General features: G+C 66.2%; 55 protein-coding genes and 1 tRNA gene (1 of these 56 cut by a window edge). 17 read left to right on the top strand and 39 right to left on the bottom strand.

Annotated elements, in window-relative coordinates; genetic code table 11:
* Positions 1 to 251: 251 nt before the first annotated feature.
* The 12 genes from ACZ9BC_RS03205 to arfA form a co-directional block, all read right to left on the bottom strand.
* The gene (locus ACZ9BC_RS03205; RefSeq protein WP_476244687.1) at positions 252 to 1,346 is read right to left on the bottom strand and encodes a HoxN/HupN/NixA family nickel/cobalt transporter; all 1,095 of its coding nucleotides are present in this window, start codon (positions 1,344 to 1,346) and stop codon (positions 252 to 254) included.
* Positions 1,346 to 2,185, bottom strand: coding sequence for an urease accessory protein UreD (locus ACZ9BC_RS03200; RefSeq protein ID WP_476244837.1), 840 nt, complete (start codon positions 2,183 to 2,185; stop codon positions 1,346 to 1,348). The genes ACZ9BC_RS03205 and ACZ9BC_RS03200 overlap by 1 nt, the downstream gene beginning before the upstream one ends.
* 146 nt (positions 2,186 to 2,331) lie before the next feature.
* Complete coding sequence (ureG, locus tag ACZ9BC_RS03195; RefSeq protein WP_476244686.1) at positions 2,332 to 2,949, bottom strand: urease accessory protein UreG; 618 nt, start codon at positions 2,947 to 2,949, stop codon at positions 2,332 to 2,334.
* Between the two features lie 27 nt (positions 2,950 to 2,976).
* Positions 2,977 to 3,645: an urease accessory protein UreF gene (locus ACZ9BC_RS03190; protein ID WP_476244685.1), complete on the bottom strand. Its 669-nt coding sequence runs from the start codon at positions 3,643 to 3,645 to the stop codon at positions 2,977 to 2,979.
* A 150-nt stretch (positions 3,646 to 3,795) separates the two neighbouring features.
* Entirely contained in the window at positions 3,796 to 4,281 is a 486-nt protein-coding gene (ureE, locus tag ACZ9BC_RS03185; RefSeq protein WP_476244684.1) for an urease accessory protein UreE, read from the bottom strand.
* Positions 4,282 to 4,296: 15 nt separating this feature from the next.
* Positions 4,297 to 6,054, bottom strand: coding sequence for an urease subunit alpha (ureC, locus tag ACZ9BC_RS03180; protein WP_476244683.1), 1,758 nt, complete (start codon positions 6,052 to 6,054; stop codon positions 4,297 to 4,299).
* The gene (locus ACZ9BC_RS03175; protein ID WP_476244682.1) at positions 6,051 to 6,380 is read right to left on the bottom strand and encodes an urease subunit beta; all 330 of its coding nucleotides are present in this window, start codon (positions 6,378 to 6,380) and stop codon (positions 6,051 to 6,053) included. The genes ureC and ACZ9BC_RS03175 overlap by 4 nt, the downstream gene beginning before the upstream one ends.
* Before the next feature lie 11 nt (positions 6,381 to 6,391).
* A complete protein-coding gene (locus tag ACZ9BC_RS03170) occupies positions 6,392 to 6,694 on the bottom strand; it encodes an urease subunit gamma (protein ID WP_079596782.1) in 303 nt (100 codons plus the stop codon).
* 115 nt (positions 6,695 to 6,809) lie between these two features.
* Entirely contained in the window at positions 6,810 to 7,367 is a 558-nt protein-coding gene (locus tag ACZ9BC_RS03165; RefSeq protein ID WP_079596783.1) for a cysteine hydrolase family protein, read from the bottom strand.
* A 78-nt stretch (positions 7,368 to 7,445) separates the two neighbouring features.
* Positions 7,446 to 8,450 (bottom strand): LacI family DNA-binding transcriptional regulator, encoded by a 1,005-nt coding sequence (locus ACZ9BC_RS03160; protein ID WP_476244681.1) that lies wholly within the window; start codon positions 8,448 to 8,450, stop codon positions 7,446 to 7,448.
* Between the two features lie 134 nt (positions 8,451 to 8,584).
* Positions 8,585 to 9,175 (bottom strand): HhH-GPD-type base excision DNA repair protein, encoded by a 591-nt coding sequence (locus ACZ9BC_RS03155; protein WP_275727164.1) that lies wholly within the window; start codon positions 9,173 to 9,175, stop codon positions 8,585 to 8,587.
* An 82-nt stretch (positions 9,176 to 9,257) separates the two neighbouring features.
* Positions 9,258 to 10,784 (bottom strand): arabinosylfuranosidase ArfA, encoded by a 1,527-nt coding sequence (gene arfA, locus ACZ9BC_RS03150; protein ID WP_476244680.1) that lies wholly within the window; start codon positions 10,782 to 10,784, stop codon positions 9,258 to 9,260.
* Between the two features lie 357 nt (positions 10,785 to 11,141).
* On the opposite strand from arfA, the gene ACZ9BC_RS03145 reads away from it, so the two are divergent.
* Complete coding sequence (locus tag ACZ9BC_RS03145; RefSeq protein WP_476244679.1) at positions 11,142 to 12,041, top strand: GAF and ANTAR domain-containing protein; 900 nt, start codon at positions 11,142 to 11,144, stop codon at positions 12,039 to 12,041.
* Positions 12,042 to 12,129: 88 nt separating this feature from the next.
* On the opposite strand, the gene araA is transcribed toward ACZ9BC_RS03145, so the two are convergent.
* From araA to araB, 3 genes are all read right to left on the bottom strand, one after another.
* A complete protein-coding gene (gene araA / locus ACZ9BC_RS03140) occupies positions 12,130 to 13,650 on the bottom strand; it encodes an L-arabinose isomerase (RefSeq protein WP_476244678.1) in 1,521 nt (506 codons plus the stop codon).
* 65 nt (positions 13,651 to 13,715) lie between these two features.
* Positions 13,716 to 14,411, bottom strand: coding sequence for an L-ribulose-5-phosphate 4-epimerase (locus tag ACZ9BC_RS03135; RefSeq protein WP_476244677.1), 696 nt, complete (start codon positions 14,409 to 14,411; stop codon positions 13,716 to 13,718).
* Complete coding sequence (gene araB / locus ACZ9BC_RS03130; protein WP_476244676.1) at positions 14,408 to 16,150, bottom strand: ribulokinase; 1,743 nt, start codon at positions 16,148 to 16,150, stop codon at positions 14,408 to 14,410. Before araB ends, ACZ9BC_RS03135 begins: the two co-directional genes overlap by 4 nt.
* 183 nt (positions 16,151 to 16,333) lie before the next feature.
* Between araB and ACZ9BC_RS03125 the strand changes: the two genes are divergently transcribed.
* Positions 16,334 to 16,819, top strand: coding sequence for a hypothetical protein (locus ACZ9BC_RS03125; RefSeq protein WP_476244675.1), 486 nt, complete (start codon positions 16,334 to 16,336; stop codon positions 16,817 to 16,819).
* 42 nt (positions 16,820 to 16,861) lie between these two features.
* Here the strand turns inward: ACZ9BC_RS03125 and ACZ9BC_RS03120 are convergent, their stop codons facing one another.
* The 5 genes from ACZ9BC_RS03120 to ACZ9BC_RS03100 form a co-directional block, all read right to left on the bottom strand.
* Positions 16,862 to 17,752, bottom strand: coding sequence for an anti-sigma factor (locus tag ACZ9BC_RS03120; protein ID WP_115524004.1), 891 nt, complete (start codon positions 17,750 to 17,752; stop codon positions 16,862 to 16,864).
* On the bottom strand, positions 17,739 to 18,317 hold the full coding sequence (locus tag ACZ9BC_RS03115; protein WP_115524108.1) for an RNA polymerase sigma factor: 579 nt from the start codon (positions 18,315 to 18,317) through the stop codon (positions 17,739 to 17,741). Before ACZ9BC_RS03115 ends, ACZ9BC_RS03120 begins: the two co-directional genes overlap by 14 nt.
* Positions 18,318 to 18,367: 50 nt before the next feature.
* A complete protein-coding gene (locus ACZ9BC_RS03110; protein WP_476244674.1) occupies positions 18,368 to 19,111 on the bottom strand; it encodes a class F sortase in 744 nt (247 codons plus the stop codon).
* Between the two features lie 129 nt (positions 19,112 to 19,240).
* Complete coding sequence (locus tag ACZ9BC_RS03105; RefSeq protein WP_079596794.1) at positions 19,241 to 20,077, bottom strand: DUF4397 domain-containing protein; 837 nt, start codon at positions 20,075 to 20,077, stop codon at positions 19,241 to 19,243.
* A gap of 133 nt (positions 20,078 to 20,210) precedes the next feature.
* Positions 20,211 to 21,233, bottom strand: a complete 1,023-nt coding sequence (locus ACZ9BC_RS03100; protein ID WP_476244673.1) for a LacI family DNA-binding transcriptional regulator — start codon at positions 21,231 to 21,233, stop codon at positions 20,211 to 20,213.
* Between the two features lie 133 nt (positions 21,234 to 21,366).
* Between ACZ9BC_RS03100 and ACZ9BC_RS03095 the strand changes: the two genes are divergently transcribed.
* On the top strand, positions 21,367 to 21,972 hold the full coding sequence (locus ACZ9BC_RS03095) for a M23 family metallopeptidase (protein ID WP_476244672.1): 606 nt from the start codon (positions 21,367 to 21,369) through the stop codon (positions 21,970 to 21,972).
* A gap of 162 nt (positions 21,973 to 22,134) precedes the next feature.
* Complete coding sequence (locus ACZ9BC_RS03090; RefSeq protein ID WP_476244671.1) at positions 22,135 to 22,845, top strand: DUF4397 domain-containing protein; 711 nt, start codon at positions 22,135 to 22,137, stop codon at positions 22,843 to 22,845.
* A gap of 123 nt (positions 22,846 to 22,968) precedes the next feature.
* On the opposite strand, the gene ACZ9BC_RS03085 is transcribed toward ACZ9BC_RS03090, so the two are convergent.
* Positions 22,969 to 23,041: transfer RNA gene (locus ACZ9BC_RS03085), tRNA-Lys, on the bottom strand.
* A gap of 176 nt (positions 23,042 to 23,217) precedes the next feature.
* Between ACZ9BC_RS03085 and ACZ9BC_RS03080 the strand changes: the two genes are divergently transcribed.
* From ACZ9BC_RS03080 to ACZ9BC_RS03065, 4 genes are all read left to right on the top strand, one after another.
* Positions 23,218 to 23,877 (top strand): hypothetical protein, encoded by a 660-nt coding sequence (locus ACZ9BC_RS03080; protein ID WP_079596798.1) that lies wholly within the window; start codon positions 23,218 to 23,220, stop codon positions 23,875 to 23,877.
* Positions 23,878 to 24,180: 303 nt separating this feature from the next.
* Positions 24,181 to 24,798, top strand: a complete 618-nt coding sequence (locus ACZ9BC_RS03075; protein WP_115523997.1) for a DUF47 domain-containing protein — start codon at positions 24,181 to 24,183, stop codon at positions 24,796 to 24,798.
* Between the two features lies 1 nt (position 24,799).
* Positions 24,800 to 25,813, top strand: a complete 1,014-nt coding sequence (locus ACZ9BC_RS03070; protein WP_079596800.1) for an inorganic phosphate transporter — start codon at positions 24,800 to 24,802, stop codon at positions 25,811 to 25,813.
* A 165-nt stretch (positions 25,814 to 25,978) separates the two neighbouring features.
* Entirely contained in the window at positions 25,979 to 26,380 is a 402-nt protein-coding gene (locus ACZ9BC_RS03065; RefSeq protein WP_476244670.1) for a hypothetical protein, read from the top strand.
* An 84-nt stretch (positions 26,381 to 26,464) separates the two neighbouring features.
* Here the strand turns inward: ACZ9BC_RS03065 and pstB are convergent, their stop codons facing one another.
* From pstB to pstS, 4 genes are all read right to left on the bottom strand, one after another.
* Positions 26,465 to 27,244 (bottom strand): phosphate ABC transporter ATP-binding protein PstB, encoded by a 780-nt coding sequence (gene pstB / locus ACZ9BC_RS03060; protein ID WP_079596802.1) that lies wholly within the window; start codon positions 27,242 to 27,244, stop codon positions 26,465 to 26,467.
* 74 nt (positions 27,245 to 27,318) lie between these two features.
* On the bottom strand, positions 27,319 to 28,431 hold the full coding sequence (pstA, locus tag ACZ9BC_RS03055) for a phosphate ABC transporter permease PstA (protein WP_476244669.1): 1,113 nt from the start codon (positions 28,429 to 28,431) through the stop codon (positions 27,319 to 27,321).
* On the bottom strand, positions 28,432 to 29,364 hold the full coding sequence (pstC, locus tag ACZ9BC_RS03050) for a phosphate ABC transporter permease subunit PstC (RefSeq protein WP_079596804.1): 933 nt from the start codon (positions 29,362 to 29,364) through the stop codon (positions 28,432 to 28,434).
* A 105-nt stretch (positions 29,365 to 29,469) separates the two neighbouring features.
* On the bottom strand, positions 29,470 to 30,591 hold the full coding sequence (gene pstS, locus ACZ9BC_RS03045; protein WP_476244668.1) for a phosphate ABC transporter substrate-binding protein PstS: 1,122 nt from the start codon (positions 30,589 to 30,591) through the stop codon (positions 29,470 to 29,472).
* A gap of 254 nt (positions 30,592 to 30,845) precedes the next feature.
* Here pstS and ACZ9BC_RS03040 point away from each other — a divergent pair, with 254 nt between their 5' ends.
* A complete protein-coding gene (locus tag ACZ9BC_RS03040) occupies positions 30,846 to 31,973 on the top strand; it encodes an FUSC family protein (RefSeq protein ID WP_079596806.1) in 1,128 nt (375 codons plus the stop codon).
* On the opposite strand, the gene ACZ9BC_RS03035 is transcribed toward ACZ9BC_RS03040, so the two are convergent.
* The 6 genes from ACZ9BC_RS03035 to ACZ9BC_RS03010 form a co-directional block, all read right to left on the bottom strand.
* Positions 31,970 to 32,986, bottom strand: coding sequence for a Gfo/Idh/MocA family protein (locus ACZ9BC_RS03035; RefSeq protein ID WP_476244836.1), 1,017 nt, complete (start codon positions 32,984 to 32,986; stop codon positions 31,970 to 31,972). The genes ACZ9BC_RS03040 and ACZ9BC_RS03035 overlap by 4 nt on opposite strands.
* 43 nt (positions 32,987 to 33,029) lie before the next feature.
* The gene (locus ACZ9BC_RS03030; protein ID WP_104443466.1) at positions 33,030 to 34,046 is read right to left on the bottom strand and encodes a LacI family DNA-binding transcriptional regulator; all 1,017 of its coding nucleotides are present in this window, start codon (positions 34,044 to 34,046) and stop codon (positions 33,030 to 33,032) included.
* A 63-nt stretch (positions 34,047 to 34,109) separates the two neighbouring features.
* Complete coding sequence (locus ACZ9BC_RS03025) at positions 34,110 to 35,552, bottom strand: GH1 family beta-glucosidase (protein ID WP_476244667.1); 1,443 nt, start codon at positions 35,550 to 35,552, stop codon at positions 34,110 to 34,112.
* Positions 35,552 to 36,469, bottom strand: a complete 918-nt coding sequence (locus ACZ9BC_RS03020) for a carbohydrate ABC transporter permease (RefSeq protein WP_079596810.1) — start codon at positions 36,467 to 36,469, stop codon at positions 35,552 to 35,554. Before ACZ9BC_RS03020 ends, ACZ9BC_RS03025 begins: the two co-directional genes overlap by 1 nt.
* Complete coding sequence (locus ACZ9BC_RS03015; protein WP_476244666.1) at positions 36,466 to 37,470, bottom strand: carbohydrate ABC transporter permease; 1,005 nt, start codon at positions 37,468 to 37,470, stop codon at positions 36,466 to 36,468. The genes ACZ9BC_RS03020 and ACZ9BC_RS03015 overlap by 4 nt, the downstream gene beginning before the upstream one ends.
* A gap of 57 nt (positions 37,471 to 37,527) precedes the next feature.
* Entirely contained in the window at positions 37,528 to 38,784 is a 1,257-nt protein-coding gene (locus ACZ9BC_RS03010; RefSeq protein WP_476244835.1) for an ABC transporter substrate-binding protein, read from the bottom strand.
* 275 nt (positions 38,785 to 39,059) lie between these two features.
* On the opposite strand from ACZ9BC_RS03010, the gene radA reads away from it, so the two are divergent.
* Complete coding sequence (gene radA / locus ACZ9BC_RS03005) at positions 39,060 to 40,433, top strand: DNA repair protein RadA (RefSeq protein WP_079596813.1); 1,374 nt, start codon at positions 39,060 to 39,062, stop codon at positions 40,431 to 40,433.
* A 3-nt stretch (positions 40,434 to 40,436) separates the two neighbouring features.
* Here radA and ACZ9BC_RS03000 read toward each other — a convergent pair whose 3' ends face one another.
* On the bottom strand, positions 40,437 to 40,706 hold the full coding sequence (locus ACZ9BC_RS03000; protein WP_476244665.1) for a hypothetical protein: 270 nt from the start codon (positions 40,704 to 40,706) through the stop codon (positions 40,437 to 40,439).
* A gap of 118 nt (positions 40,707 to 40,824) precedes the next feature.
* Between ACZ9BC_RS03000 and ACZ9BC_RS02995 the strand changes: the two genes are divergently transcribed.
* Entirely contained in the window at positions 40,825 to 41,349 is a 525-nt protein-coding gene (locus ACZ9BC_RS02995; RefSeq protein ID WP_476244664.1) for an NUDIX hydrolase, read from the top strand.
* 139 nt (positions 41,350 to 41,488) lie between these two features.
* Here ACZ9BC_RS02995 and ACZ9BC_RS02990 read toward each other — a convergent pair whose 3' ends face one another.
* From ACZ9BC_RS02990 to ACZ9BC_RS02970, 5 genes are read right to left on the bottom strand one after another with little or no spacing between them, the layout of a single operon-like run.
* On the bottom strand, positions 41,489 to 41,767 hold the full coding sequence (locus ACZ9BC_RS02990) for a hypothetical protein (protein WP_476244663.1): 279 nt from the start codon (positions 41,765 to 41,767) through the stop codon (positions 41,489 to 41,491).
* 24 nt (positions 41,768 to 41,791) lie between these two features.
* Complete coding sequence (locus ACZ9BC_RS02985; RefSeq protein ID WP_275729686.1) at positions 41,792 to 42,196, bottom strand: universal stress protein; 405 nt, start codon at positions 42,194 to 42,196, stop codon at positions 41,792 to 41,794.
* On the bottom strand, positions 42,193 to 43,725 hold the full coding sequence (locus ACZ9BC_RS02980) for a tripartite tricarboxylate transporter permease (protein ID WP_476244662.1): 1,533 nt from the start codon (positions 43,723 to 43,725) through the stop codon (positions 42,193 to 42,195). The genes ACZ9BC_RS02985 and ACZ9BC_RS02980 overlap by 4 nt, the downstream gene beginning before the upstream one ends.
* A 9-nt stretch (positions 43,726 to 43,734) precedes the next feature.
* Positions 43,735 to 44,289, bottom strand: coding sequence for a tripartite tricarboxylate transporter TctB family protein (locus ACZ9BC_RS02975; protein ID WP_476244661.1), 555 nt, complete (start codon positions 44,287 to 44,289; stop codon positions 43,735 to 43,737).
* Between the two features lie 44 nt (positions 44,290 to 44,333).
* On the bottom strand, positions 44,334 to 45,335 hold the full coding sequence (locus ACZ9BC_RS02970; RefSeq protein ID WP_476244660.1) for a Bug family tripartite tricarboxylate transporter substrate binding protein: 1,002 nt from the start codon (positions 45,333 to 45,335) through the stop codon (positions 44,334 to 44,336).
* 141 nt (positions 45,336 to 45,476) lie between these two features.
* On the opposite strand from ACZ9BC_RS02970, the gene ACZ9BC_RS02965 reads away from it, so the two are divergent.
* From ACZ9BC_RS02965 to ACZ9BC_RS02940, 6 genes are all read left to right on the top strand, one after another.
* On the top strand, positions 45,477 to 46,361 hold the full coding sequence (locus ACZ9BC_RS02965) for a LysR family transcriptional regulator (RefSeq protein ID WP_079596821.1): 885 nt from the start codon (positions 45,477 to 45,479) through the stop codon (positions 46,359 to 46,361).
* 134 nt (positions 46,362 to 46,495) lie between these two features.
* The gene (gene kdgD / locus ACZ9BC_RS02960) at positions 46,496 to 47,410 is read left to right on the top strand and encodes a 5-dehydro-4-deoxyglucarate dehydratase (protein ID WP_476244659.1); all 915 of its coding nucleotides are present in this window, start codon (positions 46,496 to 46,498) and stop codon (positions 47,408 to 47,410) included.
* Positions 47,411 to 47,441: 31 nt separating this feature from the next.
* Positions 47,442 to 49,058 carry an aldehyde dehydrogenase (NADP(+)) gene (locus ACZ9BC_RS02955; RefSeq protein WP_476244658.1) on the top strand — a complete coding sequence of 539 codons (1,617 nt, stop codon included), beginning with the start codon at positions 47,442 to 47,444 and terminating at the stop codon, positions 49,056 to 49,058.
* Positions 49,055 to 50,383 (top strand): enolase C-terminal domain-like protein, encoded by a 1,329-nt coding sequence (locus ACZ9BC_RS02950; protein ID WP_476244657.1) that lies wholly within the window; start codon positions 49,055 to 49,057, stop codon positions 50,381 to 50,383. The genes ACZ9BC_RS02955 and ACZ9BC_RS02950 overlap by 4 nt, the downstream gene beginning before the upstream one ends.
* A 125-nt stretch (positions 50,384 to 50,508) precedes the next feature.
* Entirely contained in the window at positions 50,509 to 51,858 is a 1,350-nt protein-coding gene (locus ACZ9BC_RS02945) for an MFS transporter (RefSeq protein ID WP_476244656.1), read from the top strand.
* A 200-nt stretch (positions 51,859 to 52,058) separates the two neighbouring features.
* A complete protein-coding gene (locus ACZ9BC_RS02940; protein WP_476244655.1) occupies positions 52,059 to 52,883 on the top strand; it encodes a putative hydro-lyase in 825 nt (274 codons plus the stop codon).
* A gap of 24 nt (positions 52,884 to 52,907) precedes the next feature.
* On the opposite strand, the gene ACZ9BC_RS02935 is transcribed toward ACZ9BC_RS02940, so the two are convergent.
* A complete protein-coding gene (locus ACZ9BC_RS02935; protein ID WP_476244654.1) occupies positions 52,908 to 53,621 on the bottom strand; it encodes a GntR family transcriptional regulator in 714 nt (237 codons plus the stop codon).
* A gap of 46 nt (positions 53,622 to 53,667) precedes the next feature.
* A protein-coding gene (locus ACZ9BC_RS02930; RefSeq protein WP_476244653.1) for an acetyl/propionyl/methylcrotonyl-CoA carboxylase subunit alpha crosses the window boundary here: on the bottom strand, positions 53,668 to 55,259 show its 3' portion. It continues 142 nt past the right edge of the window; only the last 1,592 of its 1,734 coding nucleotides appear in the window; the start codon falls outside the window, past its right edge; it ends in the stop codon at positions 53,668 to 53,670.

Genomic DNA, 55,259 nt, shown 5'->3' with positions numbered 1-55,259 from the left:
GGATGACGGGTCGGCAGGAGTACCGGCGGTCAACCGGAATCCCCTAGGGGAGGCTGGTAAGTATTGTGCCAGAAACACAACGGAGGATCGGCCGCTTTCCCGCCCAAAATGTGATCTGAGCCTCCATTTTCCGCGTGATCAGCCCGTCTCCGGGCTGTTGCAACAGAAGCAACTGGGCGCGTCACAATCACCAAATGACCACGTTTTCATCCTCGCCCTGCCGAAAACCGACCCGTTGCGTCCCGAGGTTTTCACGGGCAATTGGAGCGCGGACTGCCGGCCTCCGGGCCGGCAGCCCGCCTTCTGTTGCCACGGCCGCCGCGCAGGACCGCCACGCCCCAAACGGCAAGGAAGGCCGCAACCAGCAAGAGCCCTGCCTCGCCCAGGTCGATATCGCCCAGCCAGGCGGTGACCGGGTCATCCAGCCCAAAGGCGGCATGGGCGAACCCGCCGAGGGTGATGGCTGCGATGAAGAGCGCCGAGACGGCGGTAAGGCCCGTCACCAAGGCATTGAAGCCGAGTTTGCGCTGCGGGTCATCAAGGGCCGAGCGGTACATCCGCATCATTGCCACGCCGTTGACCGAATCGCACAGGGTCATCGCGGCGGCGAACGCCAGCGGCAGCGCAAGCAGGGCGAAGGGCGGCACCCCGGCCAGGGACGCCGCCGTCGTCATCATCAGCAGCCCGATGGTGGTGGCGGTGTCGAAGCCCAGCCCGAACAGGAAGCCGATCACGTAGATGTTCCGTGGCCGCCGCACCCTGGACAGGGGCCTGGCCAGCAGCCGGGCCACGAGCCCCTGCTGTTCGAGGTCCGCCGGACTGATTGCCGCGCCGCTGCGGGCCCGGCGGTAGGCCCGCGCCGACCTGGCGAACGCCGACCCGTTGAACAGGCCCATCGCCAGCAGGAACAGGCCGGACACGCCGCTCCCGACCAACCCGAGCACCAGGTTGCCGGCGGACCCGTCCTGCATGAAACCGCCCACAACGCCGGCGCCGGCGACCACCAGCACCCCGGCCAGGGTCACCACGGAGCTGTGCCCCAGGCTGAAGGCAAAGCCGACGCTGACAGGGTCCTGCCGCTGGGCTACGAACTTCCGCGTCGAATTATCGATCGCGGCAAGGTGGTCCCAGTCGTAGCTGTGCTTCACGCCCGCCAGGTAGGCGGTCAGGACCAGGCCCCACGTGAGCGCGTGGGCACCGGCCGCACCGGCGTTCCCTGCCAGCAGGAGTACGACGGCGGCCGCATGCAGCGCTGCCACCGCGCCAAAGGTGAACATCAGGCGCGTCCGCACCGGCAGTGCTTCCCGCTGCCGGTAATAGGTGGCGATGCCCGTGATGGCCGTCATCAGTGCTTCCTCAGGTTCAGCGGTCCCTGCCCGTGCCAGCGTTCCCGCAGGAGGTTGGCGCAGGCCGAAAGAAGGAGGTTGAGTTCCCCGGTGCTGTTGGACAGGGCGCGGAGCACCAGGCCGGAAGTACCCGCGACGGCGCGGGTCAGTGAAACGCCGGTCAACGCATCGAATCCGGCGGCGAGCAGGTGCAGTTCGTCGGCGAGCGCCTGGTCCACGCGGGCGTTCACCACCACGAGGGACCCCACGTGGCTGAAGCCCTCCATGAACCCGAGCCCGGTGACATCGCCCGACGGCGGCCGGATCAGCAGGTTGTCCAGCGCCAGGAGTTCAGGTGTCCCGCCGTCGCCGTCGGGTTCCACCCGGATCTCGTTGCGCAGCCGGACTTCCTCGTACTGGAAGGCGGCCCCGTCCGGCGACCAGCCGGGGGTCACCACTTCGGCCATGACCAGCGACGACGACGGCCGCAGGGCAACAGAGGTCCGCTGCCGGTAGCTGGCCTCCCGGTAGGCGATGAGCTGGTCCGGCATCAGCTCCAACCGGGCCCCCTCCCCCAGCCGGACAGTCATCCGCTGTTCAGCAAAAGACCCGGGAGTCCGGTAAACCTTCGTCGCGGACTGGGTAGTCAGCAAGAGATCAGCACCGTCCTGGACTTCAACATTCAGCACAAAAAGGTCAGTGCCAAGATAAGCACCGCCAGGATTCACAACGACATAACAGACCTGCCCAGAGTCATCGAGATAATGCGGGCGCAGTACACGAAGAGCGCCCTGATGGTACTGATGTGCGGCGACGGACCGCTGACCCCGCACGGCGACCGCAAGCTCAAGCGCCCCCATGGGTCGCTGTCCGTGGCTGGGTCCGGCGGCTTCGCCGGATTTGGGGCCGTGCCCGCTTCGCGGTGCCCACCACGCCGCGGCCCCCAAATCCGGCCTCGCCGCCTCTGCAGTCACCTCACCTTCCGGCGCCACTTGGGGAACCGTCGTCATCGAGCGAGGTCGAGCATCAAGACATCCTTGCGCATCCATTCGATGACGGCATCGAGCCCTTCGTCTGTTTTGAGGTTAGTGAAGCAAAATGGTTTGTCGCCCCTGAATTCCCGCGAATCCCGCTCCATGACGGCGAGGTCCGCTCCGACGTGGGGTGCGAGGTCGGTTTTGTTGATGATGAAGAGGTCGGACTTGATCATGCCTTGGCCGGCTTTGCGGGGGATTTTCTCGCCCTGGGCCACGTCGATGATGTAGATGGAGAAGTCGACGAGTTCGGGGCTGAAGGTGGCGGAGAGGTTGTCGCCGCCGGATTCGACGAAGATCACCTGCAGGTCGGGATGGCGGGCTTTGAGTTCCTCGATGGCGGCGGTGTTCATGGAGGTGTCTTCGCGGATGGCGGTGTGCGGGCAGCCGCCGGTTTCGACGCCGATGATCCGGTCCACGGGCAGGATGCCGTTGGCCGCGAGGATTTTGGCGTCCTCGATGGTGTAGATGTCGTTGGTGATGGCGGCCATGGAGATTTCGCCGCTCATGTGCCGGGTGAGGCGCTCCACGAGCTGGGTCTTGCCTGCGCCGACGGGTCCGCCGATGCCGATCTTGATGGGTTCAGACATGTGTCCTCCTTTGAATCACAAGCACAGTCAGCTCATGAACATCCGGGCACGTTGGCGTTCGTGCCGCATTTGCGAAATTTCCAGTCCGGGCGTCACGGCCCCGAAGTCGTCCGGCGTGAGGTGGGCGATCCGTTCGACGGCGGCAGCAACGTCGTCGGCCGCTTGCCGCAGGAGCCGCTGGCCTGCGTTCTGGCCGAGCGGGATGGCCCGGACGGCGTTCTGGGTGAGCGACGTGACGGTGGCAAAAAGATAGGCGGCGAGCGCCTCCGGAAGCGGCACGCCGAGTGAACGGGCGACGACGGCGAACGCCAACGGCTGATGCCCCGCCGCCCGGCCACCGGAAACCAGCTCCCGGTAGGATGCCAGCTCAGCGGAGGGAAACACCTCGCCCCCAATCTCCAGCAACCGGAGCCCCATCTTCACGGAAGCCTCCCGAACCTGCCGAGGCAACAGCGAAGCAGACAAAAGAGCATCAAGTTCAAGAACATCAACACCCTCATACAAGAACCGAATGGCAAGCCCATCAGAGTAAGAAAGCGTCTGGGAGATAAAAGCACCGAGCCACACCCCAAAACCAGCCTCATCACGAACCACACCGGCATCGATGTACGTCTCAAAGCCAAGAGAGTGCGCAAAGGCCCCAGTAGGAAGCGCCGAGTCAGTGAGCTGCTGCAAGGCAAGCTGGTAACTGCTCACCGCACTCCCGCCCAAGGTGAGAAACGCAAGCGACGGCCCGGATTGGGGGCCGCGGCGTGGCGGGCACCGCGGAGCGGGCACGGCCCCCAACCCGGGGCGGCGCACCCAGCCGTCGCGCCTTTTGGAGCGCGCAGCGCGGCGACGGAATTACTAGTGCGAATGCTCAGCATGGCGGAAAGGAACAGGCATGACGCGTTCCTGCCGGGAGTAGGGCACGGCGGCGTGGCGAAGGTAGTCCTCGACGGTGTGGTCGTAGGCGCACACCATGACGTCGGTTTCGTACTCTGACGACGAGTCGAAGAACTGGGCCTGGAGATGCCGGTTGCCGAGGGAGTGGGCCACGACGCCCATTTCGTGGATGGACCGGGGTGCGATGACCAGGACGTCGGTGGGCAGCACGGACACAACGATCATGTTGGAGTCCTCGACGTGCAGGATGTCGCCGTCGCGGAGGTCACCGGAGCCGGAGGGCAGCCGGATGCCGATTTCCTTGCCGTGGTCCGTCGTCGCGCGTTGGATCCGTTTGACCAGCTGGGCGCTGGGCAGCACCACTTTTTCCTGGTGCAGGCCGGCGTAGGCGGCGAGGTCGGTCGCGGGCAGTTCATGGAGGTTGCCGAGGACTTTGTCGATGATCATGTGGGCTCCGGAAATCTAGAAGAGGAAGTAGCGCTGGGCCATGGGGAGGACGTCGGACGGATCGCAGGTGACGTCCTCGCCGTCGACCGTTACCTGGTAGGTTTCCGGGTCCACCTGGATGTCCGGGGTGGCGTCGTTGTATTTCAGGTCCGCTTTGGTGAGGGTGCGGATCCCTGAAACGGGCCGGATGACCTTCCCGAGCCCCAGCTCTTGGGGGACGCCGGCGTCGATGGCCGCCTGGGACAGGAACGTGATGGACGATTGCTGCACGGCCTTCCCGTACGCGCCGAACATCGGCCGCATGGTCCGGGGCTGCGGTGTGGGGATGGAGGCGTTGGCGTCGCCCATGAGCGCGTAGGCGATCTGCCCGCCCTTGATCACGAGCTCCGGTTTGACGCCGAAGAACGCGGGATCCCAGAGGACAAGGTCGGCGAACTTCCCTTCCTCCACGGAGCCGATGGAGTCCGCGATGCCCTGCGCGATAGCCGGGTTGATCGTGTACTTGGCCACGTAGCGCTTGAGGCGGAAGTTATCGCTGCCCGCCGAACCGTGGAGCCCGGCAGCACTGTCCCCCCGGGGATCTTTCAGCACACCCCGCTGCTTCTTCATCTTGTCCGCCACCTGCCAGGTGCGGGTGATCACTTCGCCCACGCGGCCCATGGCCTGCGAGTCGGAGGAGGTGATGGAAAAGATGCCCAGGTCCTGCAGGACGTCCTCGGCGGCGATGGTTTCGGCCCGGATGCGGGAGTCGGCGAAGGCCACGTCCTCGGGGATGTCCGGGTTGAGGTGGTGGCAGACCATCAGCATGTCCAGGTGCTCTTCGATGGTGTTGCGGGTGTAAGGCAGCGTGGGGTTGGTGGAGGCCGGCAGGACATTGGGCATCCCGGCGATTTTGATGATGTCCGGGGCGTGCCCGCCGCCGGCGCCCTCGGTGTGGAAGGTGTGGATGACCCTGCCGTCGATGGCGCGGATGGTGTCCTCCACGAAGCCGCACTCATTGAGGGTGTCGGTGTGGATGGCCACCTGGACGTCGTATTCGTCGGCCGCTTTCAGGGAGGTGTCGATGGAGGAGGTCGTTGAGCCCCAGTCCTCGTGGACCTTGAGCCCGATGGCACCGGCACGAATCTGCTCGGCGAGGGGTTCGACGGCGGACGCGTGGCCCTTGCCGAACAGGCCGATATTGACGGGGAGCCCCTCCGCCGCCTGCAGCATCCGCTGGATGTGCCACTTTCCGGGCGTGACGGTGGTGGCCTTGGTGCCTTCGGCAGGGCCGGTGCCGCCGCCGATCATGGTGGTGATGCCGCTGGTCAGTGCGGTGGGCACCTGGTCCGGGGAGATGAAGTGGATGTGCGTATCCACACCGCCGGCCGTGAGGATCTTCCGCTCCCCCGCGATGATTTCGGTGCTGGCGCCGATCACGATGTCCACGCCGTCGGTGATCTGCGGGTTGCCGGCTTTGCCGATCCTGAAGATGTGGCCGTCCCTGATAGCCACGTCGGCCTTGTAGATGCCGGTGTAGTCGAGGATCACGGCATTGGTGATGACGGTGTCCGGGACGTCTTCATCCAAACCAGCGCCATCCCTCGTGGCCTGGCCGTTTTGGCCCATGCCGTCCCGGATCACCTTGCCGCCGCCGAACACCACTTCCTCGCCGTACACGGTGAGGTCTTTCTCGATCTCGAGGAACAGTTCGGTGTCGGCCAGGCGGACTTTGTCGCCTGTCGTTGGGCCGTACAGGTCGGCGTACTGCCGCCGGGGAATGTCGAAGCTCATTTGTTTCCCGCCTTCGCGTCTGTCAGCGGGCCGTTGACGGCGTTGCTGAGTCCGTACACTTCCCTGGTGCCGGCCAGTTCGATGAGCCGGACAGTCCGGGAGTCCCCCGGTTCAAACCGGGCGGCAGTTCCGGCGGGAATGTCCAGCCTGCGGCCGTAGGCGGCGTCCCGGTCGAAGGTGAGGGCGGCGTTCGCCTCGGCGAAGTGGAAATGGGACCCCACCTGCACGGGCCGGTCGCCGGTGTTGGTGACCGCGACTTCGACCGCATCGCGTCCGGCGTTGGCCGTCACTGGCTCGGGGCGAAGAATGTACTCCCCTGGAATCATGGCCTGCCCCTTTATCGGATGGGATCGTGGACGGTGACGAGCTTGGTGCCGTCCGGAAAGGTTGCCTCGATCTGGACGTCGTGGATCATCTCGGGCACGCCCTCCATCACGTCGTCACGGGCCAGCAGCGTGGTGCCGTAGCTCATCAGGTCAGCCACGGTGCGGCCGTCCCGGGCGCCTTCGATCAGCTCGTAGCTGATGATGGCCACAGCCTCGGGGTAGTTGAGCTTGAGGCCGCGGGCCTGGCGCCGGCGGGCGAGGTCGGCGGCCACCACGATCATGAGCTTTTCCTGCTCACGTGGCATCAGATGCATGAGGGTCCCCTTCAACGGCCTGCGGACGGCGTGGGACCCACAGTAGGTGCCGAACATTTCGGCCACGTTTCGGGGGTGTAATCCGGGGCTCTACGTGCCCTTCCCCATCAGCGGCCTACTTTGCCTCACTGAGGCGGGCGAGGATTTCATCGGTGGACTGGACCGGCTGGCGGTAACTGGTGGAGAGGATGCGCAGCATGTCCTTTGCGTCCTGGTTGTCTTCCGAGGCCATGGCATCCTCGGCATAGGTGACCCGGATGTTGTGGGCGAAGGCATCTGCCCCGGTCTGGGCGATGCAGTTGTGGGTGGAGACGCCGGCCAGCACCACCTCGTCCGCGCCCCAGTTCCGCAGCCGGGACAGCAGGTTGGTCCCCACAAAGGCGCTGTCACGGGTCTTGTTCAACTGGGGCAGGCCATCCTTCGCCAGGCCGGGAACAGCCTCGGCCTGCTTGCTGCCGCGGAAGATGAAGCCCTGGTCGTCGTCGAGCATGTTCAGCGTCCAGGTGGACTTGTCCCGCTCGTGCTCCGTGCCCACCAGCAATGCCTTGTGGCCGCTGGACGTGAACCCCTCCACCAGCCTGTTGCAGGAGGCGACCAGCTGCTCCTGCCGGGCCGCCAGCTCCGGTGCTTCAAAGTACGCGTTCTGCATGTCGATGACAAGAAGAGCAATCATGGAGGCACCTTTCCCTTGTTGAACCGGTGCCAAATCCGTACCCGCCTGTGGGGCCGGCGAAACCTGTGGAGACGGATCCTAGGGCGCGGATTCCCGGATTTTCAGCTGGAAGCCGGCCTCCACGTGAACGCCCGTGGCGGCGGTCTCGTTCCCTGCGATCCTGTCCAGGAGCAGGCCGATGGAGCGTTCGGCAATCTCATCCATGCCTGGGGAAACGGTGGTGAGGGAGGGCGAGGCAAACCGGGCTTCATCGATGTCGTCGAAGCCTGCCACGGCAACGTCCTGCGGAACCCTGACTCCGCGGATCTGCAGCTCGTGCAGGGCGCCGAGCGCCAGCACGTCATTGAGGCCGAACACGGCGTCGAAGCGGACGCCCGCGTCCAGCAGCCCTGCCAGGGCGGTTGCCCCGTTGTCGCGGCGCCACAGCGCCGGGGCCACCAGGGCCGGATCAAACGGGACCCCCGCCTCCTCCAGCGCCTCCCGGTAACCGTTGAGCCGCAGCCCGGCACTTCCTGCCGACTCCCCGGGATGGGCGCCGATCACCGCAATGCGGCGGCGGCCGCTGTCCAGCAGGTGGGTGGTGATGGCAGCCGCAGCTTCCCGGTTCTTCATGGTGACCAGGTCAAAGCGCGGATCAACGATGTGTTCACCGAGCATCACCAGGGGCTTCTTCCCCACCCGGTCGGCAACCGCATCGGCGTCGATGGCCAGCGGGGTGAACAGCAGGCCGTCGGTGAGCTGCCGGAACGGCCCCTGCAGGGCATTCAATTCCACGCTGCCTTCGGCGTCGGACTGTTCCACCAGGACGCGGTAACCGCGCTGCGCGGCCGCCTTCATCAGTTTTGACGCGAGCTCGGCGTAGTAGGGCGCGGAGAGATCGGACAGGACCAGGCCGAGCATGGAGGTTTTTCCGGACCGCAGGCTCCGTGCGGTGAGGTTCGCTTCGTAGCCCAGCTCGGCGATGGCGTCCTGGACCCGCTGCTTGGTGGCAGGGCGGATGAACTCGTAGTCATTCAGGACGTTGGAGACCGTCTTGAGCGACACACCCGCCGCCCTCGCTACGTCGTTCATGGTGACCGCCATGTCTGGCTCCTTCGTGTGGTTCCGCCGGTTTCCGGGATACATCGTTGCAGAGAAAGGCCTCCGCACGGGAACCGCCCGTCGCAAGGGAGTCCCCGGCTACGGGTCCCTTCCCCCGACGGCGGTCCGCGGGCGGGTCAGTCCTTGGCCTTCGCCGCTTTCGCCGCCGCCTTGGCGGCCTGCTTGCTGGCGCGCACCTTGACCAGGGATTCGGGATCCACGATGTCCGCGACGGAGAGGTAGGCACCCTCCTCGCCGTAGTGCCCGGCGGCCTCACGCCAGCCCGGCGCCTGAAGTCCGCGCTGCTTACCCAGCAGGGCAAGGAAGATCTTTGCCTTCTGCTCACCGAACCCGGGCAGGGCCTTCAGCCGTCGGAGCACTTCCGCACCATCCGGGCCGCCCTTGGTCCAGATCGCGGCGGCGTCGCCGTCCCACTCACTCTGCACTGCCTCGGCGAGCGCTTGCACCCGTGCGGCCATGGAACCGGGGAAACGGTGGACGGCCGGCCGTTCCTTGAACATTTCCACGAAGGCCTGCGGATCGTGGGCGGCGATGGCTTCGGGTTTCATGGACCCGATCCGGGTCTTGATCTTTTCGGGCCCGGCAAACGCGGATTCCATGGTCACCTGCTGGTCCAGCAGCATGCCGGTCAGCAGGGCGAAGTCGTCCTCGCTCAAGAGTTTGTCCGCGGCGGGGTCGCCCGTGATGTGCAGTTCCATGCGGTCCATCCTCCCAGAGGTTGGCAGGGGCGTCAGCGGGGTGCCGGATTGTTGCATCGGGCACCCGCCGGGCGTGGTCCTGCCAGGCGGGTTATCCGCCCACGGCCAGCCTGATCATGGACCAGGACACAGCGGGCAACTCGGCGGTGAGGAAGCCGCCGTCGGCCTTTGCCGTGACGTTCTCCGTGGGAAGCACGGAGGTGGAATCATCAGCGGTGGCCTGCCAGTACGGGTCCTTGTTCGTGTAGGTGACGGCCTCCACAACGCGCACCGTGCCCAGTCCGGACACCACGGCGTCCAGGCGCAGCGCGTCCGTCACCGAGCGGTTGACGGCGAACACCACGGCCTCGCCCTTCTCCGCGTCATAGGTGGCGACGGCGGAGACCGCGGCGAAGTCTGCGGTCTTGCCGCCGCTCAGCAGCGGGGACTCGACGGCAAGCTGCAGCACGGTACCCGAGGCATGCCGGGAGGTCAGTGCGAAGGGATGGAAGGTGGTCTGCTTCCAGGCGCGCCCGCCCGGCTCGGTCATGATGGGGGCGATGACGTTCACCAGCTGCGCCAGGCTGGCGGAGTGGACACGGTCCGTGTTGCGGAGCAGGGTGATCAGCATGTCGCCGACGACGACGGCGTCCGCCACCGTGTAGGTGTCCTCGAGCAGGACGGGGGCCACGGGCCAGTCCTTGCCGGTGGGAGGCCTGGACGCGTCCCGGCTCATGTGCCACACGTTCCACTCGTCGAAGGAGATGTTCACCTGCCTGGTGGACTTCTTCACCGACTTCACATGGTCGATGTGGCTCACGATGTCGTGGATGAACGCCTGCATCCGATGGCCGGCGGAGAGGAATTCCTGCAGGTCGCCGAAGTCCTCGAAGTACTGATGCGCGGAGATGAAGTCCACCAGCTCGTAAGTCTCCGTGAGCACCACCCGTTCCCATTCCCCGAACGTGTTCATGGTGGGACCGGAGCTGCCGCAGGCCACGAGTTCGAGGCCGGGGTCGATCATCCGCATGCCCCGCGCGGTGTCTGCCGCCAGCCGTCCGTATTCCTGCGCGCTCTTGTGCCCGATCTGCCAGGGCCCGTCCATCTCGTTGCCCAGGCACCACATCCTGATGCCGTAGCCGTTCTCCGCACCGTTGGCCCGGCGCTGGTCGGACAGGGCCGTTCCGCCGTCGATGTTGCAGTACTCCAGCAGGTCCAGCGCCTCCTGGGTGCCGCGCGTGCCGAGGTTCACGGCCATCATGGTTTCGATTCCGGCCTTGGCTGACCATTTGGCGAACTCGTCGACGCCCACCAGGTTGGGGTCGGTCGAGTGCCAGGCCAGGTCCAGGCGCACGGGGCGCTTCTCCGCCGGGCCCACGCCGTCTTCCCAGCGGTAGCCGGACACGAAGTTTCCGCCGGGGTAACGCACGGTGGAAATTCCCAGTTCCCGGGTCAGTTCCAGGACGTCCTTCCGGAACCCGTCCCCGTCCGCCTTCGGGTGCTCCGGCTCGAAAATGCCCGTGTACACACAGCGTCCCAGGTGCTCCACAAAGGCACCGAAAGTGCGCCGCCGGACCGGCCCCACCGCGAAAGCGGGGTCCATGGTGATTTTCGCCGCGGCTGGTTCTGCTGTGGTCACGAAACATCCTCACTTCTGATCTACAACGTTATAGAAATAATTGTTGGTGCTCGTCCTCCGCGAGTCAAGCGGTCGGGTGATCCGAATTGGAAGGGCTAGATTAATTTCCCGGCTGAGAGATCCGGGCGGCCCACCTGCGGCAACACCGAAAGCAAGTAATCGGCACCCAAAACCAAGTAGTACCTAATCTCAAAAACGAGTACCTCCTACGCGTTCACCGTCCGCGGCTGCCCAACTAAGTTCATCTCAGAGACAAGACGTGTTCTGGCTCGCGGTACTTGCTCACGAGGGGGTGTGAGACTGGCAATGCATGCACGACATATAAGCTCAGGCTTCCCGGTCCGACGGACACGGGTAATGAGCGGGGCCGGCGACGAGGAGGCCTTTGAGACCAAGGCCTCTCCCCCAGCCGTCGCCGGCCCTCCGAGGACCCACACCGCCCGCCCGGCTCCTGCCGTCGGAATGGCCGCCCACCCGGACAAAGGATCCCGGGACGCCAAGCCCCAGGACAACGGAAACCCGGGCCTCCTGCTGGACCTGGTCACGGGCACGGACTCGTTGGCAGAGTCCCTCAACCGGCTGGTGACCGCCTCCGCACAGTCGGTGGTCCGGACGGCAGGGCTCCGGATCGAGTGCGGCGTGGTGGTGCACCAGCCCAAAAGGGCACCCGCCATCACCGGCACCTCCGACGACGTGGTGAAACTGCTGGAATGGGAGCACCAGGCGGCGGAAGGACCGGTGTGCGAGGTGCTGACGGGCGGCCAGCCAGTGGCCGTGCTCCAGCGCAATGGGGACTTCCGCTGGCCGCACTACTGCAACCAGCTCCAGCTGGCCGGATTCGGCAGCGTGCTGGGCGTGCGGCTGCTGGTGAACAGCAGTGCCGGCAACGATGACGCCGGGGCACAGGAAACCCCCGCGGCATTGGCGTTTTTTGCCCAGGACGCCAAGGCGTTCCCGCTCCAGGTCATCGCCGAAGCCCGCGCTTTCGCCGGCCTGGCAGCCAAGAGCCTGCAGATGGCCATCGACCTGCACACGGCCCGCTCCATGGCTTCAGACCTGCGCTCCGCGCTGGACAGCCGCACGTCGATCAATGTTGCGTGCGGTGTAATCATGGCGCAGAACAGGTGCTCGTACCATGAGGCCTTTTCGATCCTTGCCAAAGCGTCCAGCCACCGGAACATCAAAGTGCGCAGGATCGCCGAGGACATCCTGGAACGGCTTCCGGAAGGTCCGCCGCGCGCACATTTCGGTCACTGACGGCTGACCGCCGAACCGCGGACAGACACAGCAGGCTCCGGAGGCTTTTGCCCCCGGAGCCTGTGTCTGTCCGGCTAAGGCGTGCAGCCTAGATGCCGCCGGCCAGCTTGTAGTACGCGGCGTTCCAGTTCAGGTCCTTTTTGAACTGGCGGATGGTGGTGCCTTCGTCGATGGTGAGCAGTTCGGTCCTGGCGATCTCCGCGAAGTCCTCGAAGACGTCCATGCCCACCTGCGTGGACAGGACGGTGTGGTGCGCGGCGCCGGCGGTGAGCCAGGCGGCGGCGGAGGTGGCGAAGTCCGGCTTGGGCTGCCAGAGGGCGCGTGCCACCGGCAGGTTGGGCAGCGGCTGGTCCAGCGGCACCACGTCGACGGCGTTGGCCACCAGGCGGAAGCGGTCCCGCATGTCGGACAGGGCGACGACGACGCCCGGGGAGGCATCGGCGTCGAACACCAGGCGGACCGGGTCCTCCTTGCCGCCGATGCCCAGCGGGTGGATTTCCAGGCGGGGCTTCGTTGCCGTCAGGGACGGGCAGACTTCCAGCATGTGGGCGCCGAGGATCTTTTCCGCGCCGGGTTCCAGGTGGTAGGTGTAGTCCTCCATCAGGGAGGCCCCGCCGGGCAGGTCGCCGCCCATCACCTTCGCGGCGCGGACCAGGATGGCGGTCTTCCAGTCACCCTCGGCGCCGAACCCGTAACCGGCAGCCATCAGCCGCTGGACAGCCAGGCCGGGAAGCTGGCGGAGAGCTCCGAGGTCCTCGAACGAGGTCGTGAAAGCTGCGGAGCCATTCGCTTCCAGGAAGCTCCGCAGTCCCAGTTCGATCCGGGCACCGTAACGGAGGGACTCGTGGCGGGCTGCGCCTGCGCGGAGCTCCGGAACCACGTCGTAAAGGTCCTCGTACTCTGCCACCAGCGCGTCGACGTCGGACTCGGCAGCGCCGTGCACGGCGTCGGCGAGCTCATTGACTGACCACGTGTTGACCGCGACGCCGAAGCGCAGCTCGGCCTCGGTCTTGTCGCCTTCGGTGACGGCGACGTTGCGCATGTTGTCGCCGAAGCGGGTCAGCTTCAGGGTGCGAACGGCGGCCCAGCCGGCGGCCGCGCGCTGCCAGGAGCCCACCTGGCGTGCCACCTCGGGGTTGGACACATGCCCGACGACGGTCTTCCGGGCGATGCCCAGGCGTGACTGGATGTACCCGAACTCGCGGTCACCGTGCGCCGCCTGGTTGAGGTTCATGAAGTCGAAGTCGATGTCCGCCCACGGCAGGTCGCGGTTGGCCTGGGTGTGCAGGTGGAGGAGCGGCTTGCGGAGCAGGTCCAGGCCCTGGATCCACATCTTGGCGGGGCTGAAGGTGTGCATCCAGGCGGTCACGCCGATGACGGAATCATCCGAGTTGGCCTCGAGGGCGGTGCGGCGGATGGCGTCCGAGTCGGTCAGGACCGGCTTCCAGACAATCCGGACCGGGACGGCGGAGCTGGCGTTGAGCTGGTTGGCGATTTCCTGCGACTGGGCGGCCACCTGTTTGAGGACGTCCTCGCCGTAGAGGTGCTGGCTGCCGGTGAGGAACCAGACCTCGTAACCGTCGAGGGAGGTGTTTGCTGCGGTGCTCATGGGTTCTCCTGGAAAAGTTTCGTGACAACGGCGGGCGCTGTTACCGGGTTGTTGGTGACCGGCTGTTACTGGCCGTAGACGTTCTGGTAGCGGGCGTAGAGCGAGTCGATGTGGCCCTGGTCGATGGGCACGGGCTCACCCAGTTGCCGCGAGATGTGGACGGTACGGGCCACTTCCTCGCACATCACCGCCGCCTTCACCGCCGATGCGGCGTCCTTGCCGATGGTGAACGGACCGTGGTTCTGCATCAGCACCGCCGGCGAGTTCGAGTTCTTCAGCGTCTCCACAATGCCGTGGCCGATTGAATCGTCGCCGATCAGTGCGAACGGCCCCACGGGGATGGATCCGCCAAACTCGTCGCTCATCATGGTGAGCACGCACGGGATGGCCTCCCCGCGGGCGGCCCAGGCCGTGGCGTAGGTGGAATGCGTATGCACCACCCCGCCCACGTCGGGCATGTGCCGGTACACGTAGGCATGCGCGGCCGTGTCCGACGACGGCGACAGCGCCGGATTGCCCCACTCCCCGTCGTCGTTGCCCGCCACCGGAACGCCGTAGAGGTCGGTGACCACCATCTGCTCCGGCGTCAGGGCGTCATAGGACACGCCTGACGGCTTGATGACCATCAGGTCATGGCCCGGCACCCGGGCGGAGACGTTGCCCGCCGTCCACACCACCAGTTCGTAGCGCGTCAGCTCGGCGTGCAGGGCGCAGACCTCTTCCCGGATCCGCGCAATGGTCCCAAGGACTTCCGGGCTCATGCGGACACCTCCTCGGCGACCGGGGTTGTGACTGCCGGGGAACCCGGGAGCGGGCCGGCGGCCCTGCGCTGGATGGCCTTGAGCCGGTGCATCACGTCATTGCTTCCCCGGCCGAAGTAGTCATGCAGGGTCTTGTACTCCTGGAAGAGTTCGTCGTACGCTGCCACGTTTTCCGGGATGGGGGTGTACACCTCGCCCGGCTCCGCTCCCATAGCGGCGGCGGCCGCCCGGATGTCCGCGTACTTCCCGGCGGCGACGGCAGCGTGGATGGCGGACCCGAGCGCCGGGCCCTGCTCTGAGCCGATGGTGGACAGCTGCAGCCCGGTGGCGTCCGCGTAGATCTGCATCAGGAGCTTGTTCTTGAGCAGCCCGCCGGCAACGATGAACTCCTTCACCGGGACGCCGGCGTTCCGGAAAGCGTCCACAATGGTGCGGGTACCGAAGGCGGTGGCTTCGAGCAGGGCGCGGTAGGTATCCTCGGGCTTGGTGGCGAGGGTCTGGCCCACCACGATGCCGGACAGTTCGTGGTCCACCAGGACGGAGCGGTTGCCGGAGTGCCAGTCCAGGGCGATCAGGCCGTGCTCCCCGATGGCCTGGGATGAGGCGAGCTCGGTGAGGTATTCGTGGATCCCCAGGCCCGCGGCCTCGGCGGCCTGGTGGTACGCGGGCGGCACGCCGTACTTGGTGAACCAGCCGAAGATATCGCCGACGCCGGACTGGCCGGCCTCGTAGCCCCAGAGGCCCTCCACTATGCCGCCGTCCACCACGCCGCACATGCCCGGGACTTCGTGGAGCTCGGTGCCGTTCATGACGTGGCAGGTGGAGGTGCCCATGATCGCCACCAGCTGGCCGGGGTCCACCGCCCTTGCTGCCGGGGCAGTGACGTGTGCATCCACGTTGCCCACTGCAACGGCGATCCCTTCCGGCAACCCCGTCCACGCGGCCGCTTCGGCCGTGAGGTATCCGGCGGCGTCGCCCAGCCGGCCGATGGTGTGCTCGAGCTTGCTGCTGACGAAGTCCTTGAACTGCGGGTTCAGGGCGGCCAGGAAGTCCTCGGACGGGTAGCGCCCGTCCTGGTAGATCCCCTTGTAGCCGGCCGTGCAGGCGTTGCGGACATACCGGCCGCAGAGCTGCCATACGATCCAGTCGGCCGCTTCCACCCAGTGGTCCATCTCGGCGTACGCTTCGGGGTCCTCCTCCAGCAGCTGCAGGCCCTTGGCGAACTCCCATTCAGAGGAAATCAGCCCACCGTACCGGGGCAGCCACTCCTCCCCGCGCTCGGCGGCCAGCTGGTTGATCCGGTCTGCCTGCGGCTGCGCCGCATGGTGGCGCCAGAGCTTGACATAAGCGTGCGGCCGGTCCGCAAAGCCGGGCAGTTCGTTCAGCGGGGTACCGTCGGCCTTCACCGGCACCATGGTGCAGGCGGTAAAGTCCGTGGCAATTCCGACGACGGCGGCCGGGTCGATCCCCGCGTCCGCGACGGCGGCGGGAACGGCATTCCGCAGGACATCCCGGTAGTCGTTCGGCACCTGCAGCGCCCATTCGCCCGGAAGCCGGACGCTTGCCCCGCCCCCTGCCGCGTCCCAGGGCAGGGCATCGGTAACCACTGCATGCGGGTAGTCGAACACGCCGCTGCCGAGCTCCTTGCCGTCCCGCACCCGCACTACGACGGCACGGCCGGAAAGGGTCCCGTAGTCCACGCCGATGACAAAGACGTCCGAGCCGTCCACTGCGTTCATAAGAATGTTCCTCCAATAGCTGCCGCAACATCGCGGCCTGGTCTTAATTGTGAGCGCTAACAAGAACCAAGTCAACAGCTCGACAGCCATCTGCCGCAGTTTCCCTGCAGCCCATGGATGCGTGGGCTGCAGAATGGGTAAGGACAGGAGGCAGGGACAGACCTCAACGGACAGGGGAACCACATGCACAACCCCCGGCACCCGGTGCCCACGGGGAGCGGCGCCCCGGTCTGGCTGGCAGGTCCCCTTGCAACCGGACTTGCCTGGGCCGCGCACGTGGCGTCGGGCGGCCAGTCCCCGGCGGTCCTGATCGTCCTGGCCCTGGCTGCGCTGCTCGGGATGGCCGCGTCCATGGTCGGGCCCCGGCAGCTCCCGGCCTGGGCAATCCTACTGGCGGCCGGACTTGCCCAGCAGCTCCTGCACCTGGCCTTCGCCGCCTTCTCGATCTCTTCCGGCGTCCCGCTGCCGGGGCACGGGCATGACGCGGGAGCTCCGCCGGCCGAACCCGGCTCCCAGGACGCTGCGGCCCCGCATTCGCTGCACCTCATGCTGTACGCGCACACGGCCGCCGCGCTGGTAACCATGGCCGTTGTCACGCAGTGGAGCAAGATGGGGAGGTTGAGCCTGCTCTTCCAGGAACGGCGGAAGGAACGCGCCGGAAAGGACTGAAAACCCCGGCGGCAGGGCCCGGTCAGGAGGCGGCAGCGCCCGTCAGGAGGAGAGCGTTCCCCTGACGATGCTGACGCTGGAGTGCGCGGGGTTGCCGTCAACGGGTTCGTCCGAGACGTCCACAATGGGATAGTCGGCGAGCTCCAGTCCCTCGGGCACCTGGAACGTCCCCGAGTCCGCGTTCATCACGCCCAGGCTCACCAGCCGCGAAAGATCGGGAGCGATCAGCCACACTTCCTGGTAGCCCTGCGCCTCGTCCTTGTCGAGGGTGACTTCCAGGGTTCGTGCCCCGCCCGCCGTTTCAACCACCCGCGCCGATCCTGTGGCTGAGTATTCTGCGAGCGGCGTCAGCTGGGCTTCCGCGAGCGGCTGTGGCTGCGCCGGGCGGTTGAGCGCCCAGATCCCGCCCACGGCAACCAGGACCGCTGCCGCGGCGGCGGCCATCCAGGTTCCGGTGCGCTGCCACCAGGCGGGGTTCTTTCGCGGGTAGATGCGGGCGTGGGGAGCGTCCGACGGCGGGACAGGGCCCTGCTGTCCAGCGTCCCGAACTGCACGTCGCGGGTCGGCATCCTGCCGGCCGGCACTTTGATCGGCCTCCCGAGGGGCGGCGGACTGCAGATCGCCGGCAACCGGCCGTTCCGCATGGGGCAGGGCGGCGTGCCGTTCGCTGTCACGCCGGGCGGCACTCAGCGGATCCTCCCGAACCGACGGTGACAGGCCAAGTTCGCGGTGAATGCCGGCCCATACCTGCGGACCGGGGACGGACAGGCTGCTGGTGTCCGGCGCAGTTTTCACGGCGTCCACGGTGCGGCGCAGCGCCGCATAGTCCGAGGCGCAGGAAGGGCAAACCCTCAGGTGCTCCCTGCTGGCCTCGTCCTCCCAGTCGCCATACAGGGCAAGGAGGCTCAACTCTTCCGGATCAAGGTGCGGCATGGTCAACCTCCAATCTTTTCCTCAGGTGCGTCAGGCTGCGGCGGATGTGGCTCTTGACCGTACCAAGGGGCAGGTCCAGTTTCCGCGAAATCTGCTCGTGCGTCAGGTCTTCGTAAAAGGCGAGTTTCATGATGGAGCCCTGGGGTTCGCCCAACCTGTCCAGTTCCCCGTCCAGCAATAGCCGGTCCGCCAGCGCCTCGGCGGCCTCGGTTCCCGGACCTGCTTCATCGGCCATCCCGGCACCCACTGCCGCCACGGCCTTGCGCGCTTCCCGTGCGGACGCGGAGTGCATGTCCGAGATGACGTTCCGGGTGATGCCCACGATCCAGGCCGGGAGCCGTGCCACCTGCGGATTGAACGTGCCCCGGGAGCGCCAGACCCGGATGAAGACTTCCTGGGTTACGTCGTCGGCAGCCGCACGGTCCGCCAGCGAGCGCAGGGCCAGGGTGTGGACCAACGGTCCAAATTCACGGTAGGCGGTAGCCAGTGCCTGCTCATCCCCCGCGAGGAAGGAATCGGTCAGCCCGTCTTCCCATCCACGGGAAGGCTGCCCAGGAAGTGTCACGAGGGACTCCTTCCCGGCATCGGTGGCGAGAATCACGGCTGGCTCACCGCTCATTCAAGGACCGCGGTGACAATCACATTGTCGCTGTAGTCCATCCGCTCGTCCAGCCACCTCCCGCCGCAGGTCACCACTTTCAGTTCGTGCGGCCCGGACCTGCGGAACAGTGCCTCGCCGTCAAAGCTGTCCTTGGCCATCAATTCGACCTTGACCACCCGGAAATTCAGGGCGGGAGCACCATCACGCCCCACGCGGATGGCTGTTCCTGCGGCCAGCGATTTCAGCTGCGAAAACGGTGCATTGTCCGACTTTGTGTCGATGTGGCCTGCGATCACGGCAGTGCCGGCCGTTGCTCCGGGGGCAGGGCCAAACCGGTACCAGGCGGCCTGGTCGAACGCGTCCGGGATCTCCATGGCACCTTCGTCCGACACTCCCCCGGGCACCACGGGGAAGTCGATCGACGTTCCGGCGACGGTAAGGGACGTTGGGACGGGCTCTTGTGGCGCCGCGGCCGGTGGTGTGGCGGGCCGGACCGGGACGACTGGCGCCGCCGCTTCCGGCGGTGCAGCGGGAGCGGTGGTGGCGGGAGGCGCAGGCGGGGAGGTTGTTCCGTACACTCTGGCAGCCGGACTGGAGGGGGCCGCGGGGCTGGAAGCTGCGGCCGGAGGTTGCGGCGGGGTGGGACCGGCAGGGGCACAGGCGGGAAGAAGCAGCGCGGCCGCCACGAGGAAGGCAGCACCCGCAAAATCGAAAGAACGACGGCGGGACTCCCCTGCCGTCGTCGTACCTCTGTTCATCTCGCTGGCCTTTCCCGCATCACCGGAGGATTGCTGGTTTTCGATGGATGATGGCCGGCCGCCCGGATTGCCCCGGGCAGCCGGCCTGCTCCTGCAGTTCGTAAAAACTGCTGTTACTGCTTTTTCTTGTTACCGCTGCTTGCGCAGTCCGCCCAGTGCCCGGGCTGCACCCATGCCGCCGAACAGGAGGGCGATCGCGATGGCGCCGAAGCCGAGGGCGATGGCGGCCGGTTCTACCGCTGCCGTCTTGGCAGAGCCGTCAAGGGCGCCCGGTACTGAACCCGGAGCGGAGTGCAGGCCTTCGATGGTCTGGACCGCCAGCTGCAGGTTCTTGTCCGTCAGGCTGCCCCACGCGTAGACGATGGTGTGCGTACCCTCGGCAACGGTGACATCGGCCGGGCCGATCACGGGGGCCGTGGTGCCGGCGGCGGCAACTGCTGCCGGAATGGTTCCGGGATCCAGCGTGAGGGTCTGCTCGTTCGGGTTGGCCAGGTTGCTGATGACGGCGGTGCCGCCGGCCAGGACATCAACGGCGGGGGCAGCTGCGGTATGGCGGACGGTCAGCTTGCCCTTGCCCGCTTCGATCTGCGACACGTTATTGGTGAAGAGGTTGGCGGTGGGCTTTCCTGCGGCGTCCAGGTTGGCGACGGCGGTGTAGTTTCCGTTGGCGGCGAGGGTTACGCTGACGGGCCCGATGACGGCGGCGGAAGCGTCGGCGGCATCCGAGGCCGTGATGGCCAGGTCATAGGCTCCGGCCGGCAGGGCGAGCGGTCCGGCCAGGGTGCCCGGGGTAAAGTCGTCCAGGGTGCGTTCGCCGTTGACCCAGACGTCCACGGTCAGTCCGGGGACGCCATGCAGCACGGAGAGCTGGGCGTCTCCTTCGGCTGCCTGGGCGGGGCCGGCGAGAGCGATTGCAGCCGCGATTGCCGCTGCACCGGCACCTGCTGTGAAGATCGTGTTGCGCATGTCCTTCTCCTTGATCGGCCCGGCTGGCGGGCGTTTTTTGCTTACACCTCTACTACTGGTGCAGGCCCGGAGTTGGATGCAGATTCATGGAAAATTCTTTGCCCGGATTTTTGCGGTGCGCCGCTGCGGTCCCTTATCCGGCGGCGGCCGGCGGCGCGGTGCTGGCCCGGAGGACCAGTTCCGGGGTGACAACGGTGGAGCTGACGGCTGCCCCGGCTTCGATCTCCTTCAGCATGATGTCCATGCAGCGCCGGCCGAGCTCCTCGAAGTCCTGGCGGACGGTGGTGAGGGGCGGGGTGAAGTACCCCGATTCCGGCTGGTCATCGAAGCCCACGACGGAGACGTCGTCGGGCACCCGGACGCCCGCTTCGGCAAACGCCCGCAGCAGGCCCAGTGCCATCTGGTCATTACCCACGAAAACCGCCGTGGCGTTGCGCCGGGACGCCAGCGTACGGCCGATGTCGTAGCCGCTGCCGGCGCTCCAGTCGCCTTCCGCCAGGAGGCCGTCAGGGAGCCCGGCCTCCCCGAGGGCCTCCCGCCACCCTTCGGCGCGCTCGCCGGCGTCCGTCCAGTCCGGCGGCCCGGAGACGTGGCCGATCTGCCGGTGCCCCAGGCCGATGAGATGCTCGACGGCGAGCCTGGCGCCGTAGCGCTGGTCCACCATTGCCCCGCTGACGTTGCTGTTGCCGAGGGACCCCACCGCAACCACGGGAACTGAAAGCTCCATTTCGTCAAGGGCCAGCAGGGTGTCCGAGTGCGGCACCAGCACCACGATCCCGTCCACGGCCTGGTCCATGAAGTGGCTGACGGCGTCCGAAATTGCGTCGCGGCTGACCTCGCGCAGCGCGGCGATGCTGACAAAGTAGCCGGCGTCGCGGGCGGCCTGCTCCACGCCCAGGAGCGTGTTGGCCGGGCCGTACTGGGCCAGCTCGCTGGCCAGCACACCGATGGTCTGCGAGCGCCGGGTTACAAGGCTGCGGGCAGCGGTGTTCCGCCGGTACCCCAGCTCCGCGATGGCCGCCTCCACCTTTTCGCGGGTGGCCTTGCTGACATTGGGGTGGTTGTTGACCACGCGGGAGACCGTCTGATGGGAAACACCGGCAACGTCCGCTACGTCTTCCAGACGCGGCATCCTGCCCTTGCTGCTTTTTGCCATGTGCCTATTGTGGGCGGGGAGGACGCCCACGGCACAACCGGGGGGCCGTCCGGGGCTTGTTCGCGGATCGGGGCCTTGAAGGTTCTGAACTGCGAACAAGCCCGGGAGCAGCGGGCGGGCCTAGGCTCGGTGCATGACGGTGAACCTCTCCTATCCGTTCACGGGCCGGTGGCTGGTGCAGAACTCCCCCGCGAACCGGGTGCCCAGCCACGGCACGCACCTGTTCGGCACGGGTTATTCAATAGACTTCACACCCGTCGACGGCAGCGGACGCTCTGCGCCGTTCAGCCTGCTGTCGGCCTTCCGGCCCGAGCGGCCGGAGAAGTTCGTCGGGTTCGGATGGCCTGTGATAGCTCCGGTGGCAGGGACGGTGAGGACGGTCCATGACGGCGAAACGGATCACGGGAGCTTCCGTGGCTTACCGTCCATCGGCTACGCAGCCACCCAGGCCGGCAGGGTGCGCAGAGGCTGGGTTGGCCTGGCGGGCAATCACGTGGTCCTCGAAAGCAACGGGATGTTCATCGCCCTGTGCCACCTCAAGTGCGGGAGCATCTGCGTGCGACCGGGCCAGGCGGTTGTACCCGGCGATCCGGTGGGAACCTGTGGCAACTCCGGCAACAGCACCGAGCCGCACCTTCACCTGCAGGCGATGGACTCCCCCAATCCGGCACGGGCTGCCCCGGTTCTCATCATGTTCCCGGACGGGCTGCCGCCGAATGGCACGGTCATCCTGGCGTAGGAACAGCGCTGCCTGGAAAGCCTCTCAGGGCCACAGCGCCGAGATGCTCAACGCCGGCTTGAAAAAATCCATGAATCTGCATCCACAGAGGACTATCCGCCGGTAGTAGAGGTGTCAGCACAAACACAGCCCGTCCCCGGGCGTCCCTCTGAGGAGTTTGAAATGCGCAAAACACCCATCGCCGCCGGAGCACTGTCGCTCGCAGCCGCACTGACCTTCGCGGCTCCAGCCCAGGCCGGAGGCTGGCACCACCACGGTGAGGACCCAGCCAAACTCTCGGTCCTGCACGGTGTACCCGGCCTGACCGTGGACGTATGGGTCAACGGCAAACTGACCCTGGACGACTTCACACCCGAAAGCCTGGCCGGTCCCCTGGAACTTGCAGCCGGCGACTACAAAATCGCCATCACCGGCTCCGACGCCCCCAACGCCGACAATCCGGTGATCGGACCCGTTACCGTTGAACTCGACAACGGCGGAAATTACACAGCGGTGGCCCACCTCGACGCCGGCGGTGCCCCAACAGCCACACTTTTCACCAACGACACCAAGGCTCCCCGCAACGACAATAAAGGCAAGCTGACGGTCAGGCACGTAGCCGCAGCCCCCGCCGTCGATGTCCTGGCCGGTGGAACCGCAGTGATCGAGGGGCTCAGCAATCCTGACGAGGCGACCCTGAAGCTGAAGGCCGGCACCATCTCAGCCTCCGTTGCCGCCGCCGGGACAACCGCCCCCGTTATCGGGCCGGTCGACATCAAAGTCCAGGGCGGCAAAAACACGATCATTTATGCCTGGGGCAGCCTGGCTGACGGCACCTTGGCCACCGCAGTACAGGTTGTTGACTCCGAGAAGAAGTGGCGCGGTGGCCACTGACATCCACTTGTAACGGCGTTCGCAGCAAACGACGGCGCCACCACATCGCATGTGCAGCGGGGTCACCTTACGCAGAAAACCAAAGCAGGTCAGAGGCTAAATGCCTCTGGCCTGCTTAAACGGTGGGCCCTGTGGGGCTCGAACCCACGACCCACGGATTAAAAGTCCGATGCTCTACCAACTGAGCTAAAGGCCCCTGCCGGCTGGTTGGAACACGCTGTGTCCGCCCGTCCGGCCCAATCCATTTCTGGACGTTAATACTCTAACCCATGGTTCCGGCGTCTCCGCACACAACCCGGGCGCCGCCGTCGGACATGGAAGAGGGCCCCCGGATGCTCGATTTCCATTGCGGCACAGGAGTAGCGTGGGGGCATGAGTGAGCAAGCAGGATCCAGTCCTTACGGCGGCGCGAACCGGCACCACAAGCCCAAACCCTTCGCTCCCATCGACTTCGAGCCGTTCGCGGGCGGCGCCGATCCCGCCCGCGTCTCTGAAGCCGCCCACCTTGCCGCCCAGGCGCTGGTCCGCCATGGCCGGGACAGCGACGATCCCGTGGTTACCGAGCGGCTGGTGAAGCTCGCCGACGAGCAGGGCCTTGAAGCCATCGCGGAGATGTGGGCCGAAAGTCCCGCCCGTTCACTTCCCGGTGCGCTGTGGCGGCTTTATGCCCTGCGTGCCGCCACCGTCCAGGACCCGGAGCGTATCTCCGTGTACTTCCGTGCGGGCAAGGACACCGCGCAGGTCTCCAATGTGGTGGCAGGTGCAGCCGAGCCTCCCGGCGCGGACGAGATGATCGCCATGGCCGATGCCATCCTGTCCGGAGCGTTCGACGGCGAGTTCGACGTCGCGCTGGAACGTTCCGCCGCTTTCTGCCGCGTGGTAGCCCTGGGCCAGGCAACCATCGCCGATGGCGCCGAGCACGCCAACGAGGCGCACGCCAGCAGGCTGACGCGCAATTCGCACCAGCTGGTCAAAACAGCCGAAGACCTGGAGCACGCCGCCAACGCATGGCGTCTGGGCGAACTGGACTGACCCGTCCCCCGCAGTGGCCCACCTGTCAAGATTGACTTGCGGGCGGCAACGTAGAAAACTGAAACCGGTGCCGAACCGCGAAACCCCCGGGCTTCAACACTCAGCCGCCTAGAGCGGCCTACCGCCGAGAGGCGTATCCGGTTCGGCACCATTTTTCTGCCCGTTTCCTGTCAGCCGATTTTCCGCGGGCCCTTTTCAGCCGTGCAGTTACGGACCGGTAGAGTTAGCGTCAGTTGCCTGCCGGAGTCAAGTCACACGGCGGCAATCCCCGCCCTGTACTTTCCCCGGAGACCGGTAATTACTGTGAAGCTGCGCCTTTTTCCCCAGGAGCCCGCCGGGCTGAACCTCCTCTCTGAGATGGCACAGCAGATTGTGCTGGCCGGCGCCACCCTCGCGGAAATCCTGGGAGTCCCCGCGGCGGAACACGGCAAACTCGTTGAGGACATGCACAACCACGAGGCCAAGTCCGCGGAACTGCATTTCGCCCTCCTGACCCACATGCGCACCAGCTTCGTGAACCCGCTCCCCAGGGAGGACATGTACGCCCTCTCCCGCTACCTCAACGAAGCCATGGAGAAGTTGGACGCCGCCGCGGAGCTGGTGGCCCTGTACAAGCTGGAGCGGCTGCCCAAGCGGGCGGCGGACCAGCTGGAGATCATCAGCCGGCAGGCCGAACTGACCGTGGATGCCATGCGCCGGCTGAACAACCTCGATGACCTTGAGGATTACTGGATCGAAATCCTGCGCCTGGCCAAACGCGCCGAGCGGACACACCGGGTATGGGTGGCGGACATGATCAAGGACATGAAGTGGGCGCAGTACTCGCGCAACCGGGACATCGCCAACCAGCTGGTGGAGGTCACCAAGGACATGCGGCGGATCGCCACCCAGGTGGGCAGCATCATCGTCAAGGAATCCTAGGGTGACGCCAGTCATCTTCGGCGTGGTGGTCCTGCTGGCCGCCGGGTTTGCATTCCTGAACGGCTTCCGCGACGTCTCCACCTCGGTTGCGGTGGCCACCCGTACCCGTGCGCTGACTCCCAGCGTCGCGGTACTGCTGGCCGCCTTCTTCAACTTCATAGGTGCACTGTTGAGTGCCACCCTGGCCGTGGCCGTCAGCCAGCACTGGATCACCCTGCCGCCGGGGACGGACGGCCTCAGCATCGTGGTGGCCGGACTCGCGAGCGCCTTCGCCTGGGGGCTGCTGATGTGGTGGCGCGGCATTCCCGCCTCCTCCACCCATGCGCTGGTGGGCGGCCTGGCCGGTGCCGGTCTGGCGAGCCTGGCGGTGGGCGGCACCGGCGTGGGCGGCGTGGACCAGTCGCTGCTGTTCCAGGTGGTCCTCCCGCTGGTCCTGTCCCCCCTGGTGGCCTACAGCGGAGCATTCATGCTGGTCTACCCCGCCACCTGGGCGGCGCGCCACACCCAGCCCAACGTGGTCAACCAGCGGTTCCGCCGCAGCCAGGCAATCGCGGCGGGAGCCGTCGCCTTCGGCCACGGCCTGCAGGACGGCCAGCGGGTCAGCGCGGTCCTGCTGCTTTCCCTCCTGGCCGCAGGCTATTCCGACGGCGGCACCATCCCCATGTGGGTGGCCCTGCTTTCCGCGGTGATGATTACGGCGGGGACGCTATTCGGCGGCTGGCGGATATCCCACACCATCGGATACAAGATCACCCGCATCGATCCGCTGCGGGGCTCTGTGGCGCAAATCTTCAGCGCCGTCATACTGTTCCTGGGCGCCATCGGGCTGCACTGGCCGTTGTCCACCACGCATACGGTCACCTCGGCCGTCCTGGGTGCGGGCGAGAACCAGCACTTTTCGGTCACCAACCGGAAGCTGGTGATCCAGATCGTGGGCCTCTGGGTCCTGACGCCGGCCGCCACGGCTGCCCTGGCCTTCGTCCTGGCGCTGGCGCTTTCCCCGATCGGCGGCTGACCCCCAAAACCCTGTACAGCCGTACGCCGGTGACGTAGATTCGGATGAAGCCCCCTCCGCACTGTCGCCGGGGACTGCCGCCCACCGCCGCGTGCAGGGCCACGGGCGTTAGCCGCTGCAGAATGCCGGCGGCCCGGATGCACATCGCGGAAATGAGCAGGCATCATGTCTACCTCGAATCCCCGGCACCCCCAGCCACGGCCACTCCAATGCGGGACCTGCGGAACCGAACACCGGCTCACCATCCACGCCATCATGGCCTTGGGAGCCGTGGGCGGGGACCTGGTCACGGTCTCCTACACCTGCAATGACTGCAACCTGTTCCAGGAGCACCTTGCCTACGCCGCCGATGTTGCGGCGGCACTGCACCAGGTGCGCTGGATGGCGAAAGTGATTGTTTTCGGGGACGACTACATCCACTGCGGCTTTCCCATGCAGGAAGCCGAGTTCGAGATCGAGCGGCTCTGCTACCGGAGCAGCACCAGCGGAAGCGGGCTCAGCGCCGTGTGCCTGCCCACCAGGGTGCTGCGTTGCCGCTGCGGGTTCCAGCTGGAAGTCCCGGAATAGCACGGCCGCCATAAGCACAAAAACGCCGCTGCCAACCCTCAGGCGGCAGCGGCGTTTCCAGCGGTGTTTATCCGAAGCGGATGTTTATCCGAAACGGCCGGAGACGTAGTCCTCAGTGGCCTTCTGGCTCGGGTTGCTGAAGATGGTGTGGGTATCCCCCACCTCGATCAGCTTGCCCGGCTTGCCGGTGCCGGCGATGTTGAAGAAGGCGGTCCGGTCCGAAACGCGGGCAGCCTGCTGCATGTTGTGCGTCACGATCACCACGGTGTACTGGTCCTTGAGCTCGTTGATGAGGTCCTCAATGGCCAGGGTGGAGATGGGGTCCAGGGCGGAGCACGGCTCGTCCATGAGGATCACCTGCGGCTCCACCGCGATGGCGCGGGCGATGCAGAGGCGCTGCTGCTGGCCGCCGGACAGCCCCGAACCGGGCTTCTCCAGGCGGTCCTTGACCTCGTTCCACAGGTTGGCGCCCTTCAGCGAGCGTTCCACCAGGACATCCGCCTCGCCCTTGGAGATCTTCTTGTTGTTCAGCTTGACGCCCGCCAGCACGTTGTCCCGGATGGACATGGTAGGGAACGGGTTGGGCCGCTGGAACACCATGCCGATCTGCGAGCGCACCGTGACCGGGTCCACGCCGGGGCCGTACAGGTTGTCGCCGTCGAGCAGGACCTCGCCCTCCACCCGGGCGCCGGGAAGGACCTCGTGCATGCGGTTCAGGGTCCGCAGGAACGTGGACTTGCCGCAGCCGGACGGGCCGATGAAGGCGGTGACGGACTTGGCCTCGATGTTGATGGTGACGTCCTCCACGGCGAGGAAATCGCCGTAGTACACGTTCAGGTCCTTGACGTCGATGCGCTTAGACATGGTGTTCCTTCACTAACTGGGTATGAATTGAAGTCTAGGATCCGGCGGGGTGTACCGGAAGGGCAGTGCGGCGGTCAGCGGCCGGTCTTGGGGGCGAAGACCCTGGCGATCAGCCGGGCCCCCAGGTTGAGGATCATCACCAGGATGATCAGCACCAGGGCGGCGCCCCAGGCCCGCTGGGAGGACGGGTCCGGGTTGGCCGGCGAGGTGGGGTTCAGGATCTGGGTGTAGATGAACGTGGGGAGCGAGGCCATCCAGCCGCCAAAGACGTTGGAGTTGATGCTGGTGGCAAAGCCCGCCGTGACCAGGATGGGCGCCGTCTCGCCGATGACCCGGGCGATGGCCAGGGTGACGCCGGATGCGATGCCGGAGATCGCCGTCGGGATGACCACCTTGACGATGGTGCGCCACTTGCGCACGCCCAGGGCGTACGCCGCCTCGCGCAGCTCGTTGGGGACAATCTTCAGCATCTCCTCGCTGGACCTCACCACCACGGGGATCATCAGCACTGAGAGGGCGACGGCGGCCACGGCACCGGTCTTGGTGCCCGGGCCCACCACGGCGAAGAAGAAGGCCGCGGCGAACAGGCCGGCAACGATGGACGGGATGCCGGTCATCACGTCCACGAAGAAGGTGATGGCCCGGGCAAGGCGGCCGTCGTTGCCGTACTCCACCAGGTAGATGGCCGTGAGCAGGCCCACCGGGACGGAGATGAGGGTGGCCAGCAGGGTGATCTGCACGGTGCCCAGGAGGGCGTGATAAATGCCGCCCAGCACAGGGGTACCGTTCTCCACCGCCCGGTTGTCGAACACGCCGGTGACGCCGTTCATGGAGGTGGTGAGGAACCCTGGGTTAAGGAGGCCGGGCACGCCGTTCACGAGGACGGTCCAGATCACCGAAATCAGCGGAAGCAGTGCCACCAGGAAGGATCCCACCACCAGGCAGGTGGCCAGTTTGTCCTTCGCCTTGCGGGAACCCTCAACCACGGTGCTCCAGGACACCAGGCCGATGGCGAACAGCAGTGCCGAGACGATCCCCCAGCCGAAGGCATTGAAGCCCACGAGCGCCAGGATGGCCGCGCCCACAATCAGCGCGGCGGCCAGGACCACGTAGGGGGCGTACTTGGGCAGCTGGCCCTTGGTGAGTGCCGAGCGCTTGCTGCGCACCGGGGTAAGCGTGGAGGTCATTTAGTTGGCTCCCGAGAATTCTTTGTGCCGGGTGATGATCCAGCGCGCGATCATGTTCACGGCCAGGGTGATGACGAACAGGACCAGGCCGGCGGCGATCAGTGTGCTGACCTTGAGGCCGCTTGCCTCCGGGAAGTTCAGGGCGATTTCCGCGGCGATGGTCTGGTTCCCGGACTGGATCAGGCTGGCGGTCAGTGCGCCGGAGGAGAGCACCAGGGCCACGGCCATGGTCTCGCCGAGCGCACGGCCCAGGCCCAGCATGACGGCGCTGATGATCCCGGGCCGGGCGAAGGGCAGGACGGACATTTTGATCATTTCCCAGCGCGTGGCACCGAGGGCAAGCGCGGCTTCCTCGTGCAGTTTGGGGGTCTGCAGGAAGATCTCGCGGGACAGGGAGGTGATGATGGGCAGCACCATAACGGAGAGGACGATGCCGGCCGTCAGGATGGTCTTGCCGGTGGCGGAGGCAGGTCCCTGGAAAATGGGCAGCCAGGCCATGTTCGCGGCGAGCCAGTTGTAGGCCGGGGAGATTTCCTTGGCCAGGAAAGCGGCACCCCAGGCGCCGTAGATCACGGACGGGATGGCGGCGAGCAGGTCCACCACGTAGCCCAGTCCTGCCGCCAGGCGGCGGGGGGCGAAGTGCGAGATGAACAGGGCCACACCGATGGAGATTGGAGTGGCGATCACCAGTGCGATGGCAGCCGCAATGAGCGTGCCGATCACGATGGGCCAGATGTAGGCGAAGAAGCCTTCCCCGCCCTGGATCTCGGCGGCCGGGGCTGTGAGCGCAGGGATTGCCTGGACCACCAGGAAGAGCGCGACGCCGAAGAGGACGGCGAGGATGAGGCAACCGGCGGCCAGTGCTGCGCCGGAAAATATCTTGTCCCCGGCGCGGGCGGCGCCCTGGTTACTGGTCAAGGGGGTGGCGGTCATTCGACGGCCCTTCGATCGTTTACTGACACTGGAAGATGTTGCGGTCAAACCGAAGTTCCCCGCACTGCCTTGTGGCAGGCGGGGAACCCGGGTTTGGTGCGGTGATTAGGACTTGACCTTGATGGAATCGATGGCCTTGGCGGCCTTCTCAGCCAGCTCGGAGGAGAGCGGAGCGGACTTGGCGGAATCCGCGGCGGCCTGCTGGCCTTCCTCGGAGACTACGTAGTTCTCGAAGGCCTTGACCAGGTCAACGGTTTCCTGGCTGTCGTAGGTGGAGCAGACGACGTGGAAGGACACCAGCACGATGGGGTAGGCGCCCTCGTTGGTGGTCTTGCGGTCCAGCTTGATGGACAGGTCGTTGGCGGAGCGGCCTTCAACCGGGGTGCCTGCGTCAACAGCCTTCGCTGCGGCTTCGGCGGAGATTTCGGTGAAGGATTCGCCGACCTTGATCTGCGCAACACCGAGGGTTCCGCCCACTGCGGAGTCGTCCGCGTAGGTGATGGCGCCGGGGGTGTCGGTGACGGTCTTGACCACGCCGGAGGTGCCCTTGGCGTTCTCGCCCTGCAGGGATGCAGGCCAAACGCCGGAGGCCTTGTCCGTCCAGACCTCGGGTGCAGCGGCAGCCAGGTAGTCGGTGAAGTTGGTGGTGGTGCCCGAGTCATCGGAGCGGTTCACCGGGGTGACCTTGAGGTCAGGCAGGTTCACGCCTTCGTTGAGGGCGGCGATGGCGGGATCGTTCCAGTTGGCGATCTCGCCGCGGAAGATCTTGGCCACGGTGGCGGCGTCCAGCTTCAGTTCGGTGATGCCGGGCAGGTTGAAGGCGACGGCGATCGGCGAGATGTAGACCGGGATGTTCAGTGCGCCGTCAGGACCGCAGACGGTCTGGGACGTGGCGTACTCGTCGTCCTTCAGGTAAGCGTCGGAACCGCCGAACTGGGCGGATCCGTCCAGGAGGGCCTTGCGGCCTGCACCGGAACCGTCCGGGGAGTACTGCACAGTGGCGCCGGGGTTGGCGGCGGCGAACTCTGTCTTCCAGGCGTCCATTGCCGCGCCCTGCGCGGAGGAGCCGATGCCGGTGAGCGTGCCGGTGACCTTGGCGCCGCCAGCAGTCTGGGTGCCGCCGGGCGCGGTGTTGGTGGCGTTGTCTGAACCGCAGGAGGTGAGCGCGAGTGCGCCGGCTGCGATAACAGCGATAGCCGCGTGGCGGCCGAAGCGGAGTGCCTTCACTAGATGTACCCCTTCCAGGGTTATTCAGGTGCGGGACAGGGACGGAGAACCCTGCAGCGCGATGCGTACGTTTTGTACCTTCATCGAAGTTAGGGGCCGCAGGTAAAGGGATGCCCTGCCCAAGGTGAACGGAACATTAACGACCGCGGGATATTGGCTTACAAATGCCGGGTCACCATTGCGCGGATCACATCTGCGGCCGTAGTGGGCCAGCCGCAAAATAAACGTCACAGGCAGCAAATAGACTGGACGGCATGGCTCCCGCAGCAGGACTTTCAGCAGGCAGGCGTTTCCTGCGCGGCCGTATCCGCACCGGATTGATCCGGAGCCGGAACTCGCTTGTTCCGGCCATCCAGATGACCGTGTGTGCGGTGGGTGCCTACGCCTTCGCCGAATACGTCTTGGGCCACTCGGGGCCGCTCTTCGCGGCCACCTCGTCGCTGATTGCGCTGGGGTTTTCCCGGGAACCGCGGCTGCGGCGCGTCGTGGAGGTGGGCCTGGGCTGCACCATCGGCATCGCGGTGGGTGACCTGCTCCTGCACTGGCTGGGAAGCGGAATCTGGCAGGCCGCCGTCGTCCTTCTGTTCTCCATCCTGCTGGCCCGCTTCCTGGACAGCGGCAACATCTTCACTACGCAGCTGGGCCTGCAGTCTCTCTTGGTAGTGCTGCTCCCGGCCCCCGCCGGCGGGCCCTTCACCCGAAGCATCGACGCCGTCATCGGCGGGCTGTTCGCCCTGCTGGTGACAATCCTGGTCCCCAAGGATCCCCGCAGGGAGCCCCGGAAGGACGTGCAGAAGCTCCTCCATGAGCTGGCGGAGGTGCTGCGTGAGTGCGCGGAGGCCTTGGCTGACAGCGATTCGACGCGGGCCTGGCATGCGCTGGTGCGGGGCAGGAACTGCCAGCCCCTGGTGGACGCGATGCGGCATTCGCTGCGGGCGTCGGGCGAGGTGGCCAGGCTCGCGCCCGCCTACCGCCGGCACCGTGAGGAACTGGACCAGCTGAAGCAGTCGCTCGATTTCATCGACCTGGCGCTGAGGAACAGCCGCGTTTTTGCGCGCCGCCTCACCAGCGCCATCAACCACGCCGCCCTCTCCGACGAAGCCACCGCGAACATTGCGGAGGTGCTGCAGGAGACCGCTGCCGCGATTGATGAATTGTCGCTGGGCCTCGCGGAAACGCACGACGGCGTCCGCCGCGCCCACCTGCGGACGGCCCGGCGGGACCTGAGCGAGATTGCGCTGCGGCTGCACCCGAGGCTGCTGGAGGTGCAGCGGTTGGAAGGCGAAACAGTGGTGATGCTGTACCGGCCGCTGATGGTGGACCTGCTGGAGGCCACCGGCATGGACGCCCGCGAAGCCCGGGACGTGCTGCCGGCGCTTTAGTTGCCGGCGGCTGGGGACGAAACGGCGTCGTTCGGGTAGCGAAGCCCCAGCTGCTGCCGTGCTTCGTCCAGCAGCTGCATCACCTGCACCGTTTCGGTCCATGGCATCAGCGGGCTCTCCTGCAGGCCGGCGCGGATGCACCGGGCGGTTTCGCGCAGTTCGTGGATGAAGCCTTCGGTGTCCTCGGGGAATTCCTCGATCCTGGTGCGGCCGTCGCGCCCGCAGATTTCCACGGTCCTTGGGTTGTAGAGCGGGGCTCCTGTCCTGATCCAGCCCGCCGTTCCACTGAGGGTGACCATGCCCGGACCGGCGGCCTGGATCGATGAGATCAGCTGGGCTGCGGCGCCCTCCCGATACTCAAGGGTGAGGGTGGTCTGCACGTCCACGCCGTCCTGGTTCAGGTGCCCTTTGGCCTTGAGCGCGGCGGGAAATCCGAGGGCCGCCACCGCCCAGGTCAGCGGATACACCGCGAGATCCAGCAGCGCGCCGCCGCCGGCAGCCGGATCCCACAGCCTGTCGGTCGGATCGTAAACAGCGGGGAACCCGAGATCCGCCTGCACCCAGCGGACCGCGCCGATCTCACCCTCGCGGATAAGCTGCAGGGCGCGGCGGGTTGCCGGCAGGAAGCGGGTCCAGACTGCCTCCATCAGGAACAGCCCGCGTTCGCCGGCCAGCCGGACCAGCTCCCGGGCCTCGCGGGCGTTGATGGTGAGCGGCTTTTCGCACAGCACATGCTTGCCGGCGTTGAGGGCTGCACGGGCAACCTCGAAGTGCTGGGCGTGGGGCGTGGCGATGTACACCACGTCCACCAGGGGGTCGGCAAACAACTGCCTGTGGCCGGTTGCGGCCGGTGTGTCGTGGTAGCTCAGGGCAAAGCCGTGCTGCTCGGCGAAGGCGCGGGCGGAATCCTCGCTCCGGGAACTCACGGCATGCAGTTCCGCGTCCTCAAGGCAGGCGAGGTCTCGGGTGACCCGGTGGGCGATCCTGCCGGTGGCAACAACACCCCACCGCAGGACGCGCTGGGCGTTGCCGGCGGTGTTTTCTCCGGCGCCCCCATCAGGCGGAGTCCCGGACCACGAGGGACGTGGGAATCTGCGTTACACGGTCGGCGTCTTTCCCCTCAATCAGGTTCACCAGGATCTCGGCCATTTTCTTTCCCATCTCAATAATCGGGTGATGGACCGTGGTCAGCTGGGGATTGACGGATGTGGCGAACGAATCGTCATCGAACCCCACCACCGCGACGTCGTCGGGAATCCGCAGCCCGCGTTCCTGCAGCACCGTGTAGGCACCTGCGGCCATCTGGTCATTGGCGACAAAGAGCCCGTCCACCGGCCGCCCGCTGCCCAGCAGCCGCCGCATCGCTTTCGCTCCTGATGCAAGGGTGAAATCCCCGTACTCCACCAGGGAGTCATCCAGTCCGGCCTCCGCCATGGCCTTTCTCCAGCCGCTGACGCGGTCGATGCCCGGCGGCATGTCCTGGGGCCCGGCGATGGTGGCAATGTTGGTCCGCCCACGCTTGATCAGCAGCCGGGTTGCTCCCGCGGCTGCGGCCTCGTTGTCCACGTCCACGTAGTAGCTGGCACTCTCGCCCAGCGGCCTGCCGGCGAAAACCATGGGGATGTAGTCACTCAGGTGCGTCCAGGACCTGTCCCCCGCATGGTGTGACACCACCAGGGCACCGGCCACATTGCCGCCCAGCAGGAATGCCCTGGTCTTTTCCGGCTTGGCTTCGGAGGCGATCACCATGTTCAGCGTGTAGTCCGTGTCCGCCAGGTACAGGGCCACGCCCTGCACCACGGACGCGAAGAACGGGTCCGCGAACACCTTGGACGTGGACTCCGGCACAATGAGCGTCACCGAATTGGGCCGCCTGCTGGCCAGGGAACGCGCCGCCCGGTTGGGCGTGTAGTTCACTGCGAGAATGGCCTGCCGCACCTTGGCCGCTATCTCTTCATCGACGCTCGGCACGTCATTAACCACCCGCGAGACAGTGGCGCGGGAGACGCCGGCCAGCGCTGCCACCATTTCAAGGGTGGGCGTTGGCCGGCTTCCGCTCGGGTCTGGCTTCACAATCTTCGCTCCGTGATCTAGCTGGCACAGTGATCTAGCTGGCACTGGGCCGGGGATTTCAGTTTAGGCGGGCAGGGATGCAGCGAGCCGGGAGGCGTTCCGCTTCGCGGCGGCAATCAGTTCCGCGTAGGCCTTGCCGCTGTCCTTGACCGTTCTTTCGAAAGTGCCGTAATCGACGCGGACAATACCGAAGCGCTTCCCGTAGCCCCACGACCATTCGAAGTTGTCCAGCAGGGACCAGACGAAGTAGCCGCGGACATCCGCGCCCTGGTCTATTGCTTCGCCGACGGCGGCCACGTGCTCCAGGATGAACCCGGTCCGCTCTTCATCGTGCACGGCGCCGTCCGGGCTGACAATGTCCTCGTACGCGGCGCCGTTTTCGGTGATGTACAACGGCGGCAGCGACGGGTACTCCTCCCCCAGCCGGACCAGCAGGGTGCGCAGCCCGCCCGGGTTCACTTCCCAGCCCATTGCTGTCCGCGGCAGCCCGCGGCTGGGAAACGAGATGTCCTCGGAACCGATCCAGGGTGAGGCGGAGGGCCGTTCGGCGCCGCCGGAGTGGCCGTCGCTTCCGGCGTCGTCGGCGTGGCCACTGATGAGGTCGTCGTGGTAGTGGTTCACTCCCAGGAAATCCAGCGGCGCACTGATGGTTTCCAGGTCCCCCGGAAGAATGACGTCCTGCAAGCCGAATGGTGCCAGGTCACGGAGGGTGTCTTCCGGGTAGCTTCCCCGAAGGAGGGGGTCAAGGAAGATCCTGTTCTGCAGCGAATCAAACCGGCGTGCGGCGTCGAGGTCCACCGGGTCCGTGCTGTCCCGCGGGATGGAATTGCTCAGGTTGAGGGTGATCCCCAGCTGCTGGGCTCCGCGGCTGCGCAGCGCATTTACCGCCAGCCCGTGGGCCAGGTGCTGGTGGTGCACGGCGGCGATGGCCGCCGCCGGGTCCTGCCGGCCGGGAGCGTGGACGCCGGATCCGTAGCCCAGGAGTGAAGAGCAGAACGGCTCGTTGAACGTGGTCCAATGGCGGACCCTGTCCCCCAGTGCCGAGTAGACGTCGTTTGCATACTCCACGAACCGGTAGGCGGTGTCCCTGTTGGCCCAGCCGCCCTTTTCTTCAAGCGCCTGGGGCAGGTCCCAGTGGTAAAGGGTAAGCCATGGCAGGATGTCCGCTTCGAGGAGCTCATCCACCAGCCGGGAGTAGAAATCCAGGCCCTCGTGGTTGACGGCCCTGTCCCCCGGCCGCACCCGGGCCCAGCTGGTGGAAAACCGGTACGAGTCCAGTCCCAGCTCCTTCATCAGCCGGACGTCCTGGGGCATCCGGTGGTAGTGGTCCACTGCCTGCTCAAGGTTGTCGCCCTGGGCAATGGCGCCCGGAAGCCTCGCAAAGTGGTCCCACACGGAATCTTCCTTGCCGCCTTCGTGGCCGGCGCCCTCGATCTGTGCGGCCGCCGTCGCCGATCCCCACAGGAAGCCCTCGGGCCATTGCCTTGTGTACGTTGGGTGCTGCATTAGCCCTTCACTGCTCCTTGCATGATTCCTGAGATGAGTTGTTTGCCGGCCAGTACGAAGAGCACCAGTAGCGGGAGGGTTGCCAGCACCGCTCCGGCGAGGACCACGGAGTAGTCCACGTAGCGGGCAGACTGCAGTTGGCTGAGCGCCGTCTGCAAAGTGGGGTTGCCGGCGTCAAGCACCAGCAGCGGCCAGAGGAAATCGGTCCAGGCCGTCATGAAAGTAAAGAGCCCCAGAATGGCCATGGCGGGCCGGGCGGCCGGGATGGCCACGTGCCGGAAAGTGGAAATCATGCTGGCGCCGTCCATCCTGGCGGACTCGATGAGTTCGTCCGGGATCACATCCACCAGGTACTGCCGCATGAAGAAGACGCCGAACGCCGTGACCAGCGTGGGCACCACCACGGCGCCGATCTCGCCGGTCCATCCCAGGGTGCGCATCACCATGAAGAGCGGGATGATGCCCAGCTGGGTGGGGATGGCCATGGTGGCCACGACCATCAGCATGAGCCCGTTCCGGCCCTTGAAGCGCAGTTTGGCGAAGGCGTACCCGGCAAGGGTGGAGAACCCGACCACCGAGACGGTGATGATGCAGGAAATCAGGACGCTGTTGCCCAGCGCGAGCCAGAAGGGGATGGTGTCGAAGACCTCGCCCACATTGGTCCAGAAGTTTCCGCCCGGCAGCAGGGGCGGCCAGGTTTCACCGAGGGCCTCGTTGGAACGGCTGCCGATCACCGCGGACCACCAGAGGGGGTAGGCCGAGGACAGCAGGAACGCCAGGAGCAGGCCGTAGGTCAGGAATCCGGGCTTTTCCCCGGAGCCGAAAATGCGTTTGCGGAGGGTGGAACGGGCAGGCGCGGGCGCGGGTCTGCCGGCGGTGCTGGATCCGGCGGGCGCTGCCCCCTCGATGGTGCTCATCGCTTGGTCCTTTCGGCACGTCTCCGGGCAGCCCTGGAGGGCTTGGCGGCGTCGGCGGTGGCGATCCGCCGGGAGATGAGGTAATTGATGACGCCGAACAGCACGATGATCAGGAAAAGCAGCCAGGCGATGGTGGATGCCTTGCCGAAGTTCTGCCGCTGGAAGGCCATTTCCCAGAGGTACAGGACCGTGGTCTGGAACTGCCGCTGGGAGCCGCCGGCTGTGGCGGGATCGAACAGGCGCGGTTCGGTGAAGATCTGCAGTCCGCCGATGGTGGAGGTGATAACCACAAAAACCATGGTGGGACGGATGCTGGGCAGGGTGATGCTGAAGAACCGGCGGACGGCTCCGGCGCCGTCCAGGGCGGCGGACTCGTAGAGGTCGCGGGGAACGGCCTGCATTGCGGCCAGCAGGATCAGGGCGTTGTAGCCGGTCCAGCGCCAGTTCACCATGGTGGCAATGGCGATGTGGCTGGGTAGCGTCTCGCTCTTCCACATCACGGGGTCCAGGCCGAAGTTGCCCAGGACGTTGTTGATCAGGCCGTACTGCTCGCCGAACATGTTGGTGAAGATCATGGCCACTGCCACGGGCGTCACGATGTACGGCAGGAGGACACTCATCCGCCAGAACGTCCTGGCACGGAGGTTCTGGTCAAGCATGGCGGCCAGGAAGAGCGCGACGGCGAGCTGCGGGATGGCGGACAGCAGGAAGATGCTCACGGTGTTGAACAGGGAGTTCCAGAAGAAGCGGTCCTGCAGGACCTCCGTAAAGTTCTGCAGGCCCACGAAATCGCCCTGGCCCTTGAGCAGGTGCCAGTCGAAGAGGCTCACCACGAAGGTGTAGATCAGGGGGAAGAGTCCCACCAGGGCGAAGAGGATGAAGAACGGGGCGATGTAGAGGTAGGGCGATGCTTTGACGTCGAAGACGTTGAGGCGCTGCCTGAAGGTGGGTTTCGGTTTGATGGCCGCGGGTTTCGAGGGACGGTTCAGGGTGGTTGTCATGGGCTTTTGCCCTCCATCGGGGGGCCTCCCGTTGGGGAGGCCCCACAGCGGGTGGTGCTAGTTTTTTACGACCAGGTCGTTGAGGAGGGTCAGCGCTTCGGACCAGGCCTTGTCAGCGTCGGCGGTGCCGGCGTCGAGCATTTTCAGCGCGGGGCCGAACACGTTCTCCTGGATGACCGAATCGTCGGGTCCCTTGAACTGGGCCACCACACCTTTGGCGCGGTTGGCAAGGATGACGCCGGTGGGGGCGTTGTTGAAGAGCACGTTGGGGGTGGCGTCCGCTACGAGCTTCTCCTGCGCCTTGAGGGTGCTGGGGAAGTTGTTGGCGGCGGCCGACTGCTTGACCTGCTGCTCAGGTGCGGTCAGCCAGGCGGCGAGCTTTGCAGCTTCTGCCGGATGTTCGGAGGTCTTGGGCACGGAGAGGAAAGCACCGCCCCAGTTGGAGGCCCCGCCGGGGAAAACGTCGGCGAAGTCCCAGCCGCTGTCCGCGCCCCCGCCTGCTGATTCCAGCTGGCCCTTGATGGTGCCGAGCATCCAGCCCGGGCAGACGAAGGTGGCGAAGGAGCCGTCGGTGAAGGCCTTGCCGTTGCCCCAGTCCCATTGGGTCTGGTTGGCGGACAGCCCTGCGGCGGTACCGGCGGCCAGCAGCTCGAACTTGTCCTTCATCTCCGCGTTGCCGTCGACGTTAAGGTCGCCGTCCTTGGTGTAGTAGCCCTCTTCCATCTGGTTCACCATCGAGTTCCAGACGAATCCGGACTGGTCGTACCAGGCCTTGCCGGTGGCCGCCTTGTACTGCTCGCCGAGCTTGAAGTAGGTCTCCCAGGTGGCGTCCTCACCGCCGAAGAGCTTGGCGACGGATTCGCGGTCCTTGGGTAGGCCGGCAGCCTCAAAGAGGCTGCCGTTGTAGCAGAGGCCCTGCGGTCCGATGTCTGTTCCGTACCCGATCACGCGGCCGTCCGGATCGGTGCCCTGCTTGAACTTCCAGTCCACCCAGTTGTCCTTGATGTCCGCTGCGCCGTGCTCGTTCAGGTCCACGAACTGGTCCGAGACTTCCATGATGGATCCGAGCCAGCCCTCCTCGATGGCTACGACGTCGCTCAGGCCGGAGCCGGCCGCGAGCTTGGTGAAGGCATCGGTGCGGGCGTTGGATCCGCGGTCGATGTTGGTGGCTTTGATCTTGATTCCGGGGTTGGCCTGCTCGTATTCACCGTAGAGATCGTCGTAGCCGAACGTTCCGAAGGTGGTGACCGTGAGTTCCACGGGGTTGTCTGCGCTTGCTGCCTGTTCTGAACTGCCGCTGCAGCCGGTGGCCATCAGGGCCAGGGCCGCTGCGCCCGCGATGGCGGCCGCAGTATGTCGACGTGCGAATTTCAAGGTCACTCCTTTGTGGGGGAACTACCGGCGCTGAGAGAGCGCTCTCTGGCAAGTTCCTCAACTGTAAGCGTGGCGCAGATCACTGTCAAGAGAGCGCTCTCTGAGAATCCCCAGGAGGTCCGCAGTTCCGTAGTGGTTGGGCCTGCGGCCGGGTAATTAGGCCTATCGAAACGCAGGACGCTGGATTGTCGGTGGCCGCCGCTAGGGTTGAACGCATGGCAACAAAGACTTCCCGGGCTTCCAAAGCGCCCGCCTACAAATGCGCCGAATGCGGCTGGACCACCGTCAAATGGGTGGGGCGCTGCGGCGAGTGCCAGGCGTGGGGCACCGTGGAGGAAACGGGCACGGCTGTTGCGCGTACGACGGCGGCCACAACGGTCCTTGAGCCGGCCCGCCGGATTGCCGAGGTTGACGCCACCACGGCGGCTTTCCTGCCCACGGGCGTGGATGAACTGGACCGTGTGCTCGGCGGCGGCCTGGTGCCGGGCGCCGTCATCCTGCTGGCGGGTGAGCCGGGTGTCGGCAAGTCCACCCTCCTGCTGGATGTCGCGGCGAAGTTCGCCCGGACGGCACAGGACGTGCTGTACGTGACGGGCGAGGAATCCGCGGCGCAGGTGAAGCTGCGGGCGGAGCGGATCGACGCCGTCGCGGAATCCCTGTACCTCTCCGCCGAGACGGACCTGGGCCAGGCGCTGGGACAGGTGGAGAAGATCGAGCCGCGGCTCCTCATCGTGGACTCGGTCCAGACCCTGAGCAGCGCGGACGTGGACGGCAGCGCCGGCGGCGTCTCCCAGGTCCGCGAAGTGGCGGCCTCCATCATCGCCGCGGCAAAGCGCCGGAACATGACCACCCTGCTGGTGGGCCACGTGACCAAGGACGGGTCCATCGCCGGGCCCCGGCTGCTGGAGCACCTGGTGGATGTGGTGTGCCAGTTCGAAGGCGAACGGCACTCGCGGCTGCGGTTGCTCCGTGCGGTCAAGAACCGTTATGGACCCACCGACGACGTGGGCTGCTTCGACCTGAACGAAAACGGCATTGAAGGGCTCGCGGATCCCAGCGGACTGTTCGTCAGCCGCACCAAGGATCCGGTCTCCGGCACGTGCATCACCGTGACCATGGAAGGCCGCAGGCCGTTGCTCGCGGAGGTGCAGTCGCTGCTGGCCGAGAGCCCCAACTCGCAGCCGCGCCGCGCCACCAGCGGCCTGGACAGTTCCCGGGTCTCGATGCTCCTGGCGGTGCTGCAGCAGCGTGCCGGAACCCTGCTGCACAAGGACGATTCCTATGTGGCCACCGTGGGCGGCGTGAAGCTCAGTGAGCCTGCCACGGACCTGGCGGTTGCCCTCGCCGTGGCGTCAGCCAAGGCGCGCAAACCCCTGCCCATCCGGCTGATTGCCTTCGGCGAGGTGGGGCTCGCCGGTGAGGTCCGGCCGGTGCCCGGCATCAACCAGCGCATCCAGGAAGCCCACCGGCTGGGGTTCACCCACGCAGTGGTCCCGGCCAGCCATGCCGGGCCGGGACCCATACCCGCCGGATTCTCCGTACGGGAAGTGGAGCACCTGACGGAGGCGCTGAGTTTGCTGATCGGGTAGCGGCTAAGGGTGCCGCGGAAGCTGTTCCGGATCATCGCGGTGGGCGCTGAAGAGCCAGCCGGACACGTCACTGCGCAGCACCAGCAGCGGGCCTCCGGTGGCGCTGACGTTTCCGGTGGGCACGTAGTACCCGCGCCCGTTTCCGGGGCCGCCTGCAGCACGGTCCAGGGCATCCAATAGGTGCCGTGGCAGGTGGCCCTGCGGGCCAAGGCTGCGAAGCTCATCCAGTTCTTCCGGCGTCAGCCGGCCCAAAACCTCAGCAATATTGGCCATGACGGGTCCCTTCGAGGAAAGTGCCTGAAGGAATAACCTAAAGCAGGGCCGTGAACTGCCGGTTAACGCTGGACGGCGAATTTGCTACTTGTTAAATGCGGCTGGAAATGGAGGACACATGCCGGTCCGAAGCGCAGGAATCCTCCTGTACAGGCTGGTCACAACGCCAGGGCCCGCCACCGGCCAACAGCCAGGGAGCACCTCGGGCGTTCCCGGGGCACTGCAGGTGTGGATCGCCCACATGGGCGGGCCATTTTGGGCACGCAAGGACGCTCACGCCTGGTCCATTCCAAAAGGCGAGTACACCGAGGACGAGGATCCGCTCGCGGCCGCCCTGCGGGAATTCGCCGAGGAAATGGGAACTCCCGCACCGGCTGCTGACTACGAACACCTCGGCGAATTCCGCCAGCCCTCCGGCAAGATCATCACGGTTTATGCGGCCGAGCAGGACTTCCAGCCGGAACGGATTACCAGCAACACCTTCCCCCTCGAGTGGCCCAAGGGGTCAGGCAGGATCCAGGAGTACCCGGAGATCGACGACGCCCGCTGGTTCCCGATGCAGGAGGCAAGGCTCAAGCTGGTCAAGGGCCAGATTCCGGTCCTCGACGTCCTCGCCGAGCACGTCCGCGCGAAGCCCTGGTAAGCGAACTTCCCGTACGCCGAGTCACAGTCAAGGGGCCTGCACCGGAAGCTGCCCGCCCACAGCCCAGGACACAGGAAGGCCGGGAATCCGCTGGGATTCCCGGCCTTCATGTCCGCGCCGCGCCAGATGTTGCATGCCGTCAGGCTGCTGCGTGGATTCGCCCTGCGATCGCGTTGGCTGACGCAACCTTGACCACGGTCACGTCGTCTCCGCAGCACACCATGGTCCTGCCTGCGCCGTCGTCCCGGATCATCCAAAAGACAGTGCGGTCCGCGGCGATCATGTCGATGGTTCCGGACATTGGGCCGCCGCCGTCGCTGTGGACCTCGACGTGGTCCTTGCGGCAGAGCCTGGACCAGTCAGGAATGGGCGGTGCGGCGTTGACCGTTCCCCGGCGGGCTGGTTTGTGGATGTACATGGTGCCTCTCCAAAGGGCTCTCTGCTAGAAGTTTCCGCCGTCGGCCTTGACCGCAAGCACCGGCCGGTCCGCCTGCATCAGGATGCGCTGGGCGTGGCTGCCCAGGATGAACTTCCCCACCTGGGTGCGGTGCCGAAGGCCTATCACGATCAGGGATGCATTGGCGTCCCGGGCCACATCCAGGAACTCGTCGGCGAGGTCATGCTGGTACGGCGGCTGGATGACGCTCGCCTGGACACCGGCCTCGGTGGCCCGGCGGGCGGCCTGCTCCAGCAGCTCTTCGGGTGCCACCGACTTGTCCACCAGTGCGCCTTCCCGGGCGGAGTTGACGATCAGGAGATCCTCATTCCGCAGGCGGGCTTCGGCGATGCCGGCCTTGAGGGCGGCTTCTCCCGCGGGTGTTGGAACGAATCCGACGACGATGCTCATACTTTCTCCTTGATGTCCGGCCGGGCTGCGGATGCAGTAGCGGGTAGCTTGCGCTTGGCGATGGAGGTGCGGATAAACGGCAGCACTGCCACCAGGACAAAAACGACCAGCAGTGTGGCCGAAATGGGACGGCCGAAGAAGCCCAGCGGGTCACCGCCAAAAACCAGCAGGGAACGCCGCATTGAGCTCTCGAGCAGCTCGCCCAGCACAAAGGCGAGCACCAGGGGGCCCGGTTCGAAGCCGAACTTCTTCATGAGGTAGCCGATGATGCCGAAGACCACCACGAGCGTGACATCGAACATGCTGTTGTTGATGGTGTAGGCGCCCAGCAGCGTGATCAGAGCAGTGACGGGGGCCAGGATAGCTGCGCGGACGCGCAGGATCCTGACGAAGATTCCCACAAGCGGCAGGCTCATGATCAGCAGGAGGATGTTGCCGATGTACATCGAGTTCACAACGCCCCAGAACAGATCCGGGTTCTGCTCCACCAACTGCGGGCCGGGGGTCACACCCTGGATGAGCAGCGCACCGAACATTAGTGCCATGGTGGCGTTGGCCGGAATGCCAAGCGTCAGCAGCGGAATGAACGATGAAGTGGCGGCTGCGTTGTTGGCCGTCTCAGGGCCGGCGACGCCTTCCGGCGCTCCCTTGCCGAACCGCTCGGGCTGCTTTGCGCGCTTCTTCTCCATGGCGTAGGAGGCCATGGAGGCGATGGTGGCGCCACCGCCAGGGAGGATGCCCAGGAAGAAGCCGAGGACGGATCCGCGGCCGATGGAGCCGGACGCCTGCTTGAGGTCCTTGCGGGACGGCCAGACGTTGGCCACCTTCGACGGCGCCTTGGCGGCCCGGTGCCGTTCCTCCAGGTTGTAGAGGATTTCACCAAGGCCGAAGATGCCCATGGCAATCGGAACGAAGTCGATGCCGTCGGCAAGCTGCAGGCTGCCGAACGTGAACCGGCTTTCCCCGGTGAAGACGTCCCGGCCCACCGTCGCGAGCAGGAGGCCGAGGGCGGCGGCAATGAGCGCCTTGGCTTTCGCGCCGCTGCTGATGGTTGCCACCAGGAGGATGCCCAGCAACGCAAGGGCGGTGTACTCCGGCGGGCCGAAATCCAGCGCGAAGCTGGCAACGATGGGCGCCAGGAACGTCAGGCCGATGATGGCTGCCGTGCCGCCGACGAAGGATCCGATGGATGCAAGTCCCAAAGCGGTGCCGGCCTTCCCCTGCCGGGCCATTTGGTAGCCGTCGAAAACCGTGACGACGGAGGACGCTTCACCGGGAAGCCGGAGGAGCACGGAGGTGATGGTGCCGCCGTACTGGGCGCCGTAGAAAATGCCGGCCAGCATGATGATGGCGGTGACGGGCTCCACGTTGTAGGTCAGGGGCAGCAGGATGGCGATGGTTGCCGCGGGCCCCAGTCCGGGCAGTACGCCGATCAGCATGCCGATGACGACGCCGACCAGGCAGTAGAGGAGGTTGGTCGGCTCCAGGACAACCGCAAATCCGTTGATAACGGGATTCAGAAAATCCACGGGGGTCTCCTAGAAGAGGTGGGGGATGGAAGTGCCTAGCGCCAGGACAAAGATGCCGTAGAACGCGGCGACGACGATGACGCTGACCAGCAGGGTGGAGCGCCAGGTCTCGCCGCCCAGGAAGCGCATCCAGATGATGCACAGGATCAGCGCCGGGATCTCGAAACCGATGAGCGGCATGAGGGCCACCATGGCTGCCAGTGTCACCAGGCCTGTGAGGGGGGCCAGTGACATGCGCGTGAACTTTTCGGCATCCCGGTTGTGCCGGCCCAGGACCAGCTGGAAAAGGCCCAGTGCCACCATGACGCAGCTGATGATGAAGGGCCAAAGGCCCGGCTGCGGGCTGGCCGGGGTGCCCAGTCCCATGGCGACGGACAGGATGATGGCACCGATCCCGACGCCGAGGACCACCAGGGAGGATGCCATGCTGGCGAGCGCACCGGCCGCCGGCGGCTTTTCCTCTTCCCATTGTGCTGCCAGTTGCTCCGGCGTCAGTTCATCAAGGAGGTCGCCCGTGAGGTCGTCATGGGGGCGGGGGGTGCCCCCGCCGGAGGGAGCAGCCATGCTGCTCCCTCCGGCGGGTACTGCGGGGGTTCCTTTCACAGGAATCACTTATTTCCGCTCAGGCTGATGTCGTACTTCTCCACCAGCTCCTTGTACTTCGCTGCGTAGCCTTTCCATTCGGTGACTACTTCCTCGCCGGAGATCTCCTTGGGCGTCAGCATGTTCTTCTTGTTGAACTCCTTGTAGGCGTCCGACTTGAAGGTCTCCTGGAATGCCGAGTACAGCTTGTCCTTGACGTCCTGGGGAGTGCCCTTGGGGGTGGCGACCGCCCGGTACTGCGCCACCGGAACGTCGTATCCGGCTTCCTTGGCGGTGGGGGTGTCGGGCAGGAAGCTGTTGCGCTCCTCCGAGAAGACCAGCAGCGGGGATACCTTGCCGGCCTCGATCTGGGGCATGGCCTCGCCCAGCTGGATGGTGGCGAGTTCCACCTGGTTGCCCAGGACGGCCGTCAGCGCCGGCTTGCCGCTGTCGAACGGGATGTCCGTGCCGGTGACGCTGGCCTGCTTGAAGAGCACGGTCTGCGCCAACTGGCTTCCGGTGCCAACGCCGGTGGTGCCGAAGGTGACGTTGCGGCCGGCGTCGGTCACGTCCTTGAAGGACTTGAAGCCGGACTCCGGGCTGGCCACCAGGACGTAATCGTCCTGGGAAAGACCGGCGATGATGTCCAGATCGTCGATGTTGACCGCTTCGTCGGCGGAGACTGCCAGCGGCGTGATGGTGATCAGGGAGGCGGTCAGCAGGACCAGTTCCTGCCCGTCGGCCGGCTTGCCGGCAACTTCCTTGGTAGCGAGGGCTCCGTTAGCGCCGGGCTTGTTGACCACGGGCATCGGCTTGCCGAGCGTCTTCGAGGCTCCCTCGGCAAGGGCACGGGCGATCAGGTCGGTGCTGCCGCCGGCTGCCTGGCCGACCGTGAGGTTGACCGGTCCGGCGGGGTACTCGGCCGTGGTGGACTGGCCGCCGGCGACGTTGCCGCAGGCAGTCATGGCCAGCAGCGTGATGGCCGATGCCGCGCCGAGGACCGAGCGGCGGGTGGGGAAGTGCTTCATTGGGACTCCTCATAAAAGCTCCGGGATGCTCCCGGACGGTGCTGTGAACCGAATCACTTCGGGTTGCTGGATCGAGTTTAGGGACGCGTTATGATGCCTGTCTAAGCCCAAATCAGCATCAAGTGATACCCGGAAGGCATCATGTTTACGTTTGACCAGCTCGCGGGCTTTATTGCCGTCGCAGAGGAACTCCACTTTGGCCGCGCCGCCGAGCGGCTCAACATGACCCAGCCGCCTCTCAGCCGGCAGATCCAGAAACTGGAGAAAATCATCGGCGCTGAACTCCTTGAGCGGGACAACAGGCGGGTGGAGCTCACCTCGGCAGGGGAGACGTTCCTTGAGGAAGCGCGCCGGCTGATGGCTCTGGCGGAGCGTGCCCCGGTCACGGCCCGCCGCATCGCGTCTGGGCGCTCGGGCGTCCTGCGGATCGGTTTCACGGCAGCAAGTGGTTTCAGCATCCTGGGCCCTCTGCTGGAAGAGATCTCGGGCATCATGCCGGACGTGGACATCGACCTGCAGGAGTTGGTGACGCGCGAGCAGCTCAACGGCCTTCTGACCGGCGAGCTCGACCTTGGCTTCGCGCGCCCTCCCTTTGACAGCGAAACCTTTGATTCGCACCTGCTCTACCGCGAGTCCATGGTGCTCGCGGTTCCCTCAAGCCATCCCCTGACGCTGCTGGGGCGGGACCTCACCGCCGAGGATTTCAAGGACGAGCCCCTGATCATGCACTCCCCCACCCAGGCGCGCTATTTCTATGACCTGGTGGTCCGCATGCTCCCCATCCAGCATGCCAATGTGGTCCACACGGTCAGCCAGATCCTCACGATGGTCTCGCTCGTTGCGGCAAAACGCGGGCTGGCCTTCGTGCCCCATTCGGCCACCCTCCTGGGCATCAAAGGCGTGGAATTCCTGCCGTTGGAAGCAGGGAGGGAGGAACAGGTGGAGCTGCACGCGCTCTGGAACCGCAGGATCACCAACCCGGCACTGGCCCGCCTCCTGCGCGACCTTGAGTTTGCCATGGAGTAGATGGCACACGGATCATGCACCGAAGGTATCAATACATACAAAAATGCACTTAGACAGGCATTACGTCCTCTGCCTAACCTGAACAGGAATCCACCACCAGCCGCCCTCCCGGCGCTCACACAGAGGACAACATCGTGGCAAAGTACACCCCGCAGGAACTGGCAAACACCCTGAAAGACGGCCTGCTGTCGTTCCCGGTGACGTCCTTTGACAGCCAGCTGCAGTTCGACGAGGAAAATTACCGGAAGCACCTTGCCTGGCAGGCGAGCTTCCCGGTGGCAGGCCTGTTCGCAGCGGGCGGCACCGGCGAAGGCTTCTCCCTCACCCCCGCCGAATCCGCCCACGTGGTGCGCACCGCCGTCGAAGAAGTCGGCAACCAGGTGCCGGTACTTGCATCAGCCGGCGGATCAACAGCACAGGCAATCGAGAATGCCAAGGCTGCAGAAGCAGCAGGCGCTGACGGCCTCCTGCTCCTCCCGCCGTACCTGACCGAAGCCGACCAGGGCGGCCTGATCGACCACGTCAGCGCCATCTGCAGCGCCACCTCGCTGGGTGTCATCATCTACAACCGCGCCAACGCCATTTACAAGGACACCACTGTTGCCACCCTCGCGGACCGGCACGAAAACCTCATCGGCTTCAAGGACGGTGTTGGCGACCTCGAACACGACGCCCGCGTTTACGCCAAGCTTGGCGACCGCCTCTTCTACCTGGGCGGCCTTCCCACCGCGGAAACCTTCGCCCTCCCCCTGCTGCAGCTGGGCATGAGCACCTACTCCAGCGCGATGTACAACTTCGTCCCGCAGTTCGCGCTGGACTTCTACCAGGATGTCCGCAACAACGACCGCGTGGCCGTCAACAAGAAGCTGAACGACTTCGTGATCCCCTACCTCGACATCCGCGACCGTGTGAAGGGCTACGCTGTCTCCATCGTCAAGGGCGGCCTGGACGCCATCGGCCGCTCCGCCGGCCCGGTCCGCCCCCCTCTGCAGAACATGGCGGAGCAGGACCTGGCGGACCTCAAAGCCCTTATCGCCCGCGTATCCTGACCCGATCCACCGCTTCCCAGGAGGAACCATCGTGACCCTCACCGGACACTCCCTGATCGCCGGACAGACCGTCGTTGGCGACGGCAAGACAGCCTTCGGCTTCAACCCGGCCACCAATGAACAGCTCGATCCCGCGTATTCGCTGATCACCGAGGACCAGCTGAAGCTGGCCACCGCGGCGGCAGCTGACGCGTACCCGTCCTTCTCCACGCTGGACCCGGAAACCCACGCCGGGTTCCTCGAGGCCATTGCGGACAACATCGAAGCCATCGGCGACGAACTCATCACCCGCGCAGGCCAGGAGACCGGCCTGCCCGCCGCGCGGCTGCAGGGCGAACGCGCCCGCACCACCGGCCAGCTGCGGCTCTTCGCGAACGTGGTCCGCCAGGGCGACTTCCGCGGCGTCCGCGTGGACCCCGCCATCCCGGACCGCACCCCGCTGCCCCGGGCAGACATCCGGCAGCGCCAGATCCCGCTCGGCCCCGTTGCGGTGTTCGGCGCCAGCAACTTCCCGCTGGCCTTCTCGACGGCGGGCGGTGACACCGCCTCGGCCCTCGCCGCGGGCTGCCCCGTGGTCTTCAAAGCACACAACGCCCACCCGGGCACGGGCGAGCTCGTCGGCCAGGCCGTGGCCAAGGCCGTCAAGGACTTCAACCTCCACCCGGGCGTGTTCTCGCTTGTCTACGGCCCCGGCGCCAGCATCGGCCAGGCCCTCGTGGCCGACCCCCACATCAAAGCCGTCGGCTTCACCGGCTCCCAGGCCGCCGGCATTTCCCTGATGCGCACCGCCGCGGCCCGCCGCGAACCCATCCCGGTCTACGCCGAAATGTCCTCCCTGAACCCCGTCTTCGTCTTCGAAGGCGCCCTCAAAGGCTCCACCGAAGACATCGACGCCCTCGCACAGCAGTACGTCACCGCCGTCACCGGCAGCTCCGGCCAGCTCTGCACCTCCCCCGGCCTGCTTTTCGCCCCCGAAGGCGAAGCAGGGGACAAACTCGCCGCCGCCGTCGGCCGCGCCGTCTCCGCCTGCTCCGGACAGACCATGCTCACCCAAGGCATCGCCGGTTCGTGGAGCACCGGGGCAGAAGCCCTCGGCAACGCCGACGGCGTGAACCTGATCGGCAAGGGACTGGAAGGAAAGACCCGGAACGCCCCGGCACCCACCATCTTCGGCACCCAGGTCCGCGACTTCGTCACCAACCACGTCCTGCACGAGGAAATCTTCGGCGCCGCCTCCCTGGTCATCCGCTACGGAAACACCGACGAACTCCTCAACGCCATCAACCGCCTCGAAGGCCAGCTCACCGCATCCCTGCAGCTCACCGAAGAGGACTACCCCACCGCGGCACCCCTGATCCCCGCGCTGGAGCAGAAAGTGGGCCGCATCATCGTCAACGGCTGGCCCACCGGCGTCGAAGTCGGCCACGCCATGGTCCACGGCGGCCCCTTCCCCGCCACCTCCGACTCCCGCACCACCTCCGTCGGCACCCTCGCCATCAACCGCTTCCTGCGCCCCGTCGCCTACCAAAACATCCCCCAGGAACTCCTCCCCACACCCCTGCAGGACGAAAACCCCTGGCACCTGAACCGCAGGATCGACGGCCTTGTGGAAGCCGCCGAAGCACAGAAAGCAGGAATCAACGCATGACCCCCCAGCCAAGCATTGCCCGGGTCGAAGTCGTCCCGGTTGCCGGGCACGACAGCATGCTCATGAACCTCAGCGGCGCCCACGGCCCGTTCTTCACCCGGAACGTTGTGATCGTTACCGATTCGGACGGCCGGACCGGCCTCGGTGAAGTTCCCGGCGGCGAAAAGATCCGCACCACCATCGAGGAAGCCGGTACCCTGATCACCGGAAAGCCGGTGGCCCGCTACCGCTCGCTTTTGCGTGAAATCGCGGCCGAGTTCGCTGACCGCGACGCCGGCGGCCGTGGCCTCCAGACCTTCGACCTGCGTACCACGGTCCACGCCGTCACCGCCGTCGAATCCGCGTTGCTGGACCTGCACGGCCAGTACCTCGGCGTTCCCGTGGCTGAACTGCTCGGCGACGGCCAGCAGCGCAGCTCCGTCCCGATGCTCGGCTACCTCTTCTTCGTGGGCGACCACAAGCGGACGGACCTGCCCTACCTCGTGGAGGACGCACCCGCGGACCGCTGGGAGGAACTCCGCCGGCAGGAAGCCATGACGCCCGAGGCCGTGGTGGCGCTGGCAGAGGCCGCCCAGGAACGGTACGGGTTCAGCGACTTCAAGCTCAAGGGCGGCGTGCTGTCCGGCGACGACGAAGTGGACGTGGTCACGGCCCTCGCCAAGCGCTTCCCCGAGGCCCGGGTGACCCTCGACCCCAACGGCGGCTGGCTCCTGGACGAGGCAATCCGGCTGGGCAAGCGGATGCAGGGCGTTGTGGCCTACGCTGAGGACCCCTGCGGTGCAGAAGGGCGCTTCTCCGGCCGTGAGGTCATGGCGGAATTCCGCCGGGCCACCGGGCTGAAGACGGCCACCAACATGATCGCCACGGACTGGCGGGAGATGTCACACGCGATCCGCAGCAACGCCGTTGACATCCCGCTGGCTGACCCGCACTTCTGGACCATGCACGGCTCGGTGCGGGTGGCGCAGATGTGCCACGAGTTCGGCCTCACCTGGGGCTCGCACTCGAACAACCACTTCGACATCTCGCTGGCCATGTTCACCCACACCGGCGCCGCGGCTCCGGGTGAAATCACCGCCCTGGACACGCACTGGATCTGGCAGGACGGCCAGGGCCTCACCAAGGAACCGCTGCAGATCAAGGACGGCGCCATCGAGGTTCCGGCCGCCCCGGGCCTCGGCGTCGAGCTGGACCGCAATGCCCTGGACAAGGCACACCAGCTGTACCTGGAACAGGGCCTGAATGCCCGCGACGACAGCATCGGCATGCAGTACTACATCGAGGGCTGGTCCTTCGACCCGAAACGGCCCTGCCTCGTTCGGTAAGGCTCTCCGCTAGCACTGTTCGGTAAAGTAGTGGGGTCCGCTGTGGCGTGCCCCACTACTTTCCTGTGCCCCCGCATTGGGCCCCGCAGCCGGCCTGCGTTATCTATCCAAAGGAAATACATTCAATGAAGTCTGCAGACAATGCTGTCTCGGACGTGGCGACAGCCACGAAGAAGTTCTTCAAACGCGTTCTGCCCATCATGCTGGTCATGCTGGTCTGCAACCAGCTGAACCGGTCCAACATCGGCTACGCCCAGGACCACCTCCAGGCGGATGTGGGCATCGGCGCCGCCGCCTACGGGTTCGGCGCGGGCCTGTTCTTCATCGCCTATGCCATCTTTGAACTCCCCAGCAACGTGATGATGGAAAAGTACGGCGCCAAGGTCTGGCTGACCCGCATCATGATCAGCTGGGGCATCGTCTCCTTCCTGATGGCGTTCGTGCAGAACGAAACCATGTTCTACGTCCTGCGCTTCCTGCTGGGTGCCGCGGAGGCCGGCTTCTTCCCCGCCGTCATCTTCTACTTTGCCCGCTGGGTTCCGGCGGGCCAGCGCGGCAAGGCCACCGCGATCTTCATCGCGGGCTCCTCCATCTCCGCCGCAATTTCCGGCCCCATCGCCGGCATGCTGCTCAGCCTCCACGGCGCCCTGGGGCTGCGCGGCTGGCAGTGGCTCTTCGGCTTCGAAGGCGCCCTCTCCGTGGTGGTGGGCATGGCCGTGTTCTTTGTCCTGGACGCCCGCATCAAGGACGCCAAGTGGCTCTCCCCCGCCGAAAAGGACGCCCTGTCCCAGGCCATCAGCGATGAGGATGCACAGCACACCACGGCCGGCGGCGGCAAGATCAACCGCTGGAAGATGCTGCTCAACCCGCAGATCCTGCTGCTGTGCGGCATCTACTTTTCGGTGCAGCTGTCCATCTACGCCAACACGTTCTGGCTCCCCAGCATCATCAAGCAGATCCCCGGCACCACGGACCTGACCGTGGGGTTCCTGTCCTCCATCCCGTGGGTCTGCGCCGTCTTCGCCATGTACTTCGCCGCGAAACTGCAGGACAAGGCGAAGTCCAAGCGCCCGCTGCTGGTGGTTGCCCTGCTGGTCGCCGCCGTTGGCACGTTCGCCGCGGCCGTCGCATCTCCGGTGATGGCCCTGGTCTTCCTGGCCATCGCGGCCATGGGCTTCAAGAGCGCCTCGCCACTGTTCTGGACCATCCCGCAGTCCGGGCTGCACCCGATGATCCTCGCCCCGGCCATCGCCATCATCAATTCGCTGGGAAACCTGGGCGGCTTTGTGGCCCCCTTCGGCTTCGGCATCATCAAGGAGCAGACCGGCAGCGTTATCCCCGGCCTGTTCGCGCTGGCCGCTGCCTCCACCATCGCCGCCGGGCTGGTGTACTTCCTGAAAGAGCGCCGTACCGATGCCGCTCCCGGGCAGGTTGAGGAAGCCGCCGCGCAGGAGCCAGTGGGCAGCCGCGCCTAACGGGCACACGACGGCGGCGCAAGCCTCCTCTGGAGCGTCCGGTCACCACGGTTGACGAACCTCCGCAACAAGGACCTCAGGGCGCGCCCGCAAGAATTGTTCAACAATCTCTTGCGCGGCCCGCCCTTCGGTCGTTAAGCTGGCAAAAGACCCTGTGACTGCAGTCACTGAACCCCCTTTTCGCCCGGCAGGAGCCCGCCATGACCATCCCCGCAAACCCGCCCGCCGCCGTCGTGCGTCCGGACAACCCGTCCGCACTGTCCCCCGCCCAGGCGCGTGCCCTCTTCCGGGCCGGCCTGGTGACGCCTACATCGGGCTGGAGTGCCGGCTACACGCAGGCCAACCTGATGATCGTTCCCAAAGCCCAGGCGTTCGACGTGCTGCTGTTTGCGCAGCGGAACCCCAAGCCGTGCCCGGTCCTGGGCGTGCTCGACGCCGGTGAGACCAGCAGCGCCCTGCTTGCAGGCGGTGATATCAGGACTGACGTGCCGAAGTACGCCGTCTACGAAAACGGCGTGAAGGTGGACGAGCCAACGGACATCAGGGATTACTGGCGGGATGACCTGGTCACCTTCATCGTGGGCTGCAGCTTCACCTTCGAGGCCGCGCTGCAGGAGGGCGGCATCCGCATCGCCCACATCGACCAGGGCGTCAACGTCCCGATGTACCGGACCTCCGTCCGCTGCGAACCGGCCGGCGCCCTGGCCGGGCCGCTGGTGGTGTCCATGCGGCCAGTCCCGGCCTCGCAGGTGGCCGACGCCGTCCGCATCACGTCCCGCTACCCCGCCGTCCATGGCGCCCCGGTCCACGTGGGCAATCCGTCCGAGATTGGAATTGCGGACCTGTCCCGCCCCGACTTCGGCGATCCCGTCCGGATTCCGGAAGGGCACATTCCCGTGTTCTGGGCATGCGGGGTGACCCCGCAGGCAATGGTGATGGAATCCCGGCCCGCACTGGCCATCGGTCACGCGCCGGGGCACATGCTGATTACGGATGCCCGGGACAGCTCGTACCTGGTGCCCTAGGCACTGCTGCAGAAACCAGGCAGCTTAGGCAGGATCCACGGCGGCGGGCCCGGCCGGGACAGCGCCGATATGGACCAGCAGCTCATGCTCGGCGGTGTCCAGGTAGCGCCGGAGCTCGGCGGCTGCCTCTTCGCGCTGGCCGGCCCGGATCTGCTGCACCAAGGCGACATTCCGGTCCACGTAGTGACTGTGGAAGTCAGGCGTGGTGGCCATTGCATGGAAGACCAGGCGCATTTCCGCGAGCACCTTTTCCATCAGCTCGGACAGTGATGCGCTGCCGGACAGGGCCACCAGGGCCTTGTGCAGCTCCTGGTTGGCGTCGGCCATGTCGGGCACCGAGTTGGCAGCCTTGGCCGCCTGCGCCCTGGCAACAATGGCCTCCAGGTGTTCCAGCGCCCCGGGCGGCATCTCGCCCCATTGGACGGCGGCCGGCTCGATCAGCCGGCGAACCCGGTAGATCTCCCGCACATCCTCAGCTCCGGGAGCGGCAACATAGACCCCCCGGTTGGGAATCCGCTGCACCATCGACTCCCCCGCCAGGACCGTAAAGGCCTCGCGCAGGGTATTCCGGGACACACCGAGGGCTTCCGAGAGCTTCTGCTCGGAGAGTTTGGTCCCCGGCGGAAGCTCCCCGGCCGAAATGCGCGAGCGGAGCACGCTGGCTACCCACGCCCCCGTGTGGGCGTGGGATGCCTGGGCGCCGTCGGCGATCCCCCGGAGTGCTGCGTTCATGGGCATCGTTCCAATCTATCGAAAGATTGGCCTTCCCCGGTTCAGGCGGCCGCTATGCGATCCGGCAGAGGACGTCGCCGCGGCCGACGGCGGTGCCGGGCTCCTGAGGGCCCCGCGCCAGGGTGCCGCTGCGGTGGGCGGGCACTACGGTTTCCATCTTCATCGCCTCCAGCACGGCCACCGGCTGGCCGGCCTCAACGTGTTCGCCATCCTCGGCCACCCACTTCACCAGGGAACCTGACATTGGTGAGGCGAGTTCGGCGTCGTCCTCTTCCTCGGCTGCCGCGGAGGAGTGGCCTGCGCCGCCGCCTCCGCTGAGCAGGGCTTCGTACAGTTTGGCCGGCAACCCGAGCTGCACGGCCTTGCCGTCCAGCTCCACGGTGAAGGTCCTGCGGGCGGCACCGGGCTGGGTGCGGGCAATTTCGGGAGAGGCCGCCAGCTGCTCGGCGAATTCATTCTCGATCCAGGTGGTGTGCACGCCCAGGCCCTGCTCGGCGGTGAAGGCGGGATGGCGGACCACCGCACGGTGGAACGGAAGGACGGTGGGCAGCCCCACGATGCGCATCTCCTCGAGCGCTGCGGCGGCACGGCGGAGCGCCTGCGGCCGGTCCTCGCCGTGGACGATGAGCTTGGCGAGCAGGGAATCATATTCACCCGGGACCACCGAGCCGGACCGGACGCCGGAGTCGACGCGGATGCCGGCGCCGGTGGGTGGTTCAAAGGCCTCAATGGTGCCCGGGCCGGGGAGGAAGCCGCGGGCGGGGTCCTCGGCATTGAGCCGGAACTCGATGGCGTGGCCGCGCGGCTCCGGGTCGGACGTGATCCCCAGGACGCCGCCGGCGGCGATGCGGAACTGCTCGCGGACCAGGTCCACGCCGGAGGTTTCTTCGGTAATGGGATGCTCCACCTGCAGGCGGGTGTTCACCTCCAGGAAGGAGATGATCCCGTCCTTGCCCACCAGGAACTCGACCGTCCCGGCGCCATGGTAGTCCGCTTCCCGGCAGATCGCCTTGGCGGATTCGTGGATCAGCGAGCGCTGCTCGGGTGTGAGGAACGGTGCGGGAGCCTCCTCCACGAGCTTCTGATTGCGGCGCTGCAGTGAACAGTCGCGGGTTCCCAGCACCACCACGTTGCCGTGGGTATCGGCCAGGACCTGCGCTTCGACGTGCCGGGGCTGGTCCAGGAACCGCTCCACGAAGCACTCGCCGCGGCCGAATGCCACGGTGGATTCACGGACCGCCGAATCGAACGCGTCCTCCACGTCCTCCATCCGCCGGGCCACCTTCAGTCCCCGGCCACCACCGCCGAACGCGGCCTTGATGGCCACCGGCAGGCCGTATTCCCGGGCGAAGGCCAGCACTTCCTCGGCATTGGCTACGGGTCCGTCGCTGCCGGGCACAAGCGGCGCGCCGGCCCGGACGGCGATCTCCCGGGCAGTCACCTTATTGCCCAGGGCACGGATCGAATCGGGCGACGGACCCACCCAGGCCAGGCCGGCATTGATGACGGCTTCGGCAAAGTCCGCGTTCTCGGAGAGGAAGCCGTAGCCGGGGTGGATGGCGTCCGCGCCTGAGCGCCGGGCGGCGTCCAGGAGCTTGGCGATGTCCAGGTACGTTTCCGCGCTGGAGGTGCCGCCCAGGGCGT

The organism is Pseudarthrobacter sp. TE3704, from assembly GCF_056279405.1.
This window is presented reverse-complemented; position numbering and strand designations above follow the sequence as displayed.

Coding starts and splice junctions, on each gene's coding strand:
- ACZ9BC_RS03000 (WP_476244665.1), bottom strand. CDS start 40,706: ATGGCCAATATTGCTGAGGTTTTGGGCCGGCTGACGCCGGAAGAACTG.
- ACZ9BC_RS03080 (WP_079596798.1), top strand. CDS start 23,218: ATGAGTGAGCAAGCAGGATCCAGTCCTTACGGCGGCGCGAACCGGCAC.
- ACZ9BC_RS03010 (WP_476244835.1), bottom strand. CDS start 38,784: ATGGCCACCGGCTGCAGCGGCAGTTCAGAACAGGCAGCAAGCGCAGAC.
- ACZ9BC_RS03170 (WP_079596782.1), bottom strand. CDS start 6,694: ATGCATCTGATGCCACGTGAGCAGGAAAAGCTCATGATCGTGGTGGCC.
- araA (WP_476244678.1), bottom strand. CDS start 13,650: ATGAGCACCGCAGCAAACACCTCCCTCGACGGTTACGAGGTCTGGTTC.
- pstC (WP_079596804.1), bottom strand. CDS start 29,364: ATGACCGCCACCCCCTTGACCAGTAACCAGGGCGCCGCCCGCGCCGGG.
- ACZ9BC_RS03065 (WP_476244670.1), top strand. CDS start 25,979: ATGTCTACCTCGAATCCCCGGCACCCCCAGCCACGGCCACTCCAATGC.
- ACZ9BC_RS02995 (WP_476244664.1), top strand. CDS start 40,825: ATGCCGGTCCGAAGCGCAGGAATCCTCCTGTACAGGCTGGTCACAACG.
- ACZ9BC_RS03105 (WP_079596794.1), bottom strand. CDS start 20,077: ATGCGCAACACGATCTTCACAGCAGGTGCCGGTGCAGCGGCAATCGCG.
- ACZ9BC_RS02950 (WP_476244657.1), top strand. CDS start 49,055: ATGACCCCCCAGCCAAGCATTGCCCGGGTCGAAGTCGTCCCGGTTGCC.
- ACZ9BC_RS03020 (WP_079596810.1), bottom strand. CDS start 36,469: ATGAGCACCATCGAGGGGGCAGCGCCCGCCGGATCCAGCACCGCCGGC.
- ACZ9BC_RS02935 (WP_476244654.1), bottom strand. CDS start 53,621: ATGCCCATGAACGCAGCACTCCGGGGGATCGCCGACGGCGCCCAGGCA.
- ACZ9BC_RS03040 (WP_079596806.1), top strand. CDS start 30,846: ATGGCTCCCGCAGCAGGACTTTCAGCAGGCAGGCGTTTCCTGCGCGGC.
- ureG (WP_476244686.1), bottom strand. CDS start 2,949: ATGTCTGAACCCATCAAGATCGGCATCGGCGGACCCGTCGGCGCAGGC.
- ACZ9BC_RS03125 (WP_476244675.1), top strand. CDS start 16,334: ATGCACAACCCCCGGCACCCGGTGCCCACGGGGAGCGGCGCCCCGGTC.
- ACZ9BC_RS03095 (WP_476244672.1), top strand. CDS start 21,367: ATGACGGTGAACCTCTCCTATCCGTTCACGGGCCGGTGGCTGGTGCAG.
- ACZ9BC_RS03160 (WP_476244681.1), bottom strand. CDS start 8,450: ATGGCGGTCACCATGAACGACGTAGCGAGGGCGGCGGGTGTGTCGCTC.
- ACZ9BC_RS02970 (WP_476244660.1), bottom strand. CDS start 45,335: ATGAAGCACTTCCCCACCCGCCGCTCGGTCCTCGGCGCGGCATCGGCC.
- radA (WP_079596813.1), top strand. CDS start 39,060: ATGGCAACAAAGACTTCCCGGGCTTCCAAAGCGCCCGCCTACAAATGC.
- ACZ9BC_RS03100 (WP_476244673.1), bottom strand. CDS start 21,233: ATGGCAAAAAGCAGCAAGGGCAGGATGCCGCGTCTGGAAGACGTAGCG.
- pstB (WP_079596802.1), bottom strand. CDS start 27,244: ATGTCTAAGCGCATCGACGTCAAGGACCTGAACGTGTACTACGGCGAT.
- araB (WP_476244676.1), bottom strand. CDS start 16,150: ATGAACGCAGTGGACGGCTCGGACGTCTTTGTCATCGGCGTGGACTAC.
- ACZ9BC_RS03175 (WP_476244682.1), bottom strand. CDS start 6,380: ATGATTCCAGGGGAGTACATTCTTCGCCCCGAGCCAGTGACGGCCAAC.
- ACZ9BC_RS03155 (WP_275727164.1), bottom strand. CDS start 9,175: ATGGACCGCATGGAACTGCACATCACGGGCGACCCCGCCGCGGACAAA.
- ACZ9BC_RS02975 (WP_476244661.1), bottom strand. CDS start 44,289: ATGGCTGCTCCCTCCGGCGGGGGCACCCCCCGCCCCCATGACGACCTC.
- ACZ9BC_RS03200 (WP_476244837.1), bottom strand. CDS start 2,185: ATGGGGGCGCTTGAGCTTGCGGTCGCCGTGCGGGGTCAGCGGTCCGTC.
- ACZ9BC_RS03025 (WP_476244667.1), bottom strand. CDS start 35,552: ATGCAGCACCCAACGTACACAAGGCAATGGCCCGAGGGCTTCCTGTGG.
- ACZ9BC_RS03135 (WP_476244677.1), bottom strand. CDS start 14,411: ATGAGCCCGGAAGTCCTTGGGACCATTGCGCGGATCCGGGAAGAGGTC.
- ureE (WP_476244684.1), bottom strand. CDS start 4,281: ATGATCATCGACAAAGTCCTCGGCAACCTCCATGAACTGCCCGCGACC.
- ACZ9BC_RS02945 (WP_476244656.1), top strand. CDS start 50,509: ATGAAGTCTGCAGACAATGCTGTCTCGGACGTGGCGACAGCCACGAAG.
- ACZ9BC_RS03120 (WP_115524004.1), bottom strand. CDS start 17,752: ATGCCGCACCTTGATCCGGAAGAGTTGAGCCTCCTTGCCCTGTATGGC.
- ACZ9BC_RS02985 (WP_275729686.1), bottom strand. CDS start 42,196: ATGAGCATCGTCGTCGGATTCGTTCCAACACCCGCGGGAGAAGCCGCC.
- ureC (WP_476244683.1), bottom strand. CDS start 6,054: ATGAGCTTCGACATTCCCCGGCGGCAGTACGCCGACCTGTACGGCCCA.
- ACZ9BC_RS02940 (WP_476244655.1), top strand. CDS start 52,059: ATGACCATCCCCGCAAACCCGCCCGCCGCCGTCGTGCGTCCGGACAAC.
- ACZ9BC_RS03015 (WP_476244666.1), bottom strand. CDS start 37,470: ATGACAACCACCCTGAACCGTCCCTCGAAACCCGCGGCCATCAAACCG.
- ACZ9BC_RS03110 (WP_476244674.1), bottom strand. CDS start 19,111: ATGAACAGAGGTACGACGACGGCAGGGGAGTCCCGCCGTCGTTCTTTC.
- ACZ9BC_RS02990 (WP_476244663.1), bottom strand. CDS start 41,767: ATGTACATCCACAAACCAGCCCGCCGGGGAACGGTCAACGCCGCACCG.
- ACZ9BC_RS03090 (WP_476244671.1), top strand. CDS start 22,135: ATGCGCAAAACACCCATCGCCGCCGGAGCACTGTCGCTCGCAGCCGCA.
- ACZ9BC_RS02965 (WP_079596821.1), top strand. CDS start 45,477: ATGTTTACGTTTGACCAGCTCGCGGGCTTTATTGCCGTCGCAGAGGAA.
- ACZ9BC_RS03165 (WP_079596783.1), bottom strand. CDS start 7,367: ATGATTGCTCTTCTTGTCATCGACATGCAGAACGCGTACTTTGAAGCA.
- ACZ9BC_RS03205 (WP_476244687.1), bottom strand. CDS start 1,346: ATGACGGCCATCACGGGCATCGCCACCTATTACCGGCAGCGGGAAGCA.
- pstA (WP_476244669.1), bottom strand. CDS start 28,431: ATGACCTCCACGCTTACCCCGGTGCGCAGCAAGCGCTCGGCACTCACC.
- ACZ9BC_RS03145 (WP_476244679.1), top strand. CDS start 11,142: ATGAGCGGGGCCGGCGACGAGGAGGCCTTTGAGACCAAGGCCTCTCCC.